This window comes from Shewanella sp. 1180_01 (assembly GCF_052850535.1).
In genome coordinates this window covers 1-57671 of record NZ_VXCT01000029.1, presented here as the reverse complement: position 1 = coordinate 57671, position 57671 = coordinate 1, and the positions used below count along the sequence as shown (strand labels likewise).

The 57671-nt window shown below is 45.8% G+C and carries 47 protein-coding genes (1 of these 47 running past the window's edge); 25 read left to right on the top strand and 22 right to left on the bottom strand.

Going from position 1 to position 57671, the window contains the following annotated elements:
• Nucleotides 1-813, bottom strand: partial view of a LysR family transcriptional regulator gene (locus FW758_RS15185; RefSeq protein ID WP_446445818.1) — the 5' portion only. 54 nt of this gene lie to the left of the window's left edge; 813 of the gene's 867 nt are visible here — the first part of the coding sequence; its start codon is at nt 811-813; its stop codon lies beyond the left edge, outside the window.
• 118 nt (nt 814-931) lie between these two features.
• On the opposite strand from FW758_RS15185, the gene FW758_RS15180 reads away from it, so the two are divergent.
• Nucleotides 932-2038, top strand: a complete 1107-nt coding sequence (locus FW758_RS15180; protein ID WP_446445817.1) for an NADH:flavin oxidoreductase/NADH oxidase — start codon at nt 932-934, stop codon at nt 2036-2038.
• 302 nt (nt 2039-2340) lie between these two features.
• On the opposite strand, the gene FW758_RS15175 is transcribed toward FW758_RS15180, so the two are convergent.
• A complete protein-coding gene (locus tag FW758_RS15175) occupies nt 2341-4128 on the bottom strand; it encodes a DUF3413 domain-containing protein (RefSeq protein ID WP_413473151.1) in 1788 nt (595 codons plus the stop codon).
• A 66-nt stretch (nt 4129-4194) separates the two neighbouring features.
• Nucleotides 4195-4413 carry a YejL family protein gene (locus FW758_RS15170; RefSeq protein WP_011847036.1) on the bottom strand — a complete coding sequence of 73 codons (219 nt, stop codon included), beginning with the start codon at nt 4411-4413 and terminating at the stop codon, nt 4195-4197.
• A 77-nt stretch (nt 4414-4490) separates the two neighbouring features.
• On the opposite strand from FW758_RS15170, the gene yejK reads away from it, so the two are divergent.
• Nucleotides 4491-5519, top strand: coding sequence for a nucleoid-associated protein YejK (yejK, locus tag FW758_RS15165; RefSeq protein ID WP_006081997.1), 1029 nt, complete (start codon nt 4491-4493; stop codon nt 5517-5519).
• A 139-nt stretch (nt 5520-5658) separates the two neighbouring features.
• On the opposite strand, the gene FW758_RS15160 is transcribed toward yejK, so the two are convergent.
• Nucleotides 5659-6693 (bottom strand): cytochrome-c peroxidase, encoded by a 1035-nt coding sequence (locus tag FW758_RS15160; RefSeq protein ID WP_446445816.1) that lies wholly within the window; start codon nt 6691-6693, stop codon nt 5659-5661.
• Between the two features lie 628 nt (nt 6694-7321).
• Here FW758_RS15160 and FW758_RS15155 point away from each other — a divergent pair.
• Both FW758_RS15155 and FW758_RS15150 read left to right on the top strand, forming a co-directional pair.
• Entirely contained in the window at nt 7322-8194 is an 873-nt protein-coding gene (locus FW758_RS15155) for a 6-carboxytetrahydropterin synthase (protein ID WP_259510555.1), read from the top strand.
• 393 nt (nt 8195-8587) lie between these two features.
• Nucleotides 8588-9451, top strand: a complete 864-nt coding sequence (locus FW758_RS15150) for a M23 family metallopeptidase (RefSeq protein ID WP_446445815.1) — start codon at nt 8588-8590, stop codon at nt 9449-9451.
• Between the two features lie 152 nt (nt 9452-9603).
• Here the strand turns inward: FW758_RS15150 and FW758_RS15145 are convergent, their stop codons facing one another.
• From FW758_RS15145 to FW758_RS15135, 3 genes are all read right to left on the bottom strand, one after another.
• Complete coding sequence (locus FW758_RS15145; RefSeq protein ID WP_006081993.1) at nt 9604-9864, bottom strand: DUF5062 family protein; 261 nt, start codon at nt 9862-9864, stop codon at nt 9604-9606.
• Between the two features lie 307 nt (nt 9865-10171).
• Complete coding sequence (locus FW758_RS15140; RefSeq protein WP_413490401.1) at nt 10172-10837, bottom strand: VOC family protein; 666 nt, start codon at nt 10835-10837, stop codon at nt 10172-10174.
• A gap of 175 nt (nt 10838-11012) precedes the next feature.
• The gene (locus FW758_RS15135; protein ID WP_049793100.1) at nt 11013-11525 is read right to left on the bottom strand and encodes a L,D-transpeptidase family protein; all 513 of its coding nucleotides are present in this window, start codon (nt 11523-11525) and stop codon (nt 11013-11015) included.
• Between the two features lie 452 nt (nt 11526-11977).
• Between FW758_RS15135 and FW758_RS15130 the strand changes: the two genes are divergently transcribed.
• Nucleotides 11978-12832, top strand: coding sequence for an ion transporter (locus FW758_RS15130; protein ID WP_011847031.1), 855 nt, complete (start codon nt 11978-11980; stop codon nt 12830-12832).
• Between the two features lie 48 nt (nt 12833-12880).
• Complete coding sequence (locus FW758_RS15125; protein WP_446445814.1) at nt 12881-14428, top strand: MATE family efflux transporter; 1548 nt, start codon at nt 12881-12883, stop codon at nt 14426-14428.
• A gap of 178 nt (nt 14429-14606) precedes the next feature.
• Here the strand turns inward: FW758_RS15125 and FW758_RS15120 are convergent, their stop codons facing one another.
• On the bottom strand, nt 14607-14804 hold the full coding sequence (locus FW758_RS15120; protein WP_006081988.1) for a DUF2986 domain-containing protein: 198 nt from the start codon (nt 14802-14804) through the stop codon (nt 14607-14609).
• A 349-nt stretch (nt 14805-15153) separates the two neighbouring features.
• Between FW758_RS15120 and yqfB the strand changes: the two genes are divergently transcribed.
• The gene (yqfB, locus tag FW758_RS15115; protein ID WP_347097414.1) at nt 15154-15471 is read left to right on the top strand and encodes a N(4)-acetylcytidine aminohydrolase; all 318 of its coding nucleotides are present in this window, start codon (nt 15154-15156) and stop codon (nt 15469-15471) included.
• Between the two features lie 142 nt (nt 15472-15613).
• On the opposite strand, the gene FW758_RS15110 is transcribed toward yqfB, so the two are convergent.
• The 4 genes from FW758_RS15110 to FW758_RS15095 form a co-directional block, all read right to left on the bottom strand.
• Nucleotides 15614-18661, bottom strand: a complete 3048-nt coding sequence (locus FW758_RS15110) for an efflux RND transporter permease subunit (protein WP_446445813.1) — start codon at nt 18659-18661, stop codon at nt 15614-15616.
• Nucleotides 18658-21915 carry an efflux RND transporter permease subunit gene (locus FW758_RS15105; protein ID WP_446445812.1) on the bottom strand — a complete coding sequence of 1086 codons (3258 nt, stop codon included), beginning with the start codon at nt 21913-21915 and terminating at the stop codon, nt 18658-18660. The genes FW758_RS15110 and FW758_RS15105 overlap by 4 nt, the downstream gene beginning before the upstream one ends.
• Nucleotides 21916-21927: 12 nt before the next feature.
• The gene (locus tag FW758_RS15100; RefSeq protein WP_006081984.1) at nt 21928-22992 is read right to left on the bottom strand and encodes an efflux RND transporter periplasmic adaptor subunit; all 1065 of its coding nucleotides are present in this window, start codon (nt 22990-22992) and stop codon (nt 21928-21930) included.
• A 298-nt stretch (nt 22993-23290) separates the two neighbouring features.
• Nucleotides 23291-24577: a citrate synthase gene (locus FW758_RS15095; RefSeq protein WP_006081983.1), complete on the bottom strand. Its 1287-nt coding sequence runs from the start codon at nt 24575-24577 to the stop codon at nt 23291-23293.
• Nucleotides 24578-24992: 415 nt separating this feature from the next.
• Between FW758_RS15095 and sdhC the strand changes: the two genes are divergently transcribed.
• From sdhC to FW758_RS15045, 10 genes are all read left to right on the top strand, one after another.
• Entirely contained in the window at nt 24993-25388 is a 396-nt protein-coding gene (gene sdhC / locus FW758_RS15090; RefSeq protein ID WP_012089416.1) for a succinate dehydrogenase, cytochrome b556 subunit, read from the top strand.
• Entirely contained in the window at nt 25382-25729 is a 348-nt protein-coding gene (sdhD, locus tag FW758_RS15085; RefSeq protein ID WP_006081981.1) for a succinate dehydrogenase, hydrophobic membrane anchor protein, read from the top strand. Before sdhC ends, sdhD begins: the two co-directional genes overlap by 7 nt.
• A complete protein-coding gene (gene sdhA / locus FW758_RS15080) occupies nt 25730-27496 on the top strand; it encodes a succinate dehydrogenase flavoprotein subunit (RefSeq protein ID WP_063884037.1) in 1767 nt (588 codons plus the stop codon). It begins immediately after the preceding gene.
• Between the two features lie 11 nt (nt 27497-27507).
• Nucleotides 27508-28215, top strand: coding sequence for a succinate dehydrogenase iron-sulfur subunit (locus tag FW758_RS15075; RefSeq protein WP_006081979.1), 708 nt, complete (start codon nt 27508-27510; stop codon nt 28213-28215).
• A gap of 214 nt (nt 28216-28429) precedes the next feature.
• The gene (locus FW758_RS15070; RefSeq protein WP_006081978.1) at nt 28430-31261 is read left to right on the top strand and encodes a 2-oxoglutarate dehydrogenase E1 component; all 2832 of its coding nucleotides are present in this window, start codon (nt 28430-28432) and stop codon (nt 31259-31261) included.
• A 31-nt stretch (nt 31262-31292) separates the two neighbouring features.
• On the top strand, nt 31293-32501 hold the full coding sequence (odhB, locus tag FW758_RS15065) for a 2-oxoglutarate dehydrogenase complex dihydrolipoyllysine-residue succinyltransferase (protein WP_446445811.1): 1209 nt from the start codon (nt 31293-31295) through the stop codon (nt 32499-32501).
• 105 nt (nt 32502-32606) lie between these two features.
• Nucleotides 32607-33773: an ADP-forming succinate--CoA ligase subunit beta gene (gene sucC / locus FW758_RS15060; RefSeq protein WP_006081976.1), complete on the top strand. Its 1167-nt coding sequence runs from the start codon at nt 32607-32609 to the stop codon at nt 33771-33773.
• Nucleotides 33773-34645: a succinate--CoA ligase subunit alpha gene (sucD, locus tag FW758_RS15055; RefSeq protein WP_107947892.1), complete on the top strand. Its 873-nt coding sequence runs from the start codon at nt 33773-33775 to the stop codon at nt 34643-34645. The genes sucC and sucD overlap by 1 nt, the downstream gene beginning before the upstream one ends.
• A gap of 425 nt (nt 34646-35070) precedes the next feature.
• Nucleotides 35071-35478, top strand: a complete 408-nt coding sequence (rnk, locus tag FW758_RS15050) for a nucleoside diphosphate kinase regulator (protein WP_432311209.1) — start codon at nt 35071-35073, stop codon at nt 35476-35478.
• A 96-nt stretch (nt 35479-35574) separates the two neighbouring features.
• Nucleotides 35575-36072, top strand: a complete 498-nt coding sequence (locus FW758_RS15045; RefSeq protein WP_446445810.1) for a GNAT family N-acetyltransferase — start codon at nt 35575-35577, stop codon at nt 36070-36072.
• Nucleotides 36073-36153: 81 nt separating this feature from the next.
• Here the strand turns inward: FW758_RS15045 and fur are convergent, their stop codons facing one another.
• On the bottom strand, nt 36154-36585 hold the full coding sequence (gene fur / locus FW758_RS15040; protein ID WP_006081972.1) for a ferric iron uptake transcriptional regulator: 432 nt from the start codon (nt 36583-36585) through the stop codon (nt 36154-36156).
• A gap of 257 nt (nt 36586-36842) precedes the next feature.
• Here fur and cobB point away from each other — a divergent pair, with 257 nt between their 5' ends.
• The 4 genes from cobB (at nt 36843) to corA (ending at nt 39836) form a co-directional block, all read left to right on the top strand.
• Nucleotides 36843-37574, top strand: coding sequence for a Sir2 family NAD+-dependent deacetylase (gene cobB, locus FW758_RS15035; RefSeq protein ID WP_432320523.1), 732 nt, complete (start codon nt 36843-36845; stop codon nt 37572-37574).
• Entirely contained in the window at nt 37571-38020 is a 450-nt protein-coding gene (locus FW758_RS15030) for an ATP-binding protein (protein WP_413484948.1), read from the top strand. The genes cobB and FW758_RS15030 overlap by 4 nt, the downstream gene beginning before the upstream one ends.
• A 370-nt stretch (nt 38021-38390) precedes the next feature.
• On the top strand, nt 38391-38762 hold the full coding sequence (locus FW758_RS15025; protein ID WP_446445809.1) for a hypothetical protein: 372 nt from the start codon (nt 38391-38393) through the stop codon (nt 38760-38762).
• Between the two features lie 126 nt (nt 38763-38888).
• Nucleotides 38889-39836: a magnesium/cobalt transporter CorA gene (corA, locus tag FW758_RS15020; protein ID WP_006081968.1), complete on the top strand. Its 948-nt coding sequence runs from the start codon at nt 38889-38891 to the stop codon at nt 39834-39836.
• A 187-nt stretch (nt 39837-40023) separates the two neighbouring features.
• Here the strand turns inward: corA and FW758_RS15015 are convergent, their stop codons facing one another.
• Entirely contained in the window at nt 40024-41289 is a 1266-nt protein-coding gene (locus tag FW758_RS15015) for an HD-GYP domain-containing protein (RefSeq protein ID WP_446445808.1), read from the bottom strand.
• A gap of 117 nt (nt 41290-41406) precedes the next feature.
• Here FW758_RS15015 and FW758_RS15010 point away from each other — a divergent pair, with 117 nt between their 5' ends.
• A complete protein-coding gene (locus FW758_RS15010; RefSeq protein ID WP_311905714.1) occupies nt 41407-42102 on the top strand; it encodes a 2OG-Fe(II) oxygenase in 696 nt (231 codons plus the stop codon).
• Nucleotides 42103-42201: 99 nt separating this feature from the next.
• On the opposite strand, the gene FW758_RS15005 is transcribed toward FW758_RS15010, so the two are convergent.
• From FW758_RS15005 to FW758_RS14990, 4 genes are all read right to left on the bottom strand, one after another.
• Nucleotides 42202-43551, bottom strand: coding sequence for an ATP-binding protein (locus tag FW758_RS15005; RefSeq protein ID WP_226058431.1), 1350 nt, complete (start codon nt 43549-43551; stop codon nt 42202-42204).
• Nucleotides 43542-44216: a response regulator gene (locus FW758_RS15000; RefSeq protein ID WP_006081964.1), complete on the bottom strand. Its 675-nt coding sequence runs from the start codon at nt 44214-44216 to the stop codon at nt 43542-43544. The genes FW758_RS15005 and FW758_RS15000 overlap by 10 nt, the downstream gene beginning before the upstream one ends.
• Before the next feature lie 183 nt (nt 44217-44399).
• The gene (locus FW758_RS14995) at nt 44400-44759 is read right to left on the bottom strand and encodes a hypothetical protein (RefSeq protein ID WP_012587462.1); all 360 of its coding nucleotides are present in this window, start codon (nt 44757-44759) and stop codon (nt 44400-44402) included.
• A 194-nt stretch (nt 44760-44953) separates the two neighbouring features.
• Complete coding sequence (locus FW758_RS14990; protein ID WP_012089408.1) at nt 44954-46276, bottom strand: dicarboxylate/amino acid:cation symporter; 1323 nt, start codon at nt 46274-46276, stop codon at nt 44954-44956.
• Nucleotides 46277-46498: 222 nt separating this feature from the next.
• Here FW758_RS14990 and FW758_RS14985 point away from each other — a divergent pair, with 222 nt between their 5' ends.
• The gene (locus tag FW758_RS14985) at nt 46499-48952 is read left to right on the top strand and encodes a hypothetical protein (RefSeq protein WP_446445807.1); all 2454 of its coding nucleotides are present in this window, start codon (nt 46499-46501) and stop codon (nt 48950-48952) included.
• Between the two features lie 122 nt (nt 48953-49074).
• Here the strand turns inward: FW758_RS14985 and astB are convergent, their stop codons facing one another.
• Nucleotides 49075-50409, bottom strand: coding sequence for an N-succinylarginine dihydrolase (gene astB / locus FW758_RS14980; protein ID WP_446445806.1), 1335 nt, complete (start codon nt 50407-50409; stop codon nt 49075-49077).
• Between the two features lie 330 nt (nt 50410-50739).
• Between astB and topA the strand changes: the two genes are divergently transcribed.
• Nucleotides 50740-53382: a type I DNA topoisomerase gene (topA, locus tag FW758_RS14975; RefSeq protein WP_006086246.1), complete on the top strand. Its 2643-nt coding sequence runs from the start codon at nt 50740-50742 to the stop codon at nt 53380-53382.
• Between the two features lie 226 nt (nt 53383-53608).
• Here the strand turns inward: topA and zomB are convergent, their stop codons facing one another.
• Nucleotides 53609-54388 (bottom strand): flagellar motor control protein ZomB, encoded by a 780-nt coding sequence (gene zomB / locus FW758_RS14970; protein ID WP_006086247.1) that lies wholly within the window; start codon nt 54386-54388, stop codon nt 53609-53611.
• Nucleotides 54389-54616: 228 nt separating this feature from the next.
• Between zomB and cysB the strand changes: the two genes are divergently transcribed.
• Nucleotides 54617-55600, top strand: a complete 984-nt coding sequence (cysB, locus tag FW758_RS14965) for an HTH-type transcriptional regulator CysB (protein WP_006081957.1) — start codon at nt 54617-54619, stop codon at nt 55598-55600.
• Between the two features lie 228 nt (nt 55601-55828).
• Here the strand turns inward: cysB and FW758_RS14960 are convergent, their stop codons facing one another.
• Nucleotides 55829-56491 carry a response regulator transcription factor gene (locus FW758_RS14960; RefSeq protein WP_411357540.1) on the bottom strand — a complete coding sequence of 221 codons (663 nt, stop codon included), beginning with the start codon at nt 56489-56491 and terminating at the stop codon, nt 55829-55831.
• Between the two features lie 219 nt (nt 56492-56710).
• Complete coding sequence (locus FW758_RS14955; RefSeq protein ID WP_006081955.1) at nt 56711-57175, bottom strand: acyl-CoA thioesterase; 465 nt, start codon at nt 57173-57175, stop codon at nt 56711-56713.
• Nucleotides 57176-57671 lie beyond the last annotated feature (496 nt).

Here is a 57671-nt window from a genome sequence, read left to right as displayed (position 1 = left end):
CCATTCCGCGCGGTGGATAAGCCAAATGGTGTCTACAACTTGGCTGCCACATTCCACAACATAGATATCTTGTTGTCGTTCAAAGGCTTTGCGGGCGTATTGCGGTATAACTGTAAATCCTAGTCCTTTCGCGACAGGCTCAAGGATCAGGCTGATTTGGTTGGTAAATCCTTTACATGGAATGTCTTGAATACCGGGATTACTTGGATATTTTCGGCTAAGTAACCGAGTTGCCATGGCCTCGCCATCGGGATGGGAGATAAACCCTAGCCGTTGTAAATCAACCCATTCATTTTGTTTGTGGCACGCAGGTACGACGAGCTCAAGCGGCTCTTCGGTGAAATGCGTGCTGTGAATGCGAGGATTGGAAGGTTTTAAGGTCACCATGCCGATTTCATGTTCATTGGCTAATACCGAGGCGACTATTTCACTGTCAGGGGCAAAACGGTGGCGAATGTTTAACGCCGGAAAGGCTTGTTGTAGTTCGATTAATAACGGAAAGAGCGTTAAGCCAATGCTCCCCGGAGTGATAAGGCTAATATCGCCGACCTCAGCATCATCATGGACTAGTTTCTGCTGTAGGCGTTTTTGCGCGCATTCGACGTCTTTAACGTAGGTCAGCAGGTTTTCGCCAATCGGAGTGATTTCAAGTTGACGGGGACGGCGTAAAAACAGTGTGCCGTATTCTTCTTCTAAGCGACTGATATGTTGGCTTACTGCCGCTTGGGTGATACCAATGGCTTCGGCGGTTCGGGTGAAGTTACCTTTCTCGACCAGAACAGCAAAGGTGTGTAACCACTGTGGATTTATCATAAGCAAACTTTATCAACTCTATAATCTGTACATGCTTTTAATTATGACACGATAAGGCTAGTCTGTCGTCATTCAGTATTCCATTCCTTTTTGATTCTATTTGACACAGGAAACACCTATGGCCGATCTATTTTCATCCTTCAAACTTAAAGATATTACCCTCAGAAATCGTATTGCCGTTGCGCCCATGTGCCAATATCAAGCCACGGACGGACTCATCAACGACTGGCATCAGGTGCATTACACTAGCCTTGCCCGTGGCGGAGCGGGTCTTGTCGTGGTTGAAGCCACTGCGGTTTCTCCTGAAGGACGTATTACCCCAAAATGCCTTGGGCTATGGAATGACGAACAAGCCCAAGGTCTCACAAAGGTGGCTAGCGCTATTAAAAATGCCGGCGCTGTCGCTGGTATTCAGATTGGTCATGCGGGCCGTAAAGCGAGTGCCAATATCCCGTGGGAAGGCGATGATCATATTCCCAATGGTGAAGGACAAGGCTGGCAACCGATTGCACCGTCTGCTGTTGCCTTTGGCGCAAACTTACCTAAAGTGCCTACCGCCATGACGATTGAGGACATTGAGCGCGTTAAAGCAGACTTTGTGGCTGCGGCAAAACGGGCCTTAGCCGCAGGATTTGAATGGTTGGAGCTGCATTTCGCACACGGCTATTTAGCCCAAAGTTTCTTTTCAACCTATGCCAATGAACGCACCGACCAATATGGTGGCAGTGCCGAAGGGCGTGGACGCTTTTTGCTCGAAACGGTTGCGGCAGTAAGAGACGTTTGGCCACAACATTTACCCTTAACGGCGCGATTGGGTGTGATTGAATTCGACCATAAAGATGAAAAAACGCTAACTGAATCAATCGCATTGGTGAAGCAATTTAAACAAGCTGGGCTCGATATGCTAAACGTCAGCATTTGTTTCTCAACACCGACGGCAAATATTCCATGGAGCCCGGCATTCTTAGCGCCTATTGCTGCGCGGGTTCGACAAGAAGTGGGTTTCCCTGTTGCGACGTCGTGGGGCATGGATAATCCACACCATGCCAATGCTGCTATTGAAGATGAACAAATGGATTTAGTGATGATAGGTAAAGCCTTTTTAGCGAATCCACATTGGCCATATCAAGCGGCACAAACCTTAAAGATAGCGCGCCCATCTTGGGTATTACCTGCATCTTACGCCCATTGGTTAGAGCGTTACTCCACGGTTAAAGCCGATTGATTACGAATAGACTTGATCGTGAGTGAGTTCATTGCGAGCTAATTTTATGGTTGATTGGTTTGATTGTGACTTAGTTTTATTGTGGATTGGCGTAAGTTAAGTTCTTAATATTTAGCCCTAGTCTAAAACGCCGTTATCTCTGGATAGCGGCTTTTTGTTTTGGAGATACGCAAACTCAGGTGGAAGGGGAATCGGTTAATCATCTTGTGATGAACTCTGATTTCTAAGCATTTCTTCTGTCGCTAGGGGAATAAAAAAAGCCCCAATCCGCAGGGAGTGGGGCTTCAAGCAGAGGATGAAGATTAGTGATTATAGAAACGTCGACCTTCGCGCATTACTTCAATCAACTCAGGCGCACTCATTTTCTTATTGAGCCTATGTTCATAGTTTTCATCGTAAATACGGTATTTGCCGTGGCGGTCAATCACTGTCACTTCCGCTTCTTGGTAGATAGCGAAGATGCGGCTATCACCAATATAGATCCACGTTTCTTTACTCGGTTGCAATAAGCTGCGGCCAGCGCTGTAATCTGTGGTGTTATTGGTGCAGCCGAGCACGTGGGTCATCAAAGTCGGCGCTATGCCGTAATGGCTGGTGCGGTATTTGACCTTAGACGCGCCCGTATTAGGCCAGTGGATCACTAAGGGCACTTTGACACTCTGTGGTGACAGGTTGCGATTCGCTTCGTCACTGTTACTGGTGAACATCTTGCCATTCACCCCAGTGATAATCACTAAGGTGTCGTTGGGCACATTGGCCAGCATTGCCTTAAGCTGTTGATCGACAAAATACAGTGATTGGCGATATTGATTAAACAGCACCTTTTGCGCAGGCATAAGGTCGGGATTGGCTTTTACTGTTTCAATGCCAAGGAAACCCACAGGAGTATCGAAATTTTCCGGCGCTTTTAAATTAACGAGCGCAAACCAAGGTTTATTTTGGATGCTGTGCCACTCGTTAAAACTGGCCACTGTGTGCAAGTCGGCATCGGCGCTGCCATTGGTTTCTTTAGCTATCACAGGATTGAAGTCATTAAACATTGCCTGTGAAGAACGCAAATTAAGATTGGTTTCTGGGAGGAAAAGCCCCAGTTCATAACCGGCTTGCTGGAAGCTTCTGGTCATTAGCGGACTGGTGCTATTAAAAATTCGCGCATCGCCATAACTGCCTTGCAGGCCGTAGAGTAGCGAAAACATGCCGGTTCTAAATTGGTTGCCGCCGCTGAAATGCTGGGTAAAAGACTGATTACTTTCAGTGTATTGCTGCAAGAATGGCATGCTTTTACCATCAACCATATCCGCACGCAAACTATCGATGGTGATCATCAATACATTGATTTTAGTGTCAGCTTGGCAGGTCAGTGGCTGCTCGGGATAATTGAGTACACTGGTATTGTGATTGACATCGTCACCTTGTGACGAGCCATCAATACCGTGACTTTCCATAAAGGAGCGCGCAGTCGCAGGGTATGATAAAGGATAAGTATCATCGAAACGGGTAATTTCAGTGATATCGGCGGCATCGGCCCAAATGTGGATCAAGTGGCTACTGACAAAACAGATACCCACTAAGGTTATGACTTTATTGCCTAAATTCAGCTTTTGGATCTTCTCTATTCGCTTCCACAAAAAGTTCGCTGCCGTAAGCTCAATAGCAATAATGGCGAGTGGCGTGACGATATAGGAAGTACCGTGGAGCAGGGCATTGAGATCCGCCCAGGCCAAATCGAAGGCGAAGGGGCTCAAGTGCATGCCGTAATCGGCGTAAACAATAGTATCGTACAATAAGATACAGAGACTTAGGGTCGCAATCACCGCCGCGACGCCTCTTAATATCTTCGAATAAGGCAATATCAAGGTCAGTGGGAACAGACAGATCAAATAGGCGATAAAGGCGAGAAAGCTAAACTGACCAATAGTGCTGACGCTTAGATAAACCCAGCCATACCAAGTTTCTGGATAACCCACGCTGCCAAGATATCGGCTGCCGACTATCATGGCTAATAGGCCATTGAAGAAGGCGAACCAATGTCCCCAGTTGATGAGCCGGGAAACCCGATCGCGGCTCATTTGCTTTTTTCGCTCGACCATAGTGATCCGCTTATTCCTAAAAGACCTTGTATCTTATATTCTTTTGACGATTATTACCCAGTTAACTTACTGGGATTTAACCGATTGTGCGAGTGCTTTTGCAAATTGTTCGGCCACGGCTTGGCGCGATTCGCTTGGCACTTTACGTTCTAGCAGGTTTGTCACGCAGTTACCCAATGCCATCAGGCTCAGGTCAGTCGGTGCTTTATGCTTTTCTAACACAGCCAATATTTCGGCGATTAATGATTCAACTTGGGTGTTTGAGTATTTCGATTGGATTGCCATAATCAAAAAATGTTTCACTTTGGAATGGATTAGCGGCATATAATAGCGGATTTATCCCAGTATCACTATCAGGGCTTATGAGTATTAACATCGAACACGCAATTATTCACGAGATTTCTCAGGACAGTCAGGGGCAATTACGCTGCCGTTTGCGTCCTCAACCTCTGCTGAACGGTCAGGCGGTCGAGGTGATGCTCGACGAGTTACACCAGACTTATACGGGAAAGGCCGGTAAAGGTTTTGGCTATTTTGGTATCCATGGCGACGACGGTGAGGCCAATCCTGCTTTTGCCAATGCGCTAACTCAATACCGTGGCGGCGATTTAGGATTTGTGGAATTTTCTGGCCAAGCCAGTAAATTACTGCAAGAAGAATTGTCGAAATACGATTTCAGCCAAGGCGGTTTTTTGCTGATGTCTTGCTACACCAGCATCACCAGCGATTATCTGTTTGTCGCCTTATTAAGTGCTAAGTCATCGATGACTGTGCTAGACGATATGGAGCTGTCGCAAAATAACCATTTGGATTTAAATAACATCCAACTCGCGGCGCGTATCGATTTAACTGAGTGGCAAGCCGATAAGGATTCTCGTAAGTACATCTCCTTTATCCGTGGCCGTGCGGGACGTAAAGTCGCCGACTTTTTCCTCGACTTTATGGGCTGCGTAGAAGGCGTCAACACTAAGGCGCAAAACAAAACCTTAATGAATGCGGTTGAAGATTTTGTTGCCAGTAGTGAGTTGACGAAAGACGAGCGTCAGCAGTGCCGTAATAAAGTGTTTGAATACTGTAGTGAGCGTTTCGATGAAGGCGCTGACATTGAGATCAAAGACTTGGCCGATGAGTTAGCCGATCAAGGTATGGACTCCTTCTATGATTTTGCCCGTGGCGGCAGTTATGATCTTGATGAAGAGTTTCCGGCCGACAAATCAACCCTGCGCCAATTGAAGAAGTTTTCTGGTACGGGCGGCGGCGTAACCTTAAGTTTTGATGGCGGCCACTTAGGCCAACGGGTGATTTACGATCCTATCTCGGACACTATTTTAATCAAAGGTGTACCCGCAAACTTAAAAGATCAGCTCGACCGTCGTCTTAAAGGCGAATAAACCGCTATAAACCTGTTGGTTTAATCAAGGTAACGAACGTGAAAAGGCCGAGAGTGTTTACTCTCGGCCTTTTTGTTGGGTCTGTTCCGTCCTAAATAGCGTTGTCGATTTAGTGACTATTACTACTTAGTGACTGTTACTACTTTAATAGCTCACTGCTAACTGGCTTGCTACTCATTGGATCATGGCTAAAAGGTACTGGGCGCGGTGTGTTCTTGTTGGATGGCGGTAAAATTGGCAAGGTGATCTGAGGTTGATCTCCCGTCAACGAGACGAGAAAGGCGACCATTTCTAGATTTTCTTTGTCCGACAGTTTTTGGCCTAATTGAATATCGGCCATAGTGTTCACCGCTTCTTCTAAGGTCCAGACACTGCCGTCGTGGAAGTAGGGATAGGTGAGTTCAATATTGCGCAGTGTCGGCACTTTAAAGACAAACTTATCGGCTTCTTTCCCTGTGACGGCGATACGGCCTTCGGCGGGATTATTGGTGTGGAAAGGTTTAATCAATCCCATCTTCATATACATAGTGCCACCGACGGCCGGGCCGTTATGGCAACTCACGCAACCTTTATCCTTGAAGAGTTGGTAACCCGCTTTGGCATTCACACTGATCGCATCTTGCTTACCCAATAAATATTGATCGAACGGACTATTTGGCGTGACTAAGGTTTTTTCAAAGGTGGCAATTGCATCGGTTAAACGGTCAATTGTGACTTTGTCATCGCCATAGACCTTGGCGAAGTGCGCTCTGTAGGCTGGCATAGAGGCGATAGTTTCAGTTGCGAGTTCATGGGTAAAGCCCATCTCTTTCGGGTTGGCGATAGGGCCCGCGGCTTGCTCTTTCAAATCACTGGCACGACCATCCCAAAATTGAGCCAGCATAAAGTCGGCATTTAGCACTGTGGGGGAGTTAATTGGGCCTTCCTGCCAATGGTGACCAATGGATGTGGGTAGAGCATCGACACCACCAGTGGATAAATTATGGCAAGAGTTACAGGAGATGTAGCCCGATTTGGATAGCCTTGGTTCGAAGAACAGCATTTTACCGAGTTCAACTTTCTCCGGTTCGGTGACTTTCACCGCTTTTATCACTTCGATGGGTTCAGCACTGATGGCATGGGCACTGGCGAAAATACCCGCAATGAAAATAGCAATAGATGTGAGTTTGGTCATCTTGTTTTCCCTGTATAACCTTAATTAAATTGTGGTTTACAAAGGGATGGTAGAGGTTAATGTTAATAATTGATAACACCTTGTTTCGATTGGGTCTATCGCTGTTGCGGATTAAGCTTTTGCGATCTCATTCGCTGTTTTGACTGTGTTATTTTGCTAGGTTGAATCCTGTTTCGGTTAGGGTTTTATCTGTTAATCGGCAAGGTCGATGCATAGTGACTTTTTTGTCTATCAATATCTGATGATTACCCTGTTTTCTCGATTAATATCTCGCACGATTAAGATAGTGGTGAACCCAAACAAGTAAAATCGTGGACGCGGGTGAGTTAAGGCGTGGGATATTGGCACCGTTAGCGTTGAAAATGGCGGACTCATTTTTGGGCAAATGCACTTTTTGTTAGAGTTAATGCAATACTTGGCTTGAGTACCTGATACAAAAATAGAGACTCAACCTAATACAAATTTGCGGCAGAGCTGATTCATTTGTCGCGACAAGCGGCGGAATTGATTAGAATCTCCATTCATGTTGAGTTTACTCGTTTTGGGTACTCAAGTTAGCACGCTCGGCCATCGCTAAGTGGTGCTTTCAAATTAAGTAGGTGGACTGTTTTTCTGCCGAGGAGCGTTAATGCAACTGTTTGTCAAAGATTTAACTGTGATCGATTTTTCCTATTTGTGCCCAAAGCGCGGCATGGTGGGAGAGAGTTGGATTGTCGATGTTCTGCTTGAGGGCGGATTAGACGAGCAAAACATGGTGCTCGATTTTGCTAAGGTGAAACGCACTATCAAGCACACCATAGATGCGGTGGCCGATCATCGTTTACTCGTACCTACAGCGTGCAGCAGTGTGCGTTGGCAGCAACAGGGCGATAGAGTGTGGATGGATTTTGATAGCCAGTTAGGTGAAATCCATTTGGCCTGTCCTTCCCAAGCCTTTGCCTTAGTACCGACCGAACAAATTGATATTCCAAGCGTGAATGCTTTTTTACAGAAAGCGTTACGCGAAGCCTTACCTAAGAATGTCGAAGGGATCACGCTCACCTTGAGACATGAAATCCTCGATACGCCTTATTATCATTACAGCCATGGTTTACGTAAACATGATGGTAATTGCCAGCGTATTGCCCATGGACATCGTAGCCCAATTCATGTGTTTGAAAATGGCAGCCCAGCACCAAAGTGGGATGAGTATTGGGCCAAGCGCTGGCACGATATTTATTTAGGCAGTGAAGAGGATTTGGTTTCTGTTGACACCCTCAATCTATCGTCTCAGACGCGGATCACCGATGACAGTCATTATGGTTTCCATTACCAAGCGCCCCAAGGGGATTTCCAATTGGCGATGCCAAAGGAAGGCTGTGATTTAATTCCCCACGACACGACGGTTGAGTTGTTAGCCGACTATATTGCAACGACACTCGTCGCTAAAGTGCCTGGAAGTCAGTTTAAAGTGGTGGCATTTGAAGGTGTGGGTAAAGGCGCGATTGTGTCTAAGGGATAAGCTTGAGTAATGGCGTCGAGTAGACTTAAATGACTTGCTCAATGAGCCTCGGCAGATTGTCGGGGCTTTTTTGTGTCTTTATAAGCTTAGATAAAGCGCGATTGCTATTGTATGCAATACATCATTAGCTATTTACGCCGCTGTAGATCGATTTTTATGGCGGGTTAGGTTAACGTGACGCATGGGTTTAATCGGTCAGAGTTTAGTGATTCAGTGTTAGCGATGAGTCAGTGATGTGCTGGTGATGCGTTAGTGTCGTGCAGAACGCATTCAATGGGCCTTGGACCAAGTTGACCATCGATAAGGATTTTTGTGAAGATGTCTAAGAGTAGAATATTAGAAACTCAGATTTTGGAAACTACTGTTTTGAGAAACGTTTTGGGAAGAAATAAGATGTTGGGAAATCGTTTAACGGCATGGTTAACCTTGGGCTTAGTGCTTATGGCGCCTCATGTACAAGCAGCGGTGAGTTTGCAAGGCAAGCTAGAGCAAGGCGCATTAATGCGTGGTCAAGCGCCAGCGGGCACTCAGATTAGCTTAAATGGTGAAGCTATCAAGGTAACGCCTGACGGTCATTTCGCCTTTGGTTTTGATCGCGATGGCGAACTGAGCCAGCAATTAACCTTAGTTTATCCCGATGGTTTGACTGAGGTTAAGCCTTTAACGTTAACCAAGCGTGAGTACAACATTCAAAGTGTGAAGGGCATTAGCTCGAAGATTATGAAGCCCGATCCCGTCGCGCAGGAAAGAGCGGCGAAAGACACGGCGCAGGTCAAAGCGGCACGGGCAACATTTAGCGAGCAAACGGCCTTTTTACAAGAGTTTATTTGGCCTCTGACGGGGCGTATTTCAGGGGGTTATGGAAGCCAACGTATTTATAACGACGTACCCGGTAATCCACACTTTGGTGTGGATGTGGCGGCGAAAACGGGCACTGTAGTGGTGGCGCCCGCCGATGGTGTGATAAGTCTGTCTGTGCCAGACATGTTTTATTCGGGTGGGACTATGGTGATCGATCATGGTTACGGCGTGAGTTCAAGCTTTTTGCACTTGAGTAAGCTGTACGTCAACGCGGGTGAAGTGGTTAAGCAAGGTCAAGCCGTGGCTGAGGTGGGCGCAACAGGCCGTGCTAATGGCCCGCACTTAGATTGGCGAGTGAACTGGTATCAAATGCGCCTCGATCCCACGACCATAGTACCACCCATGGCAACTGTGCTGGCGAATGAGAAAGCTAACAAAGCGGCTAAAAAGGGCTAGATTCGATATACAGTTCAGGCTCACTAACATGGCGCAATGATGCGCCATTTTTTATGATTCTTATCGTTAGCACTCAGTGAGTTGGATTGTTCTAGACTCGTTTCAACTGTCCGCTTGCATATGATCGGTTTCAACCGCTTAGCTTAAAAAGATTACTTCAACAATGGATGATCGGCGGGTAGCTGGCGGGTGATCCACAAAATCAGTTTGTGTTTCATGTTTGGCCCATCTTCTTTATCTTTGGCCAGTGGCTGGATTAAGTTGTCTGTGACCAATAAACGGTAAATACATTCCACTTTGTCTTTGGGCGAGATGCCCTTGTCGAAGTCCGCATATCCGCGTTTTTTGGCATAGCCTACGCCGATTTCCATGGCGAACTTCAATATTTGCGCTTCGTTCTTGTGTGGCTTCATTGGCGATCCTCTGTTTGCACATCGAATCCATCAAGTGGACTCGATAATGTGTGCCTGATGGCATCTGCGAGTTATACGTCCTAAGTTACGCTAAATATGCTGTTTTCTAGATTTAATTTTGGTAATTTTTGATGAAACTATCAAAAAAAGGGCCTAAAGATGATCTGGATACTGAGTCTGAACACTGAACCTGATTGATATAGTCATCAACAGATTTGTTCGTTAAGACAAGTGCGGTAAGTGCCAATGGAAATCTAAGCTCAATGCTATCTTCTTGCAGATATTAAGCCTGCCTAAAACACCTTCGCTATATTTGCTCGCTGGCGATTACCGCTTTTATGCCATGGGGATGCACTTTAATGCACACATCATCGCGTTTAAAGGCGATCGTCGGATTGGCTAAACGCTCTTTATCTCCTTTGGGCGAGCTCATCTTAATTTTTATCCCAGCAAGGGATGCTAAGCCTTGTGAGTTCAAGCCTAGTGAGCTTGACGGAACAGGCTCAGCAGCCTGTTCTGATGGTAGCAAAGCGCTGAGTTTGGGACACAGGGCGAGCAAATCTTGGCTCAGGGTATCGCACTCTGTCGCTTTTGAATCAATAACTAGCTCTATGTGTTCCCAGCTTTCCTGCGGATAGACTTTGTCGCTGGGGTAGGGAAGTTCAACACAGGCAATGCTGAATTGACCGAGCGTGAGTGGGGTATCCAGTTCGATAATCAGAATCGTACGGCCATTGATGATGTTGTCTGAAATGATCTTACCTACGCAGCTAAAGGCATCGCGCAGGGCATCGGCACTGGCAATGGAATTGACGCGCAGCGCGACATGATCGCAAACCAGTGCTTTATCCGCTAAGTCTAAGGTTTCAAGCAAGGCTAAAATTTGAGCTTCGAAGGCGGGCCAGCTTCGGGTTAATTGCTCATAGCTGATGATTGTGCTCTGCGGCGTGGCAGCTTGATTGGATGATGACATATAGGCTCCAAGGCATGTGTATTGCCGTTAGTTTTTATCCCTTACACAAAATCACGGGGAAAATACAGCTAACGATATGATGTAAATGGCTAAATAAAAACGCCCATTAAGCTGGGCGTGTTTGATGTCGTGACATTATCTATTCGGCGTGTTGCCATGGCTAAGTAGGCTAAGGTTACGGCCAAATTTCAATTGGCGTTCCTTCATCGACGACTTTCCAAACTTCATCCATTTCGGCGTTGGTAATCGCGATACAGCCATCGGTCCAGTTGTATTGCTGGGCTTGTTCTGGCGACAGCGGCGACTTAGGGTTCTGACCGTGGATCATGATCATGCCACCGGGTCTAATGCCTAAAGCTTTGGCTCTGAGTTTATCTTCTTCGTTGGGATAGGAAATATGGATCGATTTATAATAGGCACTGTCGGGCTTTTTATAATCTAAGGTATAACGCCCCTGTGGTGTGCGTTGATCGCCTTCCTTTAATTTGTGTCCTGCGGGCAAGTCACCCATAGCAATGCGATATTGTTTGAGTATTTTGCCATCGCGCAATAAAGCCATACTGGATTCGGATTTTGTGATCACCACAAGATCCACTTTACCCATGCCAGAGGCATGTAATACGGGTGAAACGAGTGCCGCGATAGTCACAGTGAGGGAGGTCAATGTGGAAAGTAGGGTGGCGCGCATGAAGTCCTCGAAAATTAACACTAGTTGTTGGCTTTTTTCGGCATCATACCGCAATTTTATCCTGCTGTGAGTAGATAATTTTGAGCTGAGTGCAATTGCATGGCAGACTCGTGGGATATTTATGGTGTAATACCAATCGTATTAAATATCTGTTCATTCAGCAGGAGTTCAACGCGCTTTAGACAAGGCGAAGGCTTGAAGGCATAGTGGTGCTCTGTCGAAAGCCTTAAACGCAGTATAAAGCGCGTTGCCATGCCGTTAACATCAGCCGCCCTTCGGGAGCCTCACAGGCATCCCACTCCCGTGTTGCATTGACTTAAAAGGGAATAACCATTTCTGCGTCAATACGCCTTGGATTGAGATGCCTGTGAGGCTTTGAACTGATTAGATATTTAATGTGATTGGTATCATCCCAGTGTTACTTAGTTTGTTGCAAGGAAGTCAAAGTTTGTATGTCTGAAAATATCGAATCCGAAAGCCCATTAAAACGTCAATTACGTACCATTATTTTTGGCACTGATACCCCCGCTGGCCGCTATTTTGATATCGCCTTAATGGTGTGCATTGTGCTGAGTGTCGGTTTGGTGTTCCTCGATACGGTGGAAATGTTCCATCGTGAATATGGGCAGATTATTCGCGTCTTGGAATGGGTTTTTACTGTCATCTTTACCATTGAATATGGTCTACGTTTGTACTGTGCGACTCATCCTGTGCTATATGCCCGCAGTTTTTATGGCGTAGTCGATTTATTATCGGTATTGCCAAGTTATCTGGCGTTACTGATCCCTGGCGCTAACTTTACCTTAGTCATCCGGATACTGAGGTTATTTAGGATTTTCCGCGTACTCAAATTACTGCGTTATTTGAGCGAAGGAAATGTGCTGCTTAGGGCGATGATGCAGTCGAGCCGTAAGGTATTTTTGTTTTTCTTCTCGGTCAGTTTGATCGTTATGGTGCTCAGTGCGGTAATGTATGTGGTTGAAGGGCCTGATAATGGTTTTAGTTCAATTCCTAAATCTGTCTACTGGACGATTGTAACGATTACCACTGTCGGTTACGGCGACATCACCCCTAAAACTGGATTAGGACAGGCGATTGCGGCTTTTACTATGCTGATTGGTTACTCGATTATCGCGATCCCAACGGGGATTTTAACTGCGGAGATCTCCCAAGAAGTAGGGCGTCATCGAGATTTACGCTCGTGCAATCAATGCCATAAAACCGGTCACGATCTTGATGCCATGTACTGTAGCCGTTGCGGATGCGAGTTAGATAGCCTAGATGCCCCCGTTGAAAAAGGCGCTTAGTCATAGCGTTGGCTGACACTTATTATTTTTTGCAGGTAAAACACACGTATGACGCAAGCTAAGTTTGTTGAAGGCCCCATATTACGCCACATCTTAGTGATGAGTTCGACCGCCGCGGTGGGGATTTCTGCCTTATTTGTGGTGGATTTACTGGATATCTTTTTCCTGAGCTTATTGGGGGAGCATGAGCTTGCTGCGGCTGTGGGTTATGCGGGCAGTATCTCCTTTTTCACGACGTCCATTGGGATAGGATTATCAATTGCTTTAGGCGCTTTAGTGTCTCGCTCGATTGGCGCAAAAGATGTGGTGCTGGCAAAGCGGTTATTGCTCAATAGCGCAGTGGTGACAACGCTGATTAGCGTGCTGGTGGCCGCGGTGGTCACTACCTTCATCCCTGAGTTGGTTGCCTTAGTGGGCGCGAGTGGCCATACGGCTGAGCTCGCTGCCAGCTACTTGTATATCTTAGTGCCTTCCTTGCCCTTTATTTGTCTTGCTATGGCGCTCGGCGGGGCTTTGCGCGCCGTGGGTGATGCAAAGTTATCCATGATGTCGACCTTAGCGGGCGGCGGAGTCAATGCCGTACTCGACCCGATTTTTATCTTCATGTTCGTCATGGGGATAGAAGGCGCGGCATTGGCATCCGTCTTAGCGCGGGTGGCGGTATTTGTGATTGCTGGTCGCGGCGTTGTAGTTAAGCATAAGTTGTTAGGTCATTTCGATAAGGCGCATTTTGTCGCCGATCTTAAACCCATTTTTGCCATTGCGGGACCTGCGATGTTAACCAATGTGGCGACGCCTATCGGTAATGCCTTTGTGACCCGAGCCATTGCCGATTTCGGTGACGCTTATGTGGCTGGCTGGGCGGTATTAGGGCGCTTAATCCCAGTGACCTTTGGGATGATCTTTGCGCTCTCGGGCGCGATTGGCCCTATTGTTGGGCAAAACTTCGGTGCGGGGCAGTTTGACCGAGTGCGCGAGAGTTTAACCCGCGCCATCCAGTTTTGTACTGTGTATGTGTTGGTGATGTCTCTGTTGCTGTTTGTGCTTAAGTCGCATTTGGTCAATGTGTTTGATATGAAGGGTGACAGCGCCGATCTTATCCACTTCTTCTGCAGTTATATCGCGGTATTCTTTATCTTTTCGGGGATTTTATTTGTGGCAAATGCGTCCTTTAATAACCTCGGCAAGGCTAAATATTCCACCCTGTTTAACGTCGGTAAAGCCACCTTAGGCACAGTGCCTTTTGTGTATTTTGGTGCACTCTGGGGCGGAGTTTACGGCGTATTGATTGGGCAAATATTAGGGTCTATTTTGTTTGGCACCTTAGGTGTGTGGGTTGCTTATCGTTTAGTGGATAAAGTGGCGGCGCAGGCACAGTTTTCCGCGATGGCGAATGTCGGTGGTGTCAATGCTGTTCCCCGCAATGTTGCGCTGACTGAGGAAGAAGAAATCGCTAACTGTGTGGCGGAGAACTTGCCGAGCGCGACTAATCCGCTTTCATCCTCCTGCGTGCAGATGGCGCAATTAACCGAGGAGCAAGAGAGTGAGTCGGTATTGCCGATAACGTATTTGGAAGAAGGTAAAAAGCCGAACTGACTTTAGAGGCTATGTGGTTTGCCAAAGCCGGCTAGCAGCGCGAACTTAGGAACGCAGAAAAACAAAATGCCACAAGATTGCTTGTGGCATTTTTGTTTGAAGCGGCGTTTGCAGCTAATCTAGTCGGGTTAACAATGCACAACAATACGCCGCTAGAAAGCGTTATTCTGCGGTACGCTTATTCTTCAATGCTTGGCGCGTCTTGTTGGCCTTCGACTTGTTCAGTCGTAGCTTCTACTGCCGCCATTTTTGCGCGATCGGCCTTAGAGATGTAACCTGATTTCGCTGGCGAGCCGATAGTCACGGGATCGACTTTATTCAGTCTGGCCTTAGCGCGTTTAGCTATTTTCTTGATGATCTTTTGTTTCTTGTTCATGACGTCTCTAATTTCGTTTCGCACCCGCTATGCGCAGGAATATGAGGCCAAGGGCTCAATTGAGGGCGGATTCTAACTCAATCTGAGCTAACTGACTATGTTTTGCTGAATTGTTTTACTGAAAACTGTCGAAAAGAACCGCAACTTTTTGGCGGTCAATTTTGCAATAGCGCGTTTTCACGGAGTTTGACTCAATGGGCAGTACAGGGATGAGTGCAATCGATGTCGAGTATTTTGCGCTACCTGCTGTCAGTAGGCGTTAAAAGCCATTATATTGCCCCGCATTATTAGTTCAATAAACTGACGCTAATGTCATTTTTATTGCTCCTGTACTACCCGAGGATAAGCTGTGTTACTTAATAAAATCACTTTTTTCGAGCGTTTTGAACACGATATCTTAAGTGGCGCGAAAACCATTACCCTGCGCGATGAAGCCGAATCTCATGTGATAACGGGGCAAATTCTGCCTGTTTCCACCTTTGAAACTGACCGTTGGTTTTGTGATATCCAGATTATCGATGTCACGCCAGTAAAGTTAACTGAGCTCACCGAGATGCATGCCAAACAAGAGAATATGACTCTGCCACAGTTACGCGATGTGATTGCCGAGATTTACCCCGGTCTTGAGCAATTGTTTATGATCCGTTTTAGGATTTTGCCGCAGTAATTTGTCGCCGTAGTATGTCGCAGCAATGAGCGTTGTAAGATGTTCTGGCTCGATTCATAAATAGAAAAGGCTGCGCTGCAGCCTTTTGGTTCATTGTTTTAATGTCATGTGCTTCAAAAGCAAATTCAGTTGTTTAAGCTGGCTACACTGTCCAAGGTAGTAGCTTTTGAGCGACGCGGTCGGCTTGGCCTAAACGAATGGCGGCACGATGGCGCATTCGATACAAGGCTTGGTAGCACAAGGGCACTAAGTACAAGCTAGTCAAAGTCGAGAACGACAAGCCACCAATAATGGCGATTGCCATGGGGTAATATGGCGGGCCGCCGCCCCCGATTTGGGTATCACCCATCGCCAGTGGAACTAAGCCCAACACTGTGGTGCCCACTGTCATCAATACTGGCCGCAAACGCGTGATACACACGTCTCGAATGGTGGCGGACAATTTGTCGAGATCCGGCGTCATCTGGTTAATTTGATCCACCAGAACTATGCCGTTATTCACTACAATTCCCATTAAAATCAATATGCCTATCATGGCCATCACTGAAATAGGCGTGCCTGTGATGAACAGCGCCCAGAATACCCCTGTGATCGAAAATAGGATTGAAGTGATAATCGCCGTCGGTAATAACAGAGACTCAAACAGCGCCGCCATAACGATGTAAATCATCGCAACAGCCAATAGCATATTGGTTGCCATCACATTCTGATCTTCATCTTGACGCTCGAATCCACCGCGCAGTGAATAGTCGTAGCCATTAGGGAAATGGATATTTTCCATCACTTGCTTGATCTTAGTTTGCGCTTCTTCCGTGGTGAGGTTTTCTAAGTTTGCGCCAATCGACAAAGAGGTTTGGCGATTAAAGTGCTTGATCGTATCGAAGCGAGGTTGGATCTCAATCTTCGCTAAGTTATCTAAGGTGTACACCCTTTGGTCGATGCGCACTATTGGTAACTGCTTGAGTTTTTCGAGCGACTTTTGCCACTCTTTCTCATAGGCCATTTCGATGCGCAGTTCGCCATTGGGATCGTGGCGGAACGAGCGCAGCGGTGAACCGCGCAGTGCCATAGAGATACTCGAAGCGATTTCATTGAGTTTTAAATCTAACCGCGCCGCCATTTGCCTGTCGATGCGGATAACCACTTCCTGTTGCGCACCGTTAAGCTCAGAGCGAACGTCTTGCATTCCTTTGATATTTTGCAGCAAAGGGATCACTTGTTCGCTTAAGTTAATCAGCTCAGAGGTTGAGCGCCCTGTGAGCGTCACGCGCACACCAGAGTTGTCATTGCCCCAACCAAATTGCGGTTTGGCGATCGAATACTTAGGAAAGCCGCTACGGATTTTCTTTTTCAATTCATCCAGTGGCATAGGTAAGTCTTTCTTCAGCAATATCACCGATGAACCGTCGTCGGATGAATAGTAGCTGTAGACAGAATCAATATGAAATTCCTCTTTATTTTTATAAAGATACTCTTCCATTTGATTGACCATAGCTTCAGTCACATTGAGATTATGCCGACCTTCCACTTGGTAGTTGATGTAAATCCGCTCCTTGCTCTGGCTGTCTTCTTGATCCTGTTTGACCATCGACAGCGGCAGGGCGGTAGAGGCGAGAATGGCCACCGCAATCAAGCCTGAACGCCAAGGCCTCAGCAATACCCAGTTAAGCGTATTGTTGTAGAAGCGCTGTAACTTACCGGCATCCTTCTCGGGCGCGATATCGAAGTGGAACTTAGTTAACATCAAAGGGATCAATGTTTTAGCAACCAGTAGTGATGCCGCAAGCGAGATACAAATCGCTATGGCAACATGCTCGAGGAAAATTGTCAGTTCCACTTTCACGCCAAAAATATTGGGTAAAAATACGATGGCAGTGGTCATAGTGCCCGCCAATACGGCGAGGGACACTTTATCGACCCCAGTCATCACTGACTCTTCATTATCCTTGGGTGATTTGCCTTGTTTCTCCTGCAGCACGCTCTCGGTCACCACCACAGCGTTATCAATTAACATACCAATGGCGAGCAAGAGTCCCATCATAGACAGGATATTCAAGCTGTAACCGAGTAAATACATGGCGGCGAGCGTCATACCGATGGAAATCGGCACAGACGACACGACCACTAAGGTCATTTTCAGATTACGCAGGAACAAGTACAGCACCACAAAGGACAGCAGGGCGCCGATTAAACCCGAAAACAGTAAGTCCATCAGGGATGATTTAACCCCAGAGGCTTGATCTTCCATGATAAACAAACGAATACCTTGGAACTGTTGATCTTGCTTCGCTAGTTCGATGACTTTTAGTACGCGTTCAGACACTTCGACTAAGTTAGCACCTGATTCCTTAAACACATCTAAACCGACAGCATAATGCTGATCTAAATGGCGACCTTCGATACGCTCTGGCAAGGCAAACTGCACATCTGCAATATCGCCTAAGGTCAATCCTGGGATCAGCACCAGTGCTTTGATATCTTCAAGGTTTCTAAACTCGCCCTTCGGCGACACTTGGTAAACGATGTTACTGGCCCTGAGTGTGCCAGCGCTAATCACAAAGTTTTCTCTGCCGAGGCGAGCTTGCAAGTCGGTGGCTGAAAATCCACTGGCGGCAAGACGGTCGGCATTGATGCGCACTTCAATCTGCTTTTGTTCAACGCCGTACAGGCTGACCTTAGAGACACCTTCAACACGTTCAAGCGGACGTTTAAGCTGTTTATCGAGTAAATCGAATGCGCCTGACAGCTCGCGGTCGCTCGATATACGTATCGTGAGCACAGGCATGTCGGCGGTGGAGAATTGGCGGATAAAGACTCGCTCAACATCCTTTGGCAGTAAATGCCGAACCGCATCGATTTTTTCCCGCGCTTCTAGGCTCTTAGTCGCAACGTTTTCACCCCACTTCATGTTGATTTCGATTTCAGAGCCTTCTTGGGAAGATTCTGATTCGAGCTCATCAATCCCACCCATAGTGGCGAGGGATTCCTCCAGCACTTTAGTGATATCGCGCTCCACTTCAGCGGGGGTTGAGCCCTTGTAGGGCACTTGCACCACAATCTGCGGAATATCGATACCGGGGAACATTTCCAGTGGTAACAAACGACTCGAGGCGAGACCAAACAGCAAGATAGCAAAGAAGAACATGCTGGTGGTCACGGGACGCTTAATGGCTAAACGGGTGAGGTTCATGGGCGAGCCTCCTCAACGTCATGCGCGATATTTGTGGCTGCAACGTCATACACTTTACGGTCGAACAGGGCATAGAGCACTGGTAGCACAATTAAGGTCAGTAAAGTGGATAAACTCAGACCAAAGATCACTGTAATCGCCATAGGTGCACGCACCTCTGAACCATCGCCTAACCCCAGCGCCATCGGCAATAAGCCTAAGGTGGTGGTGAGCGTTGTCATCATAATGGGGCGTAGGCGCGATTTAGCGGCGGCGCGAATAGCATCGAGTTTTTCAACGCCTTCACTGCGCAGTTGGTTGATGCGATCCACAAGCACAATCGCGTTGTTCACCACGATACCCGCCAACATGATAAGGCCGATAAACACCACCACACTCAAATGGGTTTGGGTGATATATAGGCCCAGCACGCTGCCCGCCAATGCCATGGGTACGGCAAAGAGGATAAGCAAGGGATGCAGCAGTGACTCAAACTGACTCGCCATCACTAAATACACTAAGAAAATCGCTAAGATAAGGGCAATTTTGAGTGACTGGAATGAGTGCTCCATTTCCTCATTTTGACCACCAAATCGGGCTTGAACCGAAGCGGGTAGTACCTGTTGCGACAGTATTTGCTGCGCCTGTGCCACCGCATCGCTTAAGTCACTGTAGGCGAGGTTAGCCGACACCAGTGCCACACGTTGCTGGCTGATACGGTTAATCGCCGAGGGGCCTAATTCTAATGACACTTCGGCAACCGCACTTAAAGCAATAGGTTGGTTGCTGTTCGGGTTGATAATTAAGGCATCGATATCGCTGATTTGATCGCGCTCGGCGAGTTCACTGCGCACCAGAATATCAATCTTACGATCACGTACCGTGTATTGGCTGGCAATGGTACCGCCAACGCGCTGAGCAATGCGGTTCGCAACTGTTGGCGCATCCATTCCGAGCGCTGCTAACCTTGCATGATCGAAACGGATACTCAGCTCAGGTTGACCATCGCGCAGACTGGTATTCACGTCAGCAAAACGATCCGATGCGGATAATGCTTTGACTAGGCTATCGGCACTGCGCTTCAGCAAGTTCAAATCGTAGCCAGTGAGCTCAATCTCCAGTGGCGTTTTGAAGCTGAATAACTCAGGTTGCTCGATTTTTGCTTCAAGTTCAGGAATGCGGCGCGCGGTATCACGCAGCACTTGAGTGATCGCGTTATAGGCACTGTGATCTGTCAGCACCACTTGTAAGCGGCCCCAGTTTTCACCACCTCGAGCAGTATCCGAGGTCATCAAACCACCGCTACCGGCTTGGCTATAGGCATGTTTGACTTCGGGTCTGTCCTTGATGGACAACGCGAGTTGTTGCAATACCTTGTTGGTTTCGCTCACAGCCGTACCTGGTGGCAGTAGGATCTCCACATAAAACTCGCCCTGATTCATCGGCGGAATAAGCTCCATACCAAGGCGAGGTAACAGGCTAATACATGCGCCCGTTATCGCAATGGTGAGCAGCAGTGTGGTCATTTGTTGACGCAGCGCCGAGGCCAGCAGCTTGTGATAAACCTTCTCGATACTGTGGTAGACAAAGTTAAACCCTGAACTCAAAGGACGCATGATAAGACCGATTAGCCAGGAGAAGAAGCGGCCTAAAATCAGCACTAAGGTCAGTAATGCACTCGGTAAGTAACTAAACATTAATAGAATCGGGAAGGAGAACACAGTCGCGCTGTAGTGCTTAAGTTTACCCATTTTAGTGGTGGGTTTATCCTTTGGCGTGGTTTTTATCAGCGCGGGTAAGGTTTTAAAGCCTTCGCGTGATGCCAGCATAGGGATAGAGGTTAAGGCGACTAACAGCGAGGCTAATAAAGCAAAGGTGACCGTCAGCGCTTGGTCGGAGAACAGGGCACCGGCAATCCCATCGACAAACACTAATGGCACAAACACCGCAAGGGTCGTCAGTGTGGAGGCGAAAATCGCGCCAGCTACTTCTTTCGTGCCTGTGACTGCGGCGTCTAACTTACTCATGCCTTCGCTGCGACAGCGGTCTATGTTCTCTAATACCACAATAGCGTTATCGACTAATAGGCCAATGGCCAGCGCGATACCGCCTAATGACATGATGTTTAAGCTGATATCGGCAAAATACATCATGTTAAAGGTGGCGATGACTGAAAAGGGAATCGAGATGGAAATAATCAGTGTCGGGATGATGTTACGTAGGAACAGGTAAATCACCAGCATAGATAATAAACTGCCCATCAGCGCCGAAGAGGTGACTTCACTGACCGCACTTTCGATAAACTCGGATTGATCGTAAATCACTTCGAGTTTGTTTTGCTTAGGATCTTGATTAATTTTGACGAGTTCATCGCGCAGTTTTTTGGCGACGGCGACAGTGTTAGCATCACCTTCTTTATAAATCGCCAGTTCAATCGATTCTTGGCTACCGATGCGGGTGATATCACTGCGCTCTTTATAGGCATCCGTAATCGTAGCGACTTCGAATAAACGTACTAAGGTTTGCTCGTCGCGATAGACGATCACTTGGCCAAGTTCTTCCAATGAATTGAATTGGTTAAGTGTCCGCACTAAGTATTCGCGATCACCTTGGATCACTTTACCGGCAGAGAGGTTGATGTTTTCCTCATTAATACGACGTTTAATGTCGTCGGCATTGAGATTAAGTTGCGATAGTTTTTCTTGATTGAGCTGAATGTGTACTTCTTGCTCTAGGCCGCCGGATAAACGCACGGCGGCGACCCCAGAAAGCGCTTCTAAGCGACGCTTAAGCTCTTCTTCTGCGTAGGTGCGCATTTGCTTAAGATCGGCTTCTGAAGCATTGGGCACAGACAACGCGAGACGCATAATCGGGTCAAGGTTGGGGTTAAAACGCAGTAATAATGGCTTTTTAACGTCCAAAGGCAGGGCGATAGTGTCGAGTTTTTCGCGCACATCTAAACTCGCCATGTCCATTGTGGTGCCCCATTCAAACTCGAGAACTACATCTGACATACCTGAGCGCGAAATAGAGCTGATTTTACGTAAGCCTTTGACCACGCCAACGGCTTCTTCAATGGGTTTTGAGACGAGCTGTTCAACTTCTACAGGCGCCGCACCGTCATACATAGTGCGAATGGTTAATGTGGGATAGCTTAAGTCTGGCAGTAACTTCACCGCTAAGCGGGAAAAACCCACCATGCCGAATAAAATCACCGCCAGCATGAACATCCATACCGTGACTGGCCGTTTAACGGAAGTGCTGATAATTGACATGAAAGGCTCCTATCAGTTCTTAGCGGAAGCAAGATCGAGTGGGGTGATCACTTCGACTAAGGATTGGTCTTTCAAGTTTTGCTGGCCACGGGTCACGACTTGTTCACCTGGGTTAATGCCTGCAATCACTTCTACAGAGTCACCTTCACGGTAGCCAATTTCAACTTCACGGCGGTTAGCATTAGTGCCATCGATAACATACAGAGCTTGCCTGTTATCTTGGTTTATCAGGGCGCTATAGGGAACGGTAATCACGTTTTCATGGGTGTCATACTTAAGCTCAACACGGGTAAACATCCCTGCTTTTAGGCGCGCCTCTTGATTCGGTACGGCTAATGTCACTTTAAACGTGCCGCTTTGTGGGTCAACAATCGGGCTTATCCGTAGCACTTTGGCATGGATAGCATTTTTACTTTGTTGATTACTGAACACTTGTGCTTCTTGGCCGAGTCTTAAGCTGGCAAGTTGTTGCTCTGGCAGATGGACTATACCGTGGAGTTCATCTTGATTGACTATGTAGAACAAGTCGCCAAATTCCTTCGCCATGTTGCCTGCTTTCACATAACGTTTAGCGACGACACCGCTGATAGGGGACAGTACGCGGCTTTCTCTAACTTGTAGCTCGGCAAGATCTTTCTTAGCGATGGCGGCTTGCAAGTTATATTCAAGTTTGGCCATCGAATCTGCGCTGATAAATTCTTTGTTGCCCATTTTCTTCAGACGATTCAATTCCTGCTCAATGATTTTAACTTCGGCTTCTGAGCGGTCTAAATCGTATTGCTGTCTTTTGGCATCGATAACGGCGAGCACTTGACCCTTCTGCACGCGGTCACCTTCTTCAACGGCTAGTGATTCAATGAGTCCAGAAATGCGGCTGACGACATTGGCTTCTTGAGGCGCTTCTAAGGTGGCTGTCGTGCTGTAGAAAGATGAAACGTTTCCTTGCATCACTGTGGTGGTTTCGACGGGAATGGCATATTTTTCTTCTTTTTTTGCCACTTCTTCCTTACCACAGGCTGCTAGCATTGAAATCATTAGCAGGGGTAGGGCGAATTTAGCAATGTTTGACTTTTCCATAAGTGTGTTACCTGTTGTCTTTATTGTGATGCCATTTGATAGCAGAAACCGTGCCAACATTAAATATAGCTTAATTTCATATAGTTAAGCTGTATTTGAGTTAGGGCTAATGTGTGGATTTCACTAAATGTAGCTAAAAAGTTTAAAAAGTGATGAGAATAACTAAAGGCGGTTAACAGCGGTTATGCAAGTAGGCAATTGCAACAATGTATTTTGTCTAACAAGGGGAGCGTAAAAGGGGATTTTTTGATATGAAAAAAGCGCCCTCAGGCGCTTTTTAATGCGTAAGTCGTGGGACTTAGCGTTTGTCTTGTGCGACGAAATCACGCGCAGTTTCGCCAGTATATAACTGACGTGGACGGCTGATTTTGTGGCCTGGTTGATCTAACATTTCTTTCCAGTGTGCAATCCAGCCTACAGTACGTGCCAGTGCGAACAGCACAGTGAACATACTGGTTGGAATACCAATGGCTTTCATGATGATGCCAGAGTAGAAGTCGACGTTTGGATACAGCTTCTTAGAAATGAAGTATTCGTCTTCAAGCGCAATGCGCTCAAGCTCCATTGCCACATCCAATAGTGGATCTTTAACTTTCAGTTCTTTCAGCACTTCGTGACAGGTTTCACGCATAACTTTGGCACGTGGGTCAAAGTTTTTGTAAACACGGTGTCCAAAGCCCATCAGACGGAATGGATCGTTCTTGTCTTTAGCACGTTCAATGAATTCAGGAATGCGGTCAACTGAACCGATTTCTTCTAACATTTGCAAACAGGCTTCGTTAGCGCCGCCGTGTGCTGGGCCCCAAAGAGACGCGATACCCGCTGCGATACACGCAAATGGGTTAGCACCTGAAGAACCCGCTAAACGTACGGTTGAAGTCGATGCGTTTTGTTCATGATCAGCATGTAAAATGAAGATCCTGTCCATTGCACGTTCAACGATAGGATTAACTATGTATTCTTCACATGGCACAGCAAACATCATGCTTAAGAAGTTGCCCGCATAGCTTAAGTCATTACGTGGATACACGAATGGCTGGCCTGAAGAATACTTGTAGCACATGGCTGCTATCGTAGGCATTTTTGAGACTAAGCGATAAGCGGCGATTTCGCGGTGACGTGGATCGTTAACATCCAGAGAGTCTTGGTAAAATGCAGATAATGCACCCGTCACACCACATAACATGGCCATAGGATGAGCATCACGACGGAAACCTCTAAAGAAGAAGGCTAGCTGCTCGTGAACCATAGTGTGGGTTTTAACTGTATGTACAAACTCAGTATATTGCGCTTTCGTCGGCAGTTCACCGTAAAGCAGCAGATAACACAGGTCTAGGTAATCGGAGTCAACGGCGAGTTGATCGATCGGATAGCCACGGTGTAACAATATACCCAGATCACCATCAATATAGGTAATTGCAGATTCACAGGAGGCAGTCGCAAGAAAACCTGGATCAAAAGTGAAGTAACCTTTGCTCCCAAGTTTACTGATGTCGATTACGTCAAAACCAGCGGTTCCCTGCTTTACTGGCAATTCTATCGAGTCGTTCCCTGGTAATTCTAATTTGGCTTTTAAATCAGCCATACCCCGTTCTCCTTACTTAGTTCTTATCTGTGAGTGCGGCATGTCAAACCGCCATTACTTTACAGCCATTCTAGATCACATTTCAATTTAAATAAGCGTTTAAATTTGTTAGACCATGGTATAAATGCCTTTACTTTCCCATGCGGAACTGGCACTTACAGTAAAAATTCGTCAAAAAAACATAATTTGCATTCTGTGATGTTTGTATTTGACATTTGCCGCGAGTATACTTGCCTCGCCCAATAAGGGCCGCAAACAACGATTATAAAGCACCCTTTGTTTACATGTTAAATGAGTGCGTGCTCAGATAGTTAACTGTTTGTTTAAACTTTGCTTTTGTGTTTACTTTTGCCGTGATTCACATCCCAGTTTAAAGTTCGTACAAAAGCGGTTCACATAACAAAAAAAATGCTCAATGGAGCTGAGTGAGCAGAACGTGAAAAAGCAAAGACCTGTCCATTTAGATCTGCAGACCATTCGCTTTCCTGCAACAGCGATTGTGTCAATTCTTCACCGTGTTTCCGGTGTCATCATGCTGTTCGCAGTTGGCATTCTCATTTGGTTGCTAAATTCATCTTTAGCATCAGCTGAAAGTTTCGCTGGCGTACAATCTCTATTTGATAACTTCGTTATGAAGTTCATCCTGTGGGGCATTATGACTGCACTGGCGTATCACTTGTTTGGTGGCCTGCGCCACTTAGTAATGGATACCGGTCGTTGGGAAGAATTGTCATCGGGTGCCGCATCAGCGAAAGCTGTATTTGCCTTAACGGTAGCCTTTTCAATCATAGCGGGGATTTGGGTATGGTAACCAATGCAGCAAGTTTTGGACGCAGTGGTGTTCATGACTATATTCTACTACGCGCTAGTGCAGTGATCCTCGCCTGTTACACCATTTTCTTGGTTGGCTTTATTGCATGTAGTTCCCCTCTCACCTACGACGTCTGGCATAGCCTTTTTAGCGCTCTGCCGATGAAAGTGTTTACACTTCTGGCGCTGGTAGCATTATTAGTACACGCTTGGATTGGTGTATGGCAAGTGCTGACAGATTACGTCAAGTGCACGTCGTTACGTGGTGTTTTACAGTTCACCTTTGTCGTTACCGTATTTTGTTATTTAGCGGCCGGCATTGTTATTGTGTGGGGTGTCTAAGTGAGTATTCCAGTACGCGAATTTGATGCTGTAGTGATCGGTGCCGGTGGCGCTGGTATGCGTGCAGCGCTGCAGATTTCCAAAGAAGGTAAAAGCTGTGCGCTTTTATCAAAAGTATTCCCAACTCGTTCTCATACCGTATCTGCGCAGGGTGGTATCACCGTTGCGTTAGGTAACGCCCATGAAGATCATTGGGAACAGCATATGTACGATACCGTGAAGGGTTCCGATTTTATCGGTGACCAAGAAGCGATTGAATTCATGTGTAAAACCGGTCCTGAAGCCGTTATTGAACTTGAGCAAATGGGTTTGCCTTTCTCTCGTTTCGAAAATGGTACGATTTACCAACGTCCATTTGGTGGTCAATCTAAGAACTTTGGTGGCGAGCAGGCTGCGCGTACTGCGGCAGCTGCCGACCGTACTGGTCATGCTTTGCTGCACTGTTTATACCAACAAAACGTTAAGCATAAGACGCAAGTCTTCTCAGAATGGTATGCATTAGATCTCGTTAAAAACGATGATGGCGCCGTTGTGGGTTGTACTGCGATTGAAATTGAAACAGGCGATATCGTTTATTTCAAAGCCAAAGCAACGATTCTAGCGACAGGTGGAGCAGGGCGTATTTACGCTTCGACCACTAACGCACATATCAACACCGGTGACGGCGTCGGTATGGCAATGCGTGCTGGCGTGCAAATGCAAGACATGGAAATGTGGCAATTCCACCCTACTGGCATCGCCGGCGCGGGTGTACTTGTGACTGAAGGTTGTCGTGGTGAAGGCGGTTATCTGCTGAACAAAGACGGCGAGCGCTTCATGGAGCGTTATGCCCCTAACGCGAAAGATTTGGCATCACGTGACGTGGTAGCACGTTCAATGATGACTGAAATCCGCGAAGGTCGTGGTTTAGACGGTCCACTAGGTCCACACTGTTTACTCAAGCTTGATCACTTAGGTAAAGAAACATTAGAAGCACGTTTACCAGGCGTGTGTGAATTGTCTCGTACCTTTGCCCATATCGATCCGGCCGATGGTCCAATCCCAGTATTACCAACCTGTCACTACATGATGGGCGGTCTGCCAACTAAGGTCAGTGGTCAAGTTATTCGTAAGAATGAAGACGGCACTGAACAAGATGTTATCGGTCTGTTCGCTGTGGGTGAGATTGCCTGTGTATCTGTTCACGGTGCAAACCGCTTAGGTGGTAACTCATTGCTCGACTTAGTGGTCTTTGGCCGCGCAGCGGGTCAGCATTTAGGTAAAGCTTTGGATGAGACTGACGATCCAAAAGACGCAAGCGATGCGGATATTCAAGCATCTCTGGCGCGTCTGAATCGTTGGGAAAGCAACAAAGATGGCGAAGATCCAGCGCAAATCCGTAAGGATCTGCAACTGTGTATGCAATTAAACTTCTCTGTATTCCGTCGTGGCGATGCTATGGCTGAAGGTTTAGAGCAGTTGAAAGTGATCCGCGAACGTCTTGCAAATGCTAAATTGTCTGATAACTCTCGTGAATTCAACACTCAACGTATTGAATGCTTAGAGTTAGATAACTTAATGGCAACGGCGATTGCAACGGCTTATGCGGCTAACTTCCGTACTGAAAGCCGCGGTGCTCACTCACGTGAAGATTATTTAGAGCGTGATGATGAGAACTGGTTATGCCACAGCTTATTTGACCCTGTGACTGAAACGATGGATCGTCGTGCAGTGAACATGGCACCTAAGTTACGTGAAGCATTCCCGCCGAAGAAACGTACCTACTAGGAGTTGCAAAGATGAAATTGACATTTGCAGTTTATCGCTACAATCCTGACGTAGATACTAAACCGTATATGCAGGATTACACCTTAGAAGTGGCTGAAGGCTCTGACATGATGGTGCTCGATGCACTGATCAAGTTAAAAGAGCAAGATCCGACTCTGTCATTCCGTCGCTCATGCCGTGAAGGTGTGTGTGGTTCTGACGGCGTGAACATGAATGGTAAGAATGGTCTGGCGTGTATTACCCCAATTTCAACCTTTAAAGGCAAGAAATTAGAAATACGCCCATTACCAGGTATGCCAGTTGTTCGTGACTTAGTCGTTGATTTAACTCAGTTCTATAAGCAATATGAGAAGATCAAGCCTTACCTCATCAATGATGAGAAAGCACCAGCCCGTGAACACTTACAATCACCTGAAGAGCGTGCTCATTTAGATGGTCTGTACGAATGTATCATGTGTGCTTGTTGTTCTACGGCTTGCCCATCATTCTGGTGGAATCCTGATAAGTTTATCGGTCCAAGCGGTCTGCTTCACGCATATCGTTTCTTGATCGACAGTCGCGATACAGCAACAGAAGAACGTTTATCTGAGCTGGACGACGCCTATAGTGTGTTCCGTTGCCACGGCATCATGAACTGCGTTGACGTTTGTCCAAAAGGTCTTAATCCGACTAAAGCAATTGGTCATATTAAGTCCATGCTGTTGAAGCGAGCAGTGTAATGCGAGAACCCGAGCTGAAACCAATAATAATATAGCTCTTGAAGAGTCACTTTCTGGTAGCAGAAGGTGACTCTTTTGCGTATGTAATGGAAGACAACGCGCCGTATATCTGGACATCTAGGGGCGGCAGAAATTATGCGTCGAAGGTAATCTCTACAGACTGCATATTTAATACTATGGCTAAGCACGTGTATAAAGTTTGAAAGGAATAGAAATGCACCAAGGCATCATGAAAGCCTGGCTCGAATCATCTCACTTAAGTGGTGCAAATTCGACCTACGTAGAAGAGATGTATGAAGCCTATCAAGAAGACCCACAGTCAGTCGCTGATGATTGGCGTGCGGTATTTGATAATCTCCCTCCTGTGAACGGTGCCTCTGTTGATGCGCCTGAAGCTGCTCACTCAAAAGTACGTGATTATTTTCGCAGTTTAGCGTTAGAAGGACGCCATAAGAGCTCTGCTCGTGTGACGGATCCTGAAATGGATGCTAAGCAAGTTAAAGTCCTGCAGTTAATTAACGCCCATCGTTTCCGTGGTCACCAAGGTGCTAACCTTGACCCGCTTGAACTGTGGAAACGCGAACCCGTTGCTGATTTAGATCCTGCCTTCCACGGCCTGACTAAAGAAGACATGGATCGTGAGTTTAATACAGGTTCTTTTGCTCATGGTGGCGAAACCATGAAGCTCGCGGATTTGGTAAAAGCGCTGAAAGCCACCTACTGTGGTTCTATCGGTGCTGAATATATGCACATTACCGATACCGATGAGAAACGCTGGATCCAACAACGTCTCGAACCTTCCTTAGGTAAAGCTAACTACGATAAAAGTGTTAAGACACGCATTCTTGAAGGCTTAAACGCCGCAGAAGGCATTGAAAAATACTTAGGTGCTAAATTCCCTGGTGCGAAACGTTTCTCGTTAGAAGGCGGTGATGCGTTAGTGCCTATGATGCGCGAAATTATTTATCGTGCAGGTGAAGCGGGTACTAAAGAAATCGTTGTCGGTATGGCTCACCGTGGTCGTCTGAACGTGTTAGTGAACGTATTAGGTAAGCGTCCTGCTGAACTGTTTGACGAGTTCGCGGGTAAGCATGCTGATACCCACGGTTCGGGTGACGTTAAGTACCACCAAGGTTTCTCCTCTGATTTCGAAACGCCGGGCGGCAACGTGCATTTAGCACTGGCCTTTAACCCATCGCACCTTGAAATCGTTAACCCTGTGGTCATTGGTTCTGTACGTGCCCGTCAAGACCGTCGCGGTTGTAAGGATGGCTTACAAGTCATGCCTATTACTATTCACGGTGACTCTGCAATTGCAGGTCAAGGGATAGTACAAGAGACATTCAACATGTCTCAAACTCGCGGTTTTACCGTCGGCGGCAGCATTCGCATCGTAGTGAACAACCAAGTGGGTTTCACGACGTCTAACCATGCGGACACTCGTTCGACTGAATACTGTACTGACATCGCTAAGATGGTTCAGGCACCGATTTTCCACGTTAACTCTGATGATCCAGAAGCCGTTGCTTTTGTGTCGCAGTTAGCCGTTGATTATCGTAACGAGTTCAAACGTGATGTGGTGGTTGAATTAGTCTGTTATCGCCGTCATGGCCATAACGAAGCCGATGAGCCAAGTGCAACTCAGCCGCTGATGTATGCCAAGATCAAGAAACACCCAACGCCACGTAAGATTTATGCAGACAAGCTAATCGCTGAAAACGTGATGGCTGCTGATGATGTGACTGGTCTTATCAATAATTACCGTGATGCATTAGATCAAGGTGATTGTGTGGTGAAAGAATGGCGCCCAATGACGCTGCATTCTGTTGACTGGACACCGTATATCGGTCGTGAGTGGGACGAAGCGTATCAAGCCTCTATGTCGGCTGAGCGTTTACAAAGTCTTGCTGACAAAATGAGTTATGTGCCTGAAAGCCATCCATTGCAATCACGCGTTGCTAAGATTTATAGCGACCGTTTAGCAATGGCGAAAGGCGAGAAGCCACTCGATTGGGGCTTTGCAGAAACATTGGCTTATGCCTCGATTCTGGAAGACAACAAGCGCGTACGTATTACGGGTCAAGATTCTGGCCGTGGCACTTTCTTCCATCGTCATGCGGTATTGCACAATCAAAACGATGGCACGACTTATATGCCACTGCGCAACATCGCCGATGAGCAAGGCCCAGTTGATATTACTGACTCAGTATTATCTGAAGCCTCAGTGCTGGCATTTGAGTATGGTTATGCGACAGCAGAACCCGGCGGCCTGACCATTTGGGAAGCGCAGTTTGGTGACTTTGCTAACTGTGCCCAAGTGGTTATCGACCAGTTCTTGTCATCGGGTGAGCAGAAGTGGGGCCGTTTATGTGGTCTGACTATGCTGTTACCCCATGGCTATGAAGGTCAAGGCCCTGAGCATTCAAGCGCCCGTTTAGAGCGTTTCTTGCAAATGTGTGCTAACCACAACATGCAAGTGTGTGTGCCTTCTACGCCGGCACAGGTTTACCATATGTTGCGCCGTCAAGTGGTGCGTCCTATGCGTCGACCACTCATCGTTATGTCGCCTAAATCATTGTTACGTCATCCATTAGCGGTTTCAAGCTTGGACGATTTAGCCAGTGGTAGTTTCCAAAACGTGATCGGTGAAATCGATACGTTGGAAGCGAGCAAGGTTGACCGCGTTGTCTTCTGTAGTGGCAAAGTGTACTTCGAGCTACTGGAAAAACGTCGTAGAGAAAACATCACTAACGTAGCGTTAATCCGTGTCGAACAGTTATATCCGTTCCCACATGATGAAATGATCGTTGCTTTGGCTGATTACCAACATGTTAAAGATTTTGTTTGGTGTCAGGAAGAGCCACAGAACCAAGGTGCTTGGTACTCTAGTCAACACCATTTCTGGGCCGCGGTTCCTGCAGGTGCACAGTTAACTTATGCCGGTCGTGAAGCGTCAGCTGCGCCAGCATGTGGTTACCCTGAGTTGCACGCACATCAGCAAGAATCTTTAGTGAACAGTGCCCTGAAACTTACAATCACACTGTAGTAATAGACATTTTATAAAAGGATAGTTTTTCATGAGTATCGAAATCAAGGTACCCGTACTACCAGAATCTGTTGCCGATGCCACGATTGCCACTTGGCATGTGAAAGTGGGCGAGCAAGTTTCTCGTGATCAAAACCTGGTTGATATTGAAACCGATAAAGTGGTTCTTGAAGTGGTTGCGCCAGAAGATGGCCACATTGGCGAGTTTTTGTTTGAAGAAGGCGCCACTGTTCTGGGTGAACAAGTGATCGCTAAATTCATCGCCGGTGCTGTATCGGGCAAAGAAGTCACTAAAGCGCAAGCTGAAGCGGCTACGCCTGTAGCTGAAACTAGCGATGAAAGCAGTGATGCGTTAAGCCCATCAGTACGCCGTTTACTCGCTGAGCACAATGTTGATGCTAGCAAAGTAAAAGGCACTGGTGTGGGTGGTCGTATTACTAAAGAAGACGTTGAAGCTTTTGTTAAGTCTGCGCCTAAAGCAGCGGCGCCAGCGGCGCCAGCGGCGCCAGCAGCACCTGCTGTGGCTCCATTGGCGGCTGGCCGTAGCGAGAAGCGCGTGCCAATGACACGTCTGCGTAAGACAATCGCTAACCGCTTGTTAGAAGCGAAAAACTCTACCGCTATGCTCACGACGTTTAACGAAGTGAACATGAAGCCAATCATGGATATCCGTAAGCAATACCAAGATATCTTTGAAAAGCGCCACGGTATCCGTTTAGGCTTTATGTCTTTCTACATCAAAGCCGTGACTGAAGCGCTGAAACGTTTCCCAGAAGTCAACGCGTCTATTGATGGCGATGATATCGTTTATCACAACTACTTCGACATCAGCATTGCTGTATCAACGCCACGTGGTCTGGTAACACCAGTATTACGTGACACTGATACCATGAACTTAGCTGAAATCGAAAAAGCTGTCCGTGACTTAGCCCTTAAAGGTCGTGACGGTAAGCTGACTGTGGCTGACATGACTGGCGGTAACTTCACTGTGACTAACGGTGGTGTTTTCGGTTCATTGATGTCTACACCGATTCTTAACCTGCCACAAAGCGCGATTTTAGGCATGCATGCCATTAAAGATCGCCCAATGGCAGTCAATGGTCAGGTTGAAATCCTGCCCATGATGTACCTGGCACTCTCATATGACCATCGTATTGTTGATGGCCGTGAGTCTGTTGGTTTCTTGGTGGCGATTAAAGACTTCCTAGAAGACCCAACTCGTCTGCTGCTTGATCTATAAGCCAACTCGCTAAGAGTTTGCGCTTAAAGAAATAGCCAGACATACCCTCGTGACTGGCCCAAACGGGCCAGTTGGATTTGATTAGAAGTATACGGATAGATCATCATGAATTTGCATGAGTATCAGGCAAAATCCTTATTTGCCGAATATGGTTTACCAGTGTCAGAAGGTTTTGCATGTGATACAGCCCAAGAAGCTGTAGAAGCGGCAGGCCATATTGGCGGAAATTTATGGGTTGTTAAGTGTCAAGTACACGCAGGCGGCCGCGGTAAAGCGGGTGGCGTTAAAGTCACTGGCGATAAAGAAGAAATCAGAGCCTTTGCCGAACACTGGTTAGGCAAAAATCTGGTGACTTATCAAACTGATGAGAAAGGTCAGCCAGTTGCTAAAATTTTAGTAGAAAGCTGCACCGACATCGCTAACGAACTGTACCTAGGTGCCGTTGTTGACCGCGCGACTCGTCGCGTAGTGTTCATGGCGTCGACTGAAGGTGGTGTTGAAATTGAGAAAGTGGCAGAAGAAACGCCAGAACTCATCCACACTGCAATCATCGATCCTTTGACTGGTCCACAAGGTTATCAAGCACGTGATCTTGGCTTCAAGTTAGGTTTAAACCCAACTCAAATGAAGCAGTTCACTAAGATTTTCATGGGTCTGGCGACTATGTTCGTTGATCATGATTTCGCATTGCTTGAAATCAACCCACTGGTTATTACCACTGAAGGCAACCTACACTGCCTAGACGGTAAAATCGGTATCGACGGTAACGCACTTTATCGTCAACCAAAAATCAAAGGCATGCACGATCCATCACAGGATGATGCCCGCGAAGCTCACGCTGCTAAGTTCGAACTGAACTATGTAGCATTAGACGGTAACGTTGGCTGTATGGTGAACGGTGCAGGTCTGGCTATGGGTACTATGGATATCGTTAACTTGCACGGTGGCAAGCCAGCGAACTTCCTAGACGTAGGCGGCGGCGCGACTAAAGAACGTGTAGCAGAAGCATTCAAAATCATTCTGTCTGACAGCAATGTGAAAGCGGTTCTGGTTAACATTTTCGGCGGTATCGTACGTTGTGACATGATCGCAGAAGGTATTATCGGCGCTGTTAAAGAAGTGGGCGTTAAAGTACCTGTTGTGGTTCGTTTAGAAGGTACTAACGCTGAACTTGGCCGTGAAGTATTAGCTAAATCAGGTCTTGATATCATTGCAGCTACCAGTCTGACTGACGCGGCTGAGCAAGTTGTTAAAGCTGCGGAGGGCAAATAATGTCTGTCTTAATCAATAAAGATACCAAGGTAATTTGCCAAGGTTTCACTGGCGGTCAAGGTACATTCCACTCACAACAAGCTATCGATTACGGTACGCAAATGGTGGGCGGTGTGTCTCCTGGTAAAGGCGGTCAAACTCACTTAGGTCTGCCAGTGTTTAACACTGTGAAAGACGCTGTAGCTGCTACTGGCGCGACTGCTTCTGTGATCTATGTACCGGCACCATTTTGTAAAGACGCCATTCTTGAAGCTATCGACGGTGGCATTGAGCTTATCGTTTGTATCACTGAAGGCATTCCTACACTGGACATGCTGCAAGTTAAAGTGAAGCTTGAAGAAACTGGCGTTCGCATGATCGGCCCTAACTGCCCAGGTGTTATCACCCCAGGTGAATGTAAGATCGGCATCATGCCAGGTCACATCCACTTAAAAGGCAAAGTGGGTATCGTTTCTCGTTCAGGTACTCTGACCTATGAAGCGGTTAAGCAAACGACTGATGAAGGTTTCGGCCAATCTACTTGCGTAGGTATCGGTGGTGATCCAATTCCAGGTACTAACTTCATCGACGTATTGGAAATGTTCCAAAACGATCCACAGACTGAAGCGATCGTGATGATCGGTGAAATCGGTGGTAACGCTGAAGAAGATGCGGCTGCTTACATCAAAGCACACGTGACTAAGCCTGTTGTGTCTTACATTGCTGGTGTAACTGCACCTGCTGGTAAGCGTATGGGCCATGCTGGTGCGATTATCGCTGGCGGTAAAGGTACTGCAGAAGACAAATTTGCTGCATTAGAAGCAGCTGGCGTGACGACTGTCCGCTCGCTAGCTGATATCGGCAAAGCGCTGCGTACTCGTACTGGTTGGTAAGCTAAACCGTTCGATACTAAAAGGCGCCTAAGGCGCCTTTTTTATTGGCTGTAAAATACTAATCGGATTGTGATTGGTATAAGCTGCGAGACACAGTAAATGATAGGAATGGGATTGAGCTAACACCATGAAGACTAGATATTTTTTCTTCTACGGGTTAGATTGATGCTTCTCTGCTCGGCAGTCGCCTGCGCCATGGGCGAGCATAGCGTGAGTAGGACCATTAACCATGAGCCAAGTGCTTATGGCTTCAGTGCTGTTTCTGCAAAATATCTTGAATTCAAATTTATATCACACGGTTGCAGCTTTTTGCTGCGAGCGTATTTGTATTATGGGGCTTACCGCATTGGGGGAGGGTAAGCCACTGAGTCGATGTTAGCCTGAGTCACGGCTTGAACATCACGTTTCTTTACGAGGGAAAGACTGTGAAAACACCTAAAATCATTATTTCGGAAATCGACTTAGAAAGACTAGAGCGATTATTAGAGTCACTGCCGGCAAATGCGTTTCCGGGCAAAGCGGCATTGGAGGCTGAATTAGACAGAGCCGATATCGTGCCTGCGTCGCAGATGCCAGAGAATGTCGTGACCATGAATTCGGAAGTGAAATTTAGCGTTTCATCCAGTAATGAGACTTTCTGTTTACGGTTAGTGTATCCAAAAGACGTAAACGGCGCGGGCACGATTTCAATTTTGGCGCCAGTGGGGAGTGCACTATTAGGGCTGTCCCAAGGCGATGAGATTGAATGGCCAGGCCCTGGTGGTTCCATGGTAAAAGTGCGTATTGAAGAAATATTGTATCAACCTGAGCGCAGCGGTGACTTCCACCGTTAAGATTTATACTGGCGTAGTGTCGTTGACCTTACGCTAGTGATGACCATGCTAACGATTGGCTGATGCATCAAGCGATCCATTTTTGAAGGAGTAAAGATGATAACCCAAACTGAACGGTTAATTATTCGGCCATTTACCGAGCAAGATTGTGAAGCCCTGTATTTGATGAACAGTAATCCGGCGATGCTGAAATACATTCCCTCTGACGCTTTTACGTCTCGCGAGCAGGCGGTTGAGTTATTTCACCAGGTGATCCAAGGCGATTATCAGCAACATGGTTTTGGCCGTTGGGCGGTAGAACATAAAGCCGACAAGCGTGTGATCGGATTTTGTGGCCCGAAATTCATTCCAGAATTTAATGAAGTCGAGTTAGGTTATCGTTATTTCCCAGAGTATTGGGGCACAGGGATTGGCACTGAGGCTGCATCTGCTGCATTAGCAGAATTTAAGCGCTTTGGGATTGAACAGACGATTGCACTTATCTTAGAAGGGAATCTCGGCTCCGAAGGCGTGGCTAAGCGCGTAGGCATGCACTGGCGCGAGCAAAATGAGTTTATGGGGCATAAAGTGAATATCTACGCCAAGGTGTTATAGCGGCTTGCCTGTTCGTATCATCCAATAAAAAACCAGCCTCAGGCTGGTTTTTTGTGTCACGCTGATGAAAGCTGAAGTCGACTAAGCGTCGTTATGCTCACAGGTATCATTGGTGCAAGTGCCATACAAATATAGGCTGTGATTAGTCAGCTTAATGTTGTGTTTCATGGCAATTTCATCTTGACGACGTTCAATCATATCGTCAGAAAATTCAATTACTTTGCCACATGATAGGCAAACTAAGTGATCATGATGATGCTGAGTCGAGAGTTCGAAAACGGCTTTACCGCTTTCAAAATGGTGACGACTGACAATACCTGCATCATCAAATTGGTTTAACACACGGTAGACGGTGGCTAGACCAATTTCTTCACCCAAATCGAGCAGCTTCTTGTACAAATCTTCTGCGCTGATATGTTGGTTTTCAGGCCCTTGCATCAGTTCTAGGATCTTGACTCGTGGCAGGGTAATTTTCAAACCCGCTTTTTTTAGCGCTTGATTTCCATCTGTCATTGCTAATCTCTTGATTGCAGAACCAATAGGTTCATCCGTGGATAGTGTTTGCCATTATAGGGGCTCAGGTTGAAAACTTAAACCTTTGTTCTGGCTTTATGGGGCGATATGCAGATAAATTGTGTCAATAGGCGTTAAATCACAATATTTTACGGCAATTCAAGCATAGTTTTTGTATGGTTATACCAAGGAATAATATTCACGGCCGCCAAAGTCAGTGAGAATAATTCAAATAAATAAAATAATAAGGAATCGGCATGTACCAGCAAATTGTGGTGTTAACCGGCGCAGGGATCTCTGCTGAGTCGGGATTACGCACCTTTCGCGATCAAGATGGTCTGTGGGAAGAACATCATATTGAAGACGTGGCTACGCCAGAAGGGTATGAACGTGATGCTGAGCTTGTGGAACGCTTTTACAATAGTCGTTGGCAACAATTGCACAGTGGCACGGTTGAGCCCAATGCGGCGCACCTTGCCTTGGCAAAGTTAGAGACAGAATTTCAAGGCCAGTTATTGGTGGTGACCCAGAATATTGATGATTTGCATGAGCGTGCGGGTTCACGTCGATTGCTGCACATGCATGGCGAACTATCTAAAGGGCGCTGCCCGCGCTCACGTCAGACCTTTATTCTGCGTGAGCCTTTTGGTGTCGATAATTGTTGTACCTGCTGTATTCCTGCCCAGCGTTTACGCCCTCATGTTGTGTGGTTTGGCGAAATGCCCTTGGGGATGGACCGTATCCACGATGCGCTGGATAACTGCGACTTGTTTATTGCCATTGGCACCTCTGGTACTGTGTATCCTGCCGCAGGTTTTGTGGATACCGCTAACCATCACGGCGCACAAACGGTTGAAGTGAATATGATGGCACCCGATAGACACAGTCAGTTCCAGTATCATTTGACTGGCAAAGCGGGGGAGTTAGTGCCTCAGTTGGTCGAGACTATTTTAGCGGGCCGAGTGATTGGCAGTGAGTCGAACACATGAGTGATAGAATCGCGATAATTATGCGTGGTTTACCGGGCAGTGGTAAGTCACATTGGGTTGAAACTTATATTCTTTCCCTTCCTTTAGAACAAGCCATTGGCGTGCGCCAACGCGGCGTATTTTCGACCGATAGCTTTTTCTATCACCAAGATGAATATCGCTTCGATGCCAAGAAGTTACCTGAGTACCATCAATGTAATTTGGCGGGGTTTATTCAGGCGTTGTCTTCAGGCGAGCCCGTGGTGATTTGCGACAACACTAATCTGTGCCACTGGGAATACATGGCCTATGAAGCGGCGGCAAAAGCCTTAGGTTATCAAGTCAGAATTATGCTGATAGGCGAACCGAGTCATCCTGCCCATCAGTTGGAATGCGCAAAACGTAATCGTCATGGCGTGCCTTTGGCGCAAATTCAACGTATGGCAAAGGTATTTGAGGATTTTTAAAATAAGTGGCTTATCATCATGAGTGCCGTGACGCTTTTGTCGCAGTAAATCTGATTAGGCCCTTTACTTTACCTATGGCCTGCGATGTTTTCGTCCTGTCATTTTTGTCCTGTCATTTTTGTCCTGTCATAAGGCTGTTGTACGCTGTTTCAAACCACTGCTTTTGCATACTGTTACTCGCCATTTTCCTTATCTCTTTGACCGTGAGCCTTAAGCTTGATCCCAAAGACAGTTTATCCACTTAAGTCAGCGTATGATGGTCAATGTATAATGCGCGAACTTATGTGTGGCATTAACGAGTTAATGCTCGATTGTAGTTGGCATTATATTAATTATTGCGCGCAGGCTAAGTACATCAAAGGAAGGGGCCATGCTCACTAAAATTTTACTGACAGTCTTAGTCATTGCTGGCGCTTGGTTTTTGCTGATGAAGCGCCAGCGACAAATTGTGCCTCAGGCCACGAATATTAGCACTAAACGTTTAAATGAACCCCTGTGGCGTCGTTATTTACTCACAGGCGTGTTTGTGGTGCTCGGACTGAGTGTGCTCAGTTATAGTGTTTGGTATTGGCGCGATCAGCACAAAATAGTCACGGTAAGAATCGTGTCACCCAATGCCGATAATAACGGCGAGTATCGCGTGCGCAAAGGCGATATTTCAGATTCGAAAATGGTGACGCTCGATGGCATCCATATTCGCTTTTCGACCCAAGAACGGCTGGCAATCATCGAGACCGATTAAGGCATATTTATTTTACTAAATTATCTTTCGCGCCTTTTCATTGCCAACTTATGCGGTAAACTAGCGACAATTTTTTAGCCTGCACTTAAGTGGGATCGTTAACTTAAGTTTTTTTCAGGAGGACAAATGATTACTGCTTATGTGTATGAAAATCGTCACCTTACCGTGACAGAGCTCGGCATACTGGACAGTATTCCCGCATCGACCATTTGGTTAGATCTGTATAAACCCGATGATTCGGAGCGAGAATGGTTAAGTCATTTTTCTGTTGAAGAAGTGCCTGACGAAGAAGATATCAATGAAATTGAGGCCTCTGCACGTTTTTATCAAAACAGCGATGGCCTGCATATCAATTCGTTATTCCCCCAGCGTGTCGGCCAAGATGTACGTGGCGTTAACGTGTCCTTCAACCTTCGCACCAATTTTTTACTGACAATCCGTGAAGAAGACGTGGGTCTTATCCGCTTGCTGCGTAACTATTTACGTTTGGGCCGGTTAGATGTGTCGACGCCGCAGGAACTGTTTCTCGAATTATTTAATCTGAAAGTGGATTATCTGTCTGACTTAATCGAAGACGTCTATACAGTTCTCGAAAATGTCGGTGAGCAAGTATTTGATAACGATGAGCTTGATGATGTATTTAAGCTTATCACTCTGCAAGAGGACTCCAATGGTAAAATCCGTTTGAGTTTGCTCGATACCCAGCGTTCACTGCGTTATATGCAGCGTTACTATCGTGGCCAGCTATCCGATGAGCACTTGAAGGATTTGCGGGAAATGTTATCGGATATCGAGTCGCTGATGCCCCACAGTCAGTTTATTTTCGATAAGTTAAACTTTTTGCTTGATGCGGCCATGGGTTTCAGTGGTCTGCAACAGAACAAAATCATTAAAATATTCTCTGTTGCCGCTGTGGTGTTTCTGCCGCCGACCCTGATTGCCAGTAGTTATGGGATGAACTTTACCAGTATGCCTGAGCTTGAGTGGCAATACGGTTACCCTATGGCGATTGTGATGATGTTAGCCAGTGCCGCCGGTACTTACTTCTTCTTTAAGCGCAAGCATTGGTTATAAGTCAGGCGCTAGTAGCGTTGGTTTCTCAAACTAAAAAATAAGGGTCGAATGCAATATTCGACCCTTATTTTTATCACTGCTATTTAATCACGTTTATTCAATGACTTTTACCAACGAGTTTGACTCGATGACTTTGATTAAATGCATGAAGCCCGTTAGGCATGAATCGCTAAGTCGGTTAGCTCAATCACTGTTTACGACTATCGCCGCCAAAGTAATAACTTACTCGTTCGCGGGGATTCAGATACTCGTGGACTTTTTCGGGAAGCGCCGCAGGCGGTAAACAGCGCACTATGCTGATCCCTTCAATCTCTAAATCAACGATAGGCGCTTGATCTTTAGGGACTAACGCATCGTAAACCAATATCTTAGGGCATAGCAGCTTGCTTAAGTTAACTGACATCACCATGGCATATTGACCGCTGGATAATTCCACCACACTGCCAGGAGGATAAATGCCTAACATCTTGATCATCTTGCCAATATATTCTTGATTGAGCTTAGTCTTGTATTGCTTGTACAAATGCCCCAGAGCGGCATAGGGCATTCTGGCTTTTCCCTGTTGGCTTGGGTAACACAGGGAATCATATTCGTTCACTACCGCAATCAGTTGCGATACTTTGTCTAACGCCTCTTCCTTTAAGCCTTTGGGATAACCACTGCCATCAAGACACTCATGATGACTGGTGATGGGAGCTAAGGCCGCTTGGGGGAAATTATCGGCTAATTTGAGCAGTTCTATCCCAAGTAACGGATGCTGCTTGATGAAATTAAGCTCTGGCGCTGACCAAGGGGTCGATTTTTTAAGAATTTGTGGCGGGACTTTTAATTTACCCACGTCGTGGAATAGGGCACTGAGACCCACTGTTTCAATCTCACTTCTATCCCATTCGAGTTCTTTGGCGATTAACATAGAAAGAATCGCGACGTTCAAAGAATGGTAGTAAATGCTTTCATCTTGCTTAGCATCGCTCATTAAGTGCAGCACTAAGTTATCTGAGTTGAGCAGTTGCTCGACTATGGTATGGACCAAATCTTTGGCATCATCGACTGCATTTAAGGGGCGATTACGCAGCTTAGAGATGAGGCTACGCATCATGGCGACCGAGCGGGTAAAGTTTTGCTCGGTTTTATGAATGTCGCGGCGTAATTTCTTTTGTACTTCGATTTGTTCGGCCTTGTACTGATCCATGTCGTTTTTAAGCACATTGATCTCAGCACTTGGCGGCAATTTGATAGGGTTGACCGCATCAGCATGTAACGGGGCGACGTCACTGCGCTCTAAATCGACGATGACATGTTCGATGCCCAGATTTTTAATCAACTCGATTTGCGCAGCTTGTTTAATATGAAAGCTACTGAATAAAAAGGGATGATCTTTCCAAGCCACGGGCAAACGCACAAAGTTGCCGACTTGAAGTTGATGGACTGAGACTTTACAGCTTTTTTTCATATTCTTGTTATCGTGAAGCCTAATGTGGTTATTTTATCTCAATGATGCTGCTTTACAATTACTTAACTAACATGTCAGCATAGTAAGCCTAGAAAGTAGCCAATCCATTGAGGAAGTATGGACTTTATTGAAGTATACCCTAATGCGTTGCCGAATGACTTGTGTGACCGTCTCATTCTGGCATTTGAGCAACATGCTGGCGTTGTCGATGGACAAACGGGCAATGGCGTTGATCTGGAGAAGAAGATCAGCCGCGATTTGACCTTAGATAGTTTCGCCGACTTGCAGCCCCTCAAAAACGAACTCTTAGGTTATACCTTAAAGGGGGCGGTAGATTATTTCACAAAGTATTCAATGGCGTTAATGGGCGCGGTCGCTGTGTCTGTGAGTGATGAACAAGGCCAACCTGTAACGCTAACCCCTGCTAATTTTGCGGCGCTGGGTGCACCTAGAGCTGATGGCTTAGTCAAGTATTTGTATCGCAGTGGTAGTATTAATGTTCAAAAGTATCAGCAGAATAAAGGCGGTTATCCCCACTGGCATTCGGAGCAGTTCCCGCAGAATGGTCACAATGAAGCCTTGCATCGCGTCGTGCTTTACATGTTTTATTTAAATGATGTGGAAGAGGGCGGTGAAACCGAATTTTATTATCAGCAGCGTAAAATTTCCCCGAAAAAAGGCACTATGGTGATAGCACCTGCGGGATTCACTCATACGCATAGGGGCAATAAACCCTTGAGTGGTGACAAATACATTGCTACCTCTTGGATCATGTTCAATCGAGCTGAGCAGTTATACGCTGTGATTGCCTGATAAAGTTCATTATCCACATAGTTACACATCCTTGTATTTAACTCTTCGTATTTGTTTATCTTTGTATTTAGCTATCTTTGTTGTGAGCTATCCCTGTCCTTAAACAGGGATACTGATCCTAAAGAGTGCACCTTCTAAGCGGCTTTCCTCAATTTTTAAACTACCACCGTAGCTGTGAACGATTTCATCACATACGGCTAATCCGATACCTTGTCCTGGTGACTGGGTATCGGCTCGCACGCCGCGTTGGATAATCTTCTGTCTTAAGCTTTCTTCGACACCTGGGCCATCATCTTCGACGATAAGTTCAAACTCACCTTGTGAACTAATCTTAGCTGATACATGCACTTGGCTGATACATAAGCGGAAAGCGTTTTCCATCAGGTTGCCACACAGCTCCATCAAGTCGCCCTTGTTGCCGGGAAACATCAAGGAGGGAGGTATGCTCGCCGAGAACTGTACTTGCTTATCCCGGTAAATTTTAAATAACATTTGTGCTAATTGATCGACTAAGGGCGCAATTACAGTCTGTTCTTGCTTCAGGCCTTGGCGGCCTAACATGGCGCGTTTTAATTGATATTTGACCAGCTGATCCATCTGGCTGACTTGTTCCATGATCTTTTCGCTCGCCGATTGTTTACTCAAACTGGCGTCATCTGTGATGGCATGCACAGCCGCTAAGCGGGTCTTGAGACTGTGTGCTAAGTCGTTCATGGCATTTTGATAGCGCTGTTGTTGAGCGCTCGATTGTTGCAGCATTTGGTTGAGTGCTTGAGTTACCCCTTCGAGTTCAACAGGATAGCCTTCTGAAAGTGATTTACTCTTACCTTGGTTAATCGATTGCAGTTCATTCTGCATCCGTACTAAGGGGCGCATTCCCCAATAGGCGGCGCTGACCAATAGAATTAACGCTAAGGCTAATACCATGGCGAGTCGAATATAAGTGCGTTTACTGAACTTACTGTATTCCTGCTCGAGTTTAGCGGCATCTTTGAGGACGAGCAAATTGTAATGTACGCTAGCAATTTCCACCGCGAGCAAATAGACGAAGTAACCTCTGTCATCGGCCATAGTAAGATAATAGGGCGGGGAGTCGTTGCGAATTTCGTTAAAGCGCTCGCAAGTATCAAATAAGCCACGGTCTACTGCGAGGGATGAAGTCCAAACTTGTTTAAATTTTTCATCGCAACTCGCAATCACATAACGTTCTTGCTTATTATTTTCCTCCAGCCACGCACTGGTATCGGGGATGAGATCGTGCTCCCGCAATTCGGCGGCGACTTGGGGAATTTCGGCAATGAGTTGTGCGGTTTCTTCGTTATAGCTATTTTGCGCATGCAGAATATTAACCATCCATGCGAGACCAAAACCCACTAAGGCAATAATCGATAGCGAGGTGAGAAACATCCGCGTCAGCAGACGTTTCTTAAATTTTAATCTTAGTTGCATGGCAGGTTAAATTTATATCCTTGGCCGCGAATGGTAACGATTGGATTGTCTATCCCATCGCGGGTCAGTTTTTTACGTAGGCGGCTGACCATGACTTCAATCGTATTCGGATCGCCTTCTTTATCGCCATAAATCACATCGAGCAAACGTTGTTTGGCAACCACCTCGTGGCAATGACGCATTAAATATTCGAGGATCAAATATTCAAAGGCGGTCACTTCCATAATTTCATCGCTCAGGGTGACTTGTTTAGCGGCGAGATCGAGTTTTAATTCTCCACTGCAAATCACAGGTTTAACAAAACCTGCGCTGCGGCGTACTAAGGCATCGAGTCTAGCGACGAGTTCTTCTTTTTGAAAGGGCTTGACTAAATAGTCATCGGCACCAGCATTAAGGCCTTCGACCTTATCCTGCCAATTGACTCGGGCGGTGAGGATTAATATCGGCGCTTTAAGACCCGCTTCTCTGAGTTGTTCAATTAAGCTAATGCCATCTTGATCGGGTAAACCTAAATCGACAATAGCCACATCGATGGGATAATTCGTGGCTTGATAGAAACCTTCTTTGGCAGTGAGCGCCACTTGAACTTGATTGCCGAGATCGCTTAATTGCACTTTTAAGTGGTGGGATAAAATAGGATCGTCTTCAACAACCAAAATTCTCATAATATACATGCCTTAAAGTGGATGAGCTAAGCATTAGCAAAGCAGTCTACGCAAAATCACACTGATAACCAAATAGAGTATCAGCATATCTTAGTTGAACTTAACCTTTGCTGACCGAGCAGAACTTGTGGTCAAAATAAGTACTCATTTATTGTTGAATAAGAAAGTTTTACCGATGGAGTGCTAGCGTATTGGTGAATTTCCCCAAGGAGACTTTTGTTTTCTGATCCGCAAAATACCGTTACCACAGATAATTGCACCTAAGGTAAATAGCATCACCGCCATCATAATAAAAGATAATCTTAACCAAGGCGCTTCTTGCGCTAAACGCATTTGTATCGCTTCAATCGTCGTGACGCCCCAGACGGTAAAGACACTCATAAATAATAAAGTTTGTAATAAACGCAGTAAGTAAACCGAGTTAAAGAATAAAACTAAGGGCGCAATTGCAAAGGGGATGGCAAAGCTAATTTGTTCATAACGTACAAAGTGGGCACACAATAGCCAGCAAGCTATCAGGATCCAAAGACTTCTCCACCACATTTATTTAGCTCCATTCAACGTATTAAAATAGTAAACACAATGTAGCTAAAAACAAACTGCCATACTATTGGCATGTTCACATTTTGCTAATTGTAGAAAAATTAATTGGGCTAAGTACAGACAAAAGTATAAACAAAAAGCGTAAATAAAAACGCCCAACACAGAGGCTGGGCGTGATGGGTATTTAACTAAGGCTAGTTAGAGCTATTTGAATGATGAACTTGCTCATCAAAATTTCTAGCAACCTTACCCGCTTGAGTGTCGTTAAACACTTGCTCGTTAAATTCACCTTCAGATTTCGCAATGACCACGGTCGCCACACAATCACCGGTGACGTTTACAGCGGTACGTACCATGTCGAGTAGGCGATCAACACCGATAATCAGTGCAATACCTTCAACCGGTAAACCAACTTGATTCAATACCATGGCCAGCATGATAAGTCCGACACCCGGTACGCCTGCGGTACCAATTGATGCCAATGTCGCTGTCACAACAACGGCGGCATAATCAGTGAGCGAGAGTTCAATGCCAAAAACCTGAGCGATAAATACAGTTGCCACACCTTGCATGATTGCGGTGCCATCCATGTTAATGGTTGCACCTAAGGGGAGCGTAAAGGCGGCAATCTTATTATCGACACCTAATCTATGCTCAGAGGCTTCTATGGTAATCGGCAAAGTGGCATTTGAACTTGCTGTTGAAAAGGCAAACAGCTGCACATCACGCATTTTACGGATAAATATTAACGGATTGAGGCCAGAGAAAAGTTTTAGAAGTGTAGGGTAAACAATAAACGCATGGACCAGTAATACACCGAGAACCACGAAGAAATATTTAACTACGCTACCAAAGGTTTCTAAACCGAGCGTTAATGCAAGTTTTGCCATCAGCGCAAACACACCATAAGGTGCCAGCTGCATGATCAGTGTCACGACGCGCATGATGACTTCATTTAAATCCTCAAACAAAGCCGCAACGCGTTTACCTCGCTCACCAATATGGGCAATCGCAAAACCAAAAATCACCGCAAAAATAATGATTTGTAGCATATTGCCTTCACTCAATGCCTGCATCGGATTGGTGGGGACTATATTGATAATCACGCTTGAAAGACTTGGCGCTTCTTTGGCGATGTACTCCATTTTCTCTGTAGCCAGTGAAGCGTTCCCAGGATGTATAAGGACTGCACTGACAATCGCAACCACGAGAGCAATAGCGGTGGTGAATAAATAGAAAGCGAGGGTTTTGCCCCCTAAACGGCCCAATTTAGAAGGCTCACTCAGTGAGCAAGTTCCACAGACTAATGAAATAAAGACTAAAGGAACCACTAACATTTTTAAGCTGGAGATGAAAATGGTGCCGATAACATGTAAGAAACCTTCGGTAATATAGTCTTTTACGATATCGCTTTCTGGAAAGGCATTGCGGAGTAGGAGACCTAAGGCAATACCTGTTCCCATACCGATCAGAATTTTACTTGTAAGGCCGAGTTTATTTTTTATCGAAATTGCCATGGTGAGTCCTGTGTGTTTTTTATACATTCTATTTTTTGGCGCTCACAAGACTAGCAAGAAAACGGCGAAGATGAAATGACAAATAGCGTTAAAGTATTTGTGTTATTTGTGAAATAAAATAAGGTTCTAGTGAGTAAAATTGGTGAAAATTGTGTAATGTTAGCCTATAAGTAATAAGCGTCTAGCTTAAGTATCATCATCAGAGTAACAGGGAGCCTGACAATGAAGTCAGCGTATAAGGTTTTTCTCGCAGGATTGTGTTCACTTTTTTTAATTGCATGTGGTGGAGGAGGCAGCATCTCCGATGATGGTGGGACAACGCCATCTGATAAGTTTGTTGTTAAATTGGAATTAGTTAACTCAGATGGTCAGGCAATAACAGATATTTCGAATGCAATCCCTGGAAAATTGAATGCTACATTAACTAAAAATGGTAGCCCTTATGTTGGGCGCATTATTTTTAGTTTAGAAGGTGACGGGGTTTTAACACCTGATAGCGGTGTGACTAATGCTGATGGCAAAGTTTCTATTGATGTTTTACCGGGAAATAAGCTGGGTTCTGGTCGGATTACTGCAACATATACGCCTGCTAGCGGGACAGCTGTAACATCAAATCTTATTGAATTTAACACTAAAGGTGATGGTGGGGCATCAACTGGCGGTGCTCAGGTATCTTTGATGTTGGTGAGCGATCTTGAATCAAATACACCAATAAAAGCAATAACGTCACTTTCACCTGGTTATCTAATTGCTAATGTGACAGGTATTTCCAAGCAAACAATTGTGCAATTTTCCAGTACGCGCGGTGAATTACCCATTGATACCGCTGTTACAGAACAAGGTGTTGCTTATGTTCAAATTTTAGCAGGTACCCAGCCGGGTGCAGGTAGTGCGACAGCAACGTTACTAACGGGAGAAAAATCGGAACCACTAGTGTTTAGTATCGGTGCGACTAATGTATTTATGGGGAGTGGTTCTCCATTTCAAAATGGTGTTGCATCCGTTGAGCCTTCGGTTGTTTCAGCGGGTGGGACTTCAAGTGTCTCTGTAGCTATTCAGGATGACGCAGGAAATCCATTTGCCGATCCAGTTGAAGTGCAATTCACCTCTGTTTGTGCTTTGAAGGCGAATGCTGAAGCTGAATTAAGCACGCCTGTAGTCGCGGTTAATGGTATTGCAACCAGCACCTACTTAGCAAAAGGTTGTGTGGGGGACGATACTATAAATATAAGCGCAAATGTTGGTGGAAAATCTCTAACCGCCAAGGCGACGGTAAATGTCTTACCAGCAAGTGTCGGCAGTATCTTTTTCCTAGAGGCATTACCCGAAGTCATTAGGCTTAAAGGAACCGGTGGGGCAGAAGCCTCAACCGTGAAATTTAAAGTAATGGATAAAAATGGTATTCCGGTTAGTAATCAACGTGTGAATTTCTCGCTCAATACTGAAGTTGGCAATATCACTCTTGATCCTGAGTTTGCTACTACAAATGGTCAGGGAGTTGTTCAAACGGTAGTTAATTCGGGCTCAGTATCAACAAGTGTCAGGGTTACTGCAGTGGTTGCTGGCAGTACGCCAGCAATATCAAGTCAATCGAATCAATTAGTTATTTCGACAGGTTTACCTGACCAAGATAGCTTTTCTTTATCGGCATCAAACCTAAGCCCTGAAGGTTGGGACTACGATGGCATTGAGGTTGATGTGACGGCACGATTGGCTGATGCATTCAACAACCCTGTACCCGATGGCACAGCTGTTTCCTTTACCACAGAGGGCGGTGTGATAGCGTCTTCGTGTTTGACAGTTAATGGTGCTTGTTCAGTTAAATGGACAAGTCAAAATCCTCGCCCTACTGGCGATACGTTAGCAATGCAAGGTAAAGAACCTTCGTTAGGTGCAGGGCTAGGTCAACCTTATGGCGGGCGTGTGACGATTTTGGCGACGGCTATCGGTGAAGAGTCTTTCCCTGATACTAATAGCAATGGACGTTTTGATGCATCTGAAGTGGCGAATTTTTTAAGCAAAAAGGATGTATCGGGTAATCCATATGACTTAAGTGAAGCGTTTGTCGACCATAATGAAGACCGTACTTTTAACCCAAGTGTAGCTGGTGGTGAAGAGGGAGGGGATGCTGAAGTGTTTACTGATTTTAATAGTAATGGCGTTTATGACCAAGCAGATGGTTTATACAATGGTAGTTTGTGCCAATTGGATGCTAATGGCAGTAAACATGCCGGATGTGCAGCGGGTAATACTTCGCTGAATGTGCGTGCTTCGTTAGTCTTGGTAATGTCGGGTAGTGATGCTATGGCTTCTGTTCCAGTAATTACTGATAGTTGTATTGATGATAAAGCTATAGTTGATGTGTGTGATGGTCTAAACGATAACAATACGATTGACATTATTGGTAAGTCGACTGGTGGCGTAACTATTATTATTGGGGATTTACATAATCAGCCTTTGCCTTCAGGAACAGTCATTACGTTTACCCCCTCAGCTGGTAGCTTAGCAAGTAAAGGCTCTTTCACTATCGCATCTTCAAATGATAACGGGGCAGGAAAGTATAGCGTTCTTATAAAAGGTGCTGACCAACCTGATGCAGGGTCATTAGTGATTGAAGCAATGACTAAAAAAGGTGTTTTAACGCAGATTGCAACTATTCCAATTGTAATTCACTAGCGTAATGTCTACTAATGCAACGATTGATCATTACCATTAAATGATGAAAAGGGAGCCATAATCGCTCCCTTTTCATTTAGTATTTTACAGTTTTATCCGTAGTGTTTTAACGTTTAAATTAATTAACGTTGGAATTGATAAACGCTACCTAGTTTCATTATTTGCGTTAGCTCATCTAATGCTGTACGTGATTCGATGATTAGCTGAGGGTCAGCAAGATCTTGGGTAGTTAATCTGTCACGGTAATGTTTGTCTACCCAAAGGTTTAAACGCGAAAATAAGGCATCATTCATTAGAGTGTGTTGATTCACTGCCGCGACTTCCATCTCATTCATCGCAACACGCAAACGCAGGCAGGCGGGACCGCCGCCATTTTGCATGCTTTGTTTTACGTCGAAGTAAAGCACTTGCTTAATTGGGGTGTTTAGCGTCAGTAGTTCATTCAAATAGGCAAATACGGCGGGATTTTCTTGGCAATCGGTTGGGGCAACAATGACCATTTCACCAGAGGGAAGCGTGATAATCTGGGTATTGAATAAGTAGCTTTTGACTGCGTCGTTAATCGCCACTTTAGCGGTGGGCACTTCAATGAAATACAGTTCGGTATCGAGCTTACGTTTAATTTCATCAATTTTATGTTGGGTATTTAAGAAGGCTTGTTCATGATAGAACAGCACATTTTGGTTACCAACTGCGATAACATCGTTATGGAATACACCTTGGTCAATGACATCAGGATTCTGCTGGATGAAGACGCAATTATCCTCTTCAAGCTGATGCAAGCGTGCCACAGCCATCGATGCCTCTAAGGTTTGTCTTGCTGGATACTTTTGCGGTTTAGGGGCATTGGGATTGGTGGCTTCTTGTCCATAAACGAACAATTCTACACCGGCATGGCCGTACTCGTTGCATAGCCTAGTGTGGTTCGCCGCACCTTCATCACCGAAGCTATTATGCTCAGGTAAGTGACTATGGTGATGAAAATAGTGGGGATCACTGAAAGTTGCTGTTAATATGCGCCCCGTTGTGAGGGGCTCGATGCTGCGATGCAGTTTATCGACTAAATTTGCTGGGGTGAAATGCAGTTTGCCGTCACGCGTATCTGCACTGGGTGAGACAGTTGCGGCATTGGCAGTCCACATACTGGATGCACTGCAGCAGGCATTAAGCAGCACAGGCGCTTCTTTCGCGGCCTGTTTTAATACATTGGCGTCAGAGCCGGAAAATCCAATTCGGCGCAATGTATAGAGGTCTGGGCGCTCTTGAGGGGCTAACATACCTTGAACCATGCCCATATCGGCAAGTGCTTTGGCTTTTTGGAGTCCTTGTTTCGCAGCAGCTTTGGGGTTAGAAACTAAGGCGGCATTGCTGAGCGAGGCGACATTGCCAAAAGACAACCCTGCGTAATTGTGTGTTGGTCCAACGAGTCCATCAAAATTCGCTTCAAAGTGCTTCATTGCTTATCCTTGTGATAGGGAAAGTTATTATTTGTTCATATGGTCCCTGAAGGAACCCAGTATACTGAAGCTTTTCGAGTGCACAAGCGGACGGTTTTGTGCTCAAAGCGACTTTTTCACGATAAATGCATAACTATTTCTTGCTTGCTGGCAAATAATGAAATATTAGTTTTTAATTACGCATATTATATTTTTACATTTTTTCAACTTTGATTAAAAAGTGACTCGCTGGTACATATAAAAGAGGGATTAACTTGAAACTATCAGTACAACCCTCTATATATGGTGCCAATTTCCACCTTCTTGAGATTTTTTGGCGCAAATTAAACTATGGGTAAATCGCTAGTTATTGTCGAATCACCGGCCAAAGCTAAGACTATTAATAAATATCTTGGCAAAGAATTCATCGTTAAATCGAGCGTAGGTCACATCCGTGATCTGCCGACATCATCGACTTCAGAAGGCAATGAAAAGGTTAAATCCGCTGCCGAAGTTAAGAAAATGTCGCCAGAAGAAAAAGCTCAATATAAAAAGGTGAAAGATCAGCAAGCGCTGGTGTCTCGCATGGGCGTAAACCCTGAAAAGGGCTGGGCGGCTAAGTATCAAATTTTGCCGGGCAAAGAAAAGGTCGTTAAAGAGCTACAGGCACTTGCCGATTCCGCCGACCAAATCTATCTCGCAACCGACTTAGACCGTGAGGGAGAAGCTATCGCCTGGCATTTGCAAGAGGTGATTGGCGGTGATCCTTCACGGTATCAACGTGTAGTTTTCAACGAAATTACTAAGTCTGCGATTCAAGATGCCTTTAGCAAGCCGTCGACACTCGACACTAACATGGTTAATGCCCAGCAAGCTCGTCGCTTCTTAGACAGAGTTGTAGGTTTTATGGTGTCGCCACTGCTGTGGAAAAAAGTCGCTCGCGGTTTATCCGCTGGACGAGTGCAGTCGGTTGCCGTTCGCTTAGTGGTTGAACGTGAAAGCGAAATTAAAGCCTTTGTACCGGAAGAGTTTTGGGATGTACATGCAGAGCTGAGTACGCCAGCTCAAGAAGCCTTGCGGATGGAAGTGGTTAAGCATTTAGATGCTGCCTTTAATCCTATCAATGAACAGCAAGCGATGGCGGCGGTTCAAGCGTTATCGGCGGCGAGTTTTACCGTGCTGGCCCGCGAAGACAAAGCGACCCAAAGCAAACCTTCTGCGCCCTTTATTACGTCGACATTGCAACAGGCCGCGAGTACGCGCTTAGGTTTCGGTGTGAAGAAGACTATGATGATGGCTCAGCGACTTTATGAAGCTGGTCATATCACTTATATGCGTACCGACTCGACCAATTTGAGTCAAGAAGCCGTTGAAAACTTGCGTGATATGATTGCCAAAGAGTTTGGTGATAAATATCTACCCGCGGAACCCATTCGTTATGGTTCTAAGGAAGGCGCACAAGAGGCTCACGAAGCGATTCGTCCGTCGAACGTTCATGTCCAAGCGGCGACCTTATCGGACATGGAGCGTGATGCTCAGCGCTTATATGAGCTGATTTGGCGTCAGTTTGTGTCATGTCAGATGACGCCAGCCCAATATGATGCTACTAAGTTGACCGTAAAAGCGGGTGACTATGAGCTGAAGGCTACTGGACGTACTTTACGTTTCGATGGTTGGACTCGCGTACAAACAGCACTCAAGAAGAAAAACGAAGAAGACAATACGTTGCCATTTGTGGCACAAGGCGATGTATTAGCGTTAAAAGAGTTGCAACCTAAGCAACACTTTACTAAGCCGCCAGCTCGATACAGCGAAGCCTCTTTAGTTAAAGAATTAGAAAAACGCGGCATTGGCCGCCCATCGACCTACGCAACTATTATTTCAACGATTCAAGATCGGGGTTATGTAAAAGTTGAGAATCGTCGTTTCTATGCCGAAAAAATGGGTGAAATTGTCAGCGAGCGATTAGTCGGCAGTTTTGCTGATTTAATGAGCTATGACTTTACCGCCAGCATGGAGCAAACATTAGATGATGTGGCTCGCGGTGAATTAGATTGGAAAAAAGTGCTCGATGGTTTCTATGCTGACTTTACTAAGCAATTAGAAAAAGCGGAGCTGGATCCCGAAGAAGGTGGCATGCGTCTTAACCAAATGGTAATGACGGATATCAAGTGCCCAACCTGTGGTCGCCCTATGGGTATTCGTACAGGAACGACTGGTGTTTTCCTCGGTTGCTCTGGTTACGAATTACCTCCCAAAGAGCGCTGTAAGACAACGATGAACCTCACGCCTGGCGTTGAGGCGATTAGCGAAAACAGTGAAGATGCCGAGACAGATGCACTGCGTGCGAAGCACCGCTGTAGTATTTGCGGCACAGCAATGGACAGTTACCTAATTGATGAGAAGCGTAAGCTACACGTCTGTGGTAACAACCCGATTTGTGAAGGCTATGAAGTCGAAGAAGGCCAATTCAAGATCAAAGGCTATGAAGGTCCGCTGATTGAGTGTGATCGCTGTGGCCACGACATGGAACTGAAAAACGGCCGTTTTGGTAAGTATTTTGGTTGTACCAATAGCGAATGTAAAAATACGCGTAAATTACTGAAGAACGGTGAGGCTGCGCCACCAAAAGAAGATCCTATCTATTTGCCTGATCTGAAATGCAGCAAATCGGATGCCCATTTCGTATTACGTGATGGTGCAGCAGGGATCTTCTTAGCGGCCAGTACCTTCCCTAAATCACGGGAAACCCGTGCCCCTCTGGTTGAAGAGCTGGTTCAATACCGCGAGCTGCTGTGGCCTAAGTATCAGTATTTAGCCGATGCGCCCGTCACTGATGACGAAGGCAATAAAGCTGCGGTGAAGTTTAGCCGTAAGACGAAAGAGCAATACGTTGCGACTGAAGTCGACGGCAAAGCCACTGGTTGGTCAGCGCATTACGTTAATGGCAAGTGGGTGAGTGAGACTACCAAGAAAGCCAAGAAAAGCGCATAGAGGCGGATTGAGTTAGCTTAACGCCAAGATAATCACAAAAAAGCCAAGTCAATTATGACTTGGCTTTTTTGTTTCGATATTCTTTAGAGACTGATTTGTTGCGGCAGATAATGAGCCAAAAATGTTGCTCGCTTTACTCGCACTCACTCACCACGCCCAATAACGCTGAAGAACGAGTGTAAGACGTGCCGCTAATTTAACTTAAAGGTAAGCACACAGTAACTGATCACCATTTCTTTTTCGGCTGAAACAGCATGTCGATATCATCTTCTTCATTTTTAGGTCTTGGTGCACTGGGTTCAGATTGTTTTTGCGCGCCCATAATCTCATCAAGCAATTGTTTAGCCTCATCCACTTTACGACCAATGAAAGGGTCATTAGGCGTTTGTGCCTTAATCGCGTGCAATGTCGATAGTGCTTTAGTCACCATTTGTTTTGATGAACCATACTGCTTCATAAAACTGGCCGCTCTGGCTCGGGAAAGCATGGAGTCAACATTGATCCTGAGCTGTAAACTGTCGATACGACTTTCTTCCTGAGCAAAAATGCTCGGGTCGACTTTCCCTTTGTTATGTTCTGCTCTAAGTATCGCCTTGAGCTTTTTCAAGGTTTGCACTAGCGCTAAAATTTGTTTGTCGTTATCGGGTAATCTGAAATTCTCAATCGGTGGTGATTGAGGCTGACCAGACTGTAAGGTTGTTATTTGATTGTTGATATCGGCTAGGCGGCGCTGGTAATCAGACTGTTGCTGGCTATTACTAATAGCTGTCGCAGCCTGCAAGGCATCCTGCACGCGACGATACAAAACCAACACAATATTCGTGCTACAAGGCATCATCCCTGTGTTTGATAACACAGCTTCGGTTTCATCGATAATGGCTCTTTGACGAGCAAATTCAATGCGCCGCTCAGCCTCTACGCGTTCTTTTTGTTGTTGTAATACGTTAATTCCGATAACAAGCAGTAAAAGCGCACCGATGAGGATCAGAACCAAGGTGAATGACATAGATGTTCCATTATTTATCCAATTGAGCTCATGCTACAATAAATCAATAAACTAGCATAGTTATCTTAGCCTAGGTTATCATTTCTGTCGTATGAATCTGCAGACTTGTGCTCTATATTCCTATTTGCTTTAAGTTTTACTATATACTATAACGATTGATTATAGCTGAGAGTGCTTTGAGGGCTCAGTTGTTAATGGCATTTTGCGTGTTTGAAACAAGGAAATAAGATGAAACTGCAACAACTCAGGTATATTGCTGAGGTCGTAAAACATAACCTCAATGTATCGGCGACAGCTGAAAACTTGTATACCTCTCAACCTGGGATTAGTAAACAAGTTCGCATGCTTGAAGATGAGTTGGGGATCCAAATATTTGGTCGTAGCGGTAAGCATTTAACCCATGTCACACCTGCAGGTTTGCAAGTGATCAGCATTGCCAATGATATCTTGGGTAAAGTTGAGAGCATTAAAAAAGTTTCTGAGGAATATACTAAGCCCGATCAAGGCGAGTTAAATATTTCCACGACTGACACTCAGGCGCGCTATGCATTGCCGACGATCATTCGGCAGTTTATTGATCGCTACCCTAAAGTGAACTTGCATATGCATCAGGGGACTCCATCGCAGATCAGCGAACAGGCGGCTCGCGGTGATGCGGATTTCGCCATTGCGACTGAAGCAATGCATTTATATTCCGACTTAATTATGTTGCCTTGTTATCATTGGAATCGCTCCATCGTCGTTCCTAAAGATCATCCTCTTGCGACCCGTAGCCCAAATAATTTGATTAGCATCGAAGATTTAGCGCGCTTCCCCTTAGTGACTTATGTCTTTGGTTTTGACCGTGCTTCTGAAATTGAGAAAGCGTTCAATCGCGCCAATTTAGAGCCTCGCGTTGTTTTTAGTGCGACCAGCGCCGATGTGTTGAAAACCTATGTCCGTTTAGGATTAGGTGTGGGCGTTATTGCCTCTATGGCGATTGACCCTAATGTCGATAAAGATTTAGTTGCGATTGATGCTGGCCATTTGTTTGCCCACAGTACGACTAAAATTGGCTTCAGGAAGGGCAGCTTCTTACGCAGTTATATGTATGATTTTATTCAGCACTTTGCGCCGCATTTAACCCGTGATGTGGTGGAGAAAGCTGTCGCCTTACGAGATCAACAGCTTATCGATGAAATGTTTGCCGATAAAAATCTGCCAATGCGTTAATTGACGATTATTTACTGACATAAAAAATGCCGCTAATATAAGCGGCATTTTTTATGGAATAATGATTAGCTGAAACTTCATGAATAAATCAAGGTATTAGACCTTAGTGCTTAAATCTAAGTCCTTAAATCGAGGTGCTTAAATTTAGTTCATGTAGACACTAGCCATGTGGCATTCATAAAGCATAAACATGCATCAAGTCCGTTATACATATCAAGACGTAAGCGATTAAGATAAATCTACTTTATCCATCTCAAGCTGAGCAAGAGCTATGACGGCTTGTGTTCGGTTACGAACGCCCAGTTTTCTAAAAATGGCAGTCGCGTGCGCTTTGATGGTCGCTTCAGAGACGCCAAGATCATAGGCAATTTGCTTATTCAACAAACCTTCGGCAAACATCTGCAACACTTTATATTGCTGCGGCGTGAGATCGGATAATTTGCTGGCCATTTTATCAACGGCGTCGTCATCGATAGAAATAATCTCAGTGCCTTTAGGCAGCCAAATGTCACCGAATAACACCGCACTCAGTGCCTCTTTAAGGGTTTCCATCGAGGCCGATTTAGGGATAAAACCACTGCTCCCATAATGAATCGCACGGCTAATGGTATTGATATCCTCGTGTGCAGAAATCACTACCACGGGTAAATCGGGATAATGTGAGCGTAGGTGAATAAGTGTGGAGTAGCCGTGGGAACCGGGCATCTGCAAATCTAACAGTACAAGATCGTAATTGACGCTACGGACATCCAACACAGATTGCAGTGCGTCAGCACTGTCGGCTTCAAACCATTGTGCATGCTCAAACGCTGTGGTCAGTGCTTGACGTAGTGCATTTCTGAACAATGGGTGATCGTCTGCGATAATAATATTTAAGTTTTCTAGCTTCATGGCTTTTATGATTATGTTCGGTGCGCGTGAAGATTGAACTCAATGTAACAGAAAAGTAATCAAGGATCCTATTGCTTTATTCATGAATAAGGACAAAATTTTGATATGTTTCTGGTTGTTAGACTTTGGTCGGTGTTTTGCAAAATATATTTGAATCGCACGATAGTAATGAAAAGCCCGAGATAACGGGCCGTTCTGTAGCTTACATCGTCTAAAAAACTACTCGTATGTCCACACTTGAGTGGGATTTCGTTGTTCGTCAACCGCAACAAAGGTGAACACCCCGCGTATGGCATGCTCTCGGTGATCTTGATACATGTCTTCGACATAGATGTTCACTTCAACTTTCAATGAAGTGTTACCGACATGGATCACCCGCGCGATCAGTTCGGCTAATGTGCCTGCGGGGATAGGTTTTTTAAAATCGATTCTATCGGAACTCACAGTCACTAAGGTTTTACGGCAAAAACGAGTTGCAGCAATAAAGGCCGTTTCATCCATCCACGCTAAAGCTTCGCCACCAAATAAGGTATTGTGATGGTTGGTGATGGATGGAAATACCGCTTTGATTACCCGCGCTTCAGAGGAGTCGATTCGCGTTTGAATCGCTTCAGGAAATTGTGCTTCAGGGGTTTCGGTTCGTGAGGTATTTTCGGTGTTTGGAGAAATGGGCGTAAGCGACATACAGCAACCTAAGGTAATGCAGCAAATAAGGCTGAATTATAGAGATTTTTAATTCTTAAAGATAGAAAACCACTTCACTTTGAGCCTCTAGCAGATTTTATTGTCGGTTTATTACTAATCTTTTAGGCGGCTATGCATAGCAGATAATATTTTAAACTCATTGTTTAATCGTAAGTCATTAAAAGTATTGTTATTTTTAAATTTTGTCATATCTAGTTATTTATTATAACACTTTAAAGGTTAACAAATTACTTACATTGAGCTACCTTGAATATTCCGCAGTAACCCCTTTGTTGTCATCTGACGTTGTATGTGCTCGTGTAAAGGACTATTTCGGTAACATACTATAATAAAAGAGGATTTCAACATGTTCTGTAATATACCTTGGGTAATGAAGCAACAGCGATTCGCGTGGTTAATGGCCACAGCTATGGCGGGTTTCAGTTATTCTCAAACGGCTGCAGCAGTGAGTTGCCAAGACATAGCACCTTGGAAC

Bases quoted from the DNA above. Each gene is read 5' to 3' on its own strand.
- FW758_RS15180 (WP_446445817.1), top strand. From the start codon at position 932: ATGGCCGATCTATTTTCATCCTTCAAACTTAAAGATATTACCCTCAGA.
- FW758_RS15175 (WP_413473151.1), bottom strand. From the start codon at position 4,128: ATGGTCGAGCGAAAAAAGCAAATGAGCCGCGATCGGGTTTCCCGGCTC.
- FW758_RS15170 (WP_011847036.1), bottom strand. From the start codon at position 4,413: ATGGCAATCCAATCGAAATACTCAAACACCCAAGTTGAATCATTAATC.
- yejK (WP_006081997.1), top strand. From the start codon at position 4,491: ATGAGTATTAACATCGAACACGCAATTATTCACGAGATTTCTCAGGAC.
- FW758_RS15160 (WP_446445816.1), bottom strand. From the start codon at position 6,693: ATGACCAAACTCACATCTATTGCTATTTTCATTGCGGGTATTTTCGCC.
- FW758_RS15155 (WP_259510555.1), top strand. From the start codon at position 7,322: ATGCAACTGTTTGTCAAAGATTTAACTGTGATCGATTTTTCCTATTTG.
- FW758_RS15150 (WP_446445815.1), top strand. From the start codon at position 8,588: ATGTTGGGAAATCGTTTAACGGCATGGTTAACCTTGGGCTTAGTGCTT.
- FW758_RS15145 (WP_006081993.1), bottom strand. From the start codon at position 9,864: ATGAAGCCACACAAGAACGAAGCGCAAATATTGAAGTTCGCCATGGAA.
- FW758_RS15140 (WP_413490401.1), bottom strand. From the start codon at position 10,837: ATGTCATCATCCAATCAAGCTGCCACGCCGCAGAGCACAATCATCAGC.
- FW758_RS15135 (WP_049793100.1), bottom strand. From the start codon at position 11,525: ATGCGCGCCACCCTACTTTCCACATTGACCTCCCTCACTGTGACTATC.
- FW758_RS15130 (WP_011847031.1), top strand. From the start codon at position 11,978: ATGTCTGAAAATATCGAATCCGAAAGCCCATTAAAACGTCAATTACGT.
- FW758_RS15125 (WP_446445814.1), top strand. From the start codon at position 12,881: ATGACGCAAGCTAAGTTTGTTGAAGGCCCCATATTACGCCACATCTTA.
- FW758_RS15120 (WP_006081988.1), bottom strand. From the start codon at position 14,804: ATGAACAAGAAACAAAAGATCATCAAGAAAATAGCTAAACGCGCTAAG.
- FW758_RS15110 (WP_446445813.1), bottom strand. From the start codon at position 18,661: ATGAACCTCACCCGTTTAGCCATTAAGCGTCCCGTGACCACCAGCATG.
- FW758_RS15105 (WP_446445812.1), bottom strand. From the start codon at position 21,915: ATGTCAATTATCAGCACTTCCGTTAAACGGCCAGTCACGGTATGGATG.
- FW758_RS15100 (WP_006081984.1), bottom strand. From the start codon at position 22,992: ATGGAAAAGTCAAACATTGCTAAATTCGCCCTACCCCTGCTAATGATT.
- FW758_RS15095 (WP_006081983.1), bottom strand. From the start codon at position 24,577: ATGGCTGATTTAAAAGCCAAATTAGAATTACCAGGGAACGACTCGATA.
- sdhC (WP_012089416.1), top strand. From the start codon at position 24,993: ATGGAGCTGAGTGAGCAGAACGTGAAAAAGCAAAGACCTGTCCATTTA.
- sdhD (WP_006081981.1), top strand. From the start codon at position 25,382: ATGGTAACCAATGCAGCAAGTTTTGGACGCAGTGGTGTTCATGACTAT.
- FW758_RS15075 (WP_006081979.1), top strand. From the start codon at position 27,508: ATGAAATTGACATTTGCAGTTTATCGCTACAATCCTGACGTAGATACT.
- FW758_RS15070 (WP_006081978.1), top strand. From the start codon at position 28,430: ATGCACCAAGGCATCATGAAAGCCTGGCTCGAATCATCTCACTTAAGT.
- odhB (WP_446445811.1), top strand. From the start codon at position 31,293: ATGAGTATCGAAATCAAGGTACCCGTACTACCAGAATCTGTTGCCGAT.
- sucC (WP_006081976.1), top strand. From the start codon at position 32,607: ATGAATTTGCATGAGTATCAGGCAAAATCCTTATTTGCCGAATATGGT.
- sucD (WP_107947892.1), top strand. From the start codon at position 33,773: ATGTCTGTCTTAATCAATAAAGATACCAAGGTAATTTGCCAAGGTTTC.
- FW758_RS15045 (WP_446445810.1), top strand. From the start codon at position 35,575: ATGATAACCCAAACTGAACGGTTAATTATTCGGCCATTTACCGAGCAA.
- fur (WP_006081972.1), bottom strand. From the start codon at position 36,585: ATGACAGATGGAAATCAAGCGCTAAAAAAAGCGGGTTTGAAAATTACC.
- cobB (WP_432320523.1), top strand. From the start codon at position 36,843: ATGTACCAGCAAATTGTGGTGTTAACCGGCGCAGGGATCTCTGCTGAG.
- FW758_RS15030 (WP_413484948.1), top strand. From the start codon at position 37,571: ATGAGTGATAGAATCGCGATAATTATGCGTGGTTTACCGGGCAGTGGT.
- FW758_RS15025 (WP_446445809.1), top strand. From the start codon at position 38,391: ATGCTCACTAAAATTTTACTGACAGTCTTAGTCATTGCTGGCGCTTGG.
- corA (WP_006081968.1), top strand. From the start codon at position 38,889: ATGATTACTGCTTATGTGTATGAAAATCGTCACCTTACCGTGACAGAG.
- FW758_RS15015 (WP_446445808.1), bottom strand. From the start codon at position 41,289: ATGAAAAAAAGCTGTAAAGTCTCAGTCCATCAACTTCAAGTCGGCAAC.
- FW758_RS15010 (WP_311905714.1), top strand. From the start codon at position 41,407: ATGGACTTTATTGAAGTATACCCTAATGCGTTGCCGAATGACTTGTGT.
- FW758_RS15005 (WP_226058431.1), bottom strand. From the start codon at position 43,551: ATGCAACTAAGATTAAAATTTAAGAAACGTCTGCTGACGCGGATGTTT.
- FW758_RS15000 (WP_006081964.1), bottom strand. From the start codon at position 44,216: ATGAGAATTTTGGTTGTTGAAGACGATCCTATTTTATCCCACCACTTA.
- FW758_RS14995 (WP_012587462.1), bottom strand. From the start codon at position 44,759: ATGTGGTGGAGAAGTCTTTGGATCCTGATAGCTTGCTGGCTATTGTGT.
- FW758_RS14990 (WP_012089408.1), bottom strand. From the start codon at position 46,276: ATGGCAATTTCGATAAAAAATAAACTCGGCCTTACAAGTAAAATTCTG.
- FW758_RS14985 (WP_446445807.1), top strand. From the start codon at position 46,499: ATGAAGTCAGCGTATAAGGTTTTTCTCGCAGGATTGTGTTCACTTTTT.
- astB (WP_446445806.1), bottom strand. From the start codon at position 50,409: ATGAAGCACTTTGAAGCGAATTTTGATGGACTCGTTGGACCAACACAC.
- topA (WP_006086246.1), top strand. From the start codon at position 50,740: ATGGGTAAATCGCTAGTTATTGTCGAATCACCGGCCAAAGCTAAGACT.
- zomB (WP_006086247.1), bottom strand. From the start codon at position 54,388: ATGTCATTCACCTTGGTTCTGATCCTCATCGGTGCGCTTTTACTGCTT.
- cysB (WP_006081957.1), top strand. From the start codon at position 54,617: ATGAAACTGCAACAACTCAGGTATATTGCTGAGGTCGTAAAACATAAC.
- FW758_RS14960 (WP_411357540.1), bottom strand. From the start codon at position 56,491: ATGAAGCTAGAAAACTTAAATATTATTATCGCAGACGATCACCCATTG.
- FW758_RS14955 (WP_006081955.1), bottom strand. From the start codon at position 57,175: ATGTCGCTTACGCCCATTTCTCCAAACACCGAAAATACCTCACGAACC.